This is a genomic window from Providencia sp. 6390 (assembly GCF_058148425.1).
Genome location: NZ_JBYVYL010000009.1, coordinates 173,015 through 222,712, shown reverse-complemented (window position 1 = coordinate 222,712; position 49,698 = coordinate 173,015). Strand labels below are relative to the sequence as shown.

40 protein-coding genes (1 of these 40 running past the window's edge) are annotated in these 49,698 nt (G+C 40.3%); 22 read left to right on the top strand and 18 right to left on the bottom strand.

Going from position 1 to position 49,698, the window contains the following annotated elements; genetic code table 11:
• The first annotated feature begins 427 nt into the window (after positions 1–427).
• The 4 genes from metA to aceK all read left to right on the top strand — a co-directional run bounded on the left by metA (position 428) and on the right by aceK (position 6,485).
• Positions 428–1,357 carry a homoserine O-succinyltransferase MetA gene (gene metA, locus AC3Z9T_RS18030; protein WP_490127479.1) on the top strand — a complete coding sequence of 310 codons (930 nt, stop codon included), beginning with the start codon at positions 428–430 and terminating at the stop codon, positions 1,355–1,357.
• A gap of 366 nt (positions 1,358–1,723) precedes the next feature.
• A complete protein-coding gene (gene aceB, locus AC3Z9T_RS18025) occupies positions 1,724–3,322 on the top strand; it encodes a malate synthase A (RefSeq protein WP_490127475.1) in 1,599 nt (532 codons plus the stop codon).
• Positions 3,323–3,369: 47 nt separating this feature from the next.
• A complete protein-coding gene (gene aceA, locus AC3Z9T_RS18020; RefSeq protein WP_490127474.1) occupies positions 3,370–4,677 on the top strand; it encodes an isocitrate lyase in 1,308 nt (435 codons plus the stop codon).
• A gap of 86 nt (positions 4,678–4,763) precedes the next feature.
• Entirely contained in the window at positions 4,764–6,485 is a 1,722-nt protein-coding gene (gene aceK / locus AC3Z9T_RS18015; protein ID WP_490127473.1) for a bifunctional isocitrate dehydrogenase kinase/phosphatase, read from the top strand.
• Between the two features lie 127 nt (positions 6,486–6,612).
• Here aceK and AC3Z9T_RS18010 read toward each other — a convergent pair whose 3' ends face one another.
• Positions 6,613–7,254 carry a bifunctional 4-hydroxy-2-oxoglutarate aldolase/2-dehydro-3-deoxy-phosphogluconate aldolase gene (locus tag AC3Z9T_RS18010; protein ID WP_490127472.1) on the bottom strand — a complete coding sequence of 214 codons (642 nt, stop codon included), beginning with the start codon at positions 7,252–7,254 and terminating at the stop codon, positions 6,613–6,615.
• Between the two features lie 27 nt (positions 7,255–7,281).
• Positions 7,282–9,132, bottom strand: coding sequence for a phosphogluconate dehydratase (edd, locus tag AC3Z9T_RS18005; protein WP_490127471.1), 1,851 nt, complete (start codon positions 9,130–9,132; stop codon positions 7,282–7,284).
• A gap of 330 nt (positions 9,133–9,462) precedes the next feature.
• On the opposite strand from edd, the gene AC3Z9T_RS18000 reads away from it, so the two are divergent.
• The 3 genes from AC3Z9T_RS18000 to AC3Z9T_RS17990 all read left to right on the top strand — a co-directional run bounded on the left by AC3Z9T_RS18000 (position 9,463) and on the right by AC3Z9T_RS17990 (position 12,157).
• Complete coding sequence (locus tag AC3Z9T_RS18000; protein ID WP_490127470.1) at positions 9,463–10,248, top strand: N-acetylmuramoyl-L-alanine amidase-like domain-containing protein; 786 nt, start codon at positions 9,463–9,465, stop codon at positions 10,246–10,248.
• A gap of 637 nt (positions 10,249–10,885) precedes the next feature.
• Positions 10,886–11,152: a helix-turn-helix domain-containing protein gene (locus AC3Z9T_RS17995; protein ID WP_490127469.1), complete on the top strand. Its 267-nt coding sequence runs from the start codon at positions 10,886–10,888 to the stop codon at positions 11,150–11,152.
• A gap of 126 nt (positions 11,153–11,278) precedes the next feature.
• Positions 11,279–12,157, top strand: coding sequence for an N-acetylmuramoyl-L-alanine amidase (locus AC3Z9T_RS17990; protein WP_490127468.1), 879 nt, complete (start codon positions 11,279–11,281; stop codon positions 12,155–12,157).
• Positions 12,158–12,226: 69 nt separating this feature from the next.
• Here AC3Z9T_RS17990 and iclR read toward each other — a convergent pair whose 3' ends face one another.
• Complete coding sequence (gene iclR, locus AC3Z9T_RS17985) at positions 12,227–13,057, bottom strand: glyoxylate bypass operon transcriptional repressor IclR (protein WP_490127467.1); 831 nt, start codon at positions 13,055–13,057, stop codon at positions 12,227–12,229.
• 349 nt (positions 13,058–13,406) lie between these two features.
• Here iclR and metH point away from each other — a divergent pair, with 349 nt between their 5' ends.
• From metH to AC3Z9T_RS17970, 3 genes are all read left to right on the top strand, one after another.
• The gene (gene metH, locus AC3Z9T_RS17980) at positions 13,407–17,090 is read left to right on the top strand and encodes a methionine synthase (protein WP_490127466.1); all 3,684 of its coding nucleotides are present in this window, start codon (positions 13,407–13,409) and stop codon (positions 17,088–17,090) included.
• A gap of 58 nt (positions 17,091–17,148) precedes the next feature.
• Entirely contained in the window at positions 17,149–17,736 is a 588-nt protein-coding gene (locus AC3Z9T_RS17975) for a hypothetical protein (protein WP_490127465.1), read from the top strand.
• Between the two features lie 132 nt (positions 17,737–17,868).
• Entirely contained in the window at positions 17,869–19,329 is a 1,461-nt protein-coding gene (locus tag AC3Z9T_RS17970) for a tetratricopeptide repeat protein (RefSeq protein ID WP_490127464.1), read from the top strand.
• A 201-nt stretch (positions 19,330–19,530) separates the two neighbouring features.
• Here AC3Z9T_RS17970 and lysC read toward each other — a convergent pair whose 3' ends face one another.
• Positions 19,531–20,907: a lysine-sensitive aspartokinase 3 gene (gene lysC / locus AC3Z9T_RS17965; protein ID WP_490127463.1), complete on the bottom strand. Its 1,377-nt coding sequence runs from the start codon at positions 20,905–20,907 to the stop codon at positions 19,531–19,533.
• A 365-nt stretch (positions 20,908–21,272) separates the two neighbouring features.
• On the opposite strand from lysC, the gene pgi reads away from it, so the two are divergent.
• From pgi to ubiA, 3 genes are all read left to right on the top strand, one after another.
• Entirely contained in the window at positions 21,273–22,919 is a 1,647-nt protein-coding gene (gene pgi / locus AC3Z9T_RS17960) for a glucose-6-phosphate isomerase (protein WP_490127462.1), read from the top strand.
• 258 nt (positions 22,920–23,177) lie between these two features.
• A complete protein-coding gene (gene ubiC, locus AC3Z9T_RS17955; RefSeq protein ID WP_490127461.1) occupies positions 23,178–23,684 on the top strand; it encodes a chorismate lyase in 507 nt (168 codons plus the stop codon).
• 26 nt (positions 23,685–23,710) lie between these two features.
• The gene (ubiA, locus tag AC3Z9T_RS17950) at positions 23,711–24,565 is read left to right on the top strand and encodes a 4-hydroxybenzoate octaprenyltransferase (RefSeq protein WP_490127460.1); all 855 of its coding nucleotides are present in this window, start codon (positions 23,711–23,713) and stop codon (positions 24,563–24,565) included.
• Between the two features lie 78 nt (positions 24,566–24,643).
• On the opposite strand, the gene AC3Z9T_RS17945 is transcribed toward ubiA, so the two are convergent.
• From AC3Z9T_RS17945 to plsB, 5 genes are all read right to left on the bottom strand, one after another.
• Positions 24,644–24,922 carry a hypothetical protein gene (locus AC3Z9T_RS17945; protein WP_490127459.1) on the bottom strand — a complete coding sequence of 93 codons (279 nt, stop codon included), beginning with the start codon at positions 24,920–24,922 and terminating at the stop codon, positions 24,644–24,646.
• A 72-nt stretch (positions 24,923–24,994) separates the two neighbouring features.
• On the bottom strand, positions 24,995–25,714 hold the full coding sequence (locus tag AC3Z9T_RS17940) for a hypothetical protein (RefSeq protein WP_490127458.1): 720 nt from the start codon (positions 25,712–25,714) through the stop codon (positions 24,995–24,997).
• A gap of 77 nt (positions 25,715–25,791) precedes the next feature.
• The gene (locus AC3Z9T_RS17935) at positions 25,792–26,544 is read right to left on the bottom strand and encodes a ZirU family protein (RefSeq protein WP_490127457.1); all 753 of its coding nucleotides are present in this window, start codon (positions 26,542–26,544) and stop codon (positions 25,792–25,794) included.
• Between the two features lie 38 nt (positions 26,545–26,582).
• The gene (locus AC3Z9T_RS17930; RefSeq protein ID WP_490127456.1) at positions 26,583–28,679 is read right to left on the bottom strand and encodes an inverse autotransporter beta domain-containing protein; all 2,097 of its coding nucleotides are present in this window, start codon (positions 28,677–28,679) and stop codon (positions 26,583–26,585) included.
• Positions 28,680–29,217: 538 nt separating this feature from the next.
• A complete protein-coding gene (gene plsB / locus AC3Z9T_RS17925) occupies positions 29,218–31,692 on the bottom strand; it encodes a glycerol-3-phosphate 1-O-acyltransferase PlsB (protein WP_490127455.1) in 2,475 nt (824 codons plus the stop codon).
• 125 nt (positions 31,693–31,817) lie between these two features.
• On the opposite strand from plsB, the gene AC3Z9T_RS17920 reads away from it, so the two are divergent.
• Both AC3Z9T_RS17920 and lexA read left to right on the top strand, forming a co-directional pair.
• The gene (locus tag AC3Z9T_RS17920) at positions 31,818–32,192 is read left to right on the top strand and encodes a diacylglycerol kinase (RefSeq protein WP_490127454.1); all 375 of its coding nucleotides are present in this window, start codon (positions 31,818–31,820) and stop codon (positions 32,190–32,192) included.
• Positions 32,193–32,308: 116 nt separating this feature from the next.
• The gene (gene lexA / locus AC3Z9T_RS17915; protein ID WP_369514561.1) at positions 32,309–32,926 is read left to right on the top strand and encodes a transcriptional repressor LexA; all 618 of its coding nucleotides are present in this window, start codon (positions 32,309–32,311) and stop codon (positions 32,924–32,926) included.
• A gap of 156 nt (positions 32,927–33,082) precedes the next feature.
• On the opposite strand, the gene zur is transcribed toward lexA, so the two are convergent.
• Positions 33,083–33,604: a zinc uptake transcriptional repressor Zur gene (zur, locus tag AC3Z9T_RS17910; RefSeq protein ID WP_490127453.1), complete on the bottom strand. Its 522-nt coding sequence runs from the start codon at positions 33,602–33,604 to the stop codon at positions 33,083–33,085.
• 1,105 nt (positions 33,605–34,709) lie between these two features.
• On the opposite strand from zur, the gene AC3Z9T_RS17905 reads away from it, so the two are divergent.
• The 7 genes from AC3Z9T_RS17905 to AC3Z9T_RS17875 all read left to right on the top strand — a co-directional run bounded on the left by AC3Z9T_RS17905 (position 34,710) and on the right by AC3Z9T_RS17875 (position 41,117).
• Positions 34,710–35,306: a fimbrial protein gene (locus tag AC3Z9T_RS17905; RefSeq protein WP_490127452.1), complete on the top strand. Its 597-nt coding sequence runs from the start codon at positions 34,710–34,712 to the stop codon at positions 35,304–35,306.
• A 90-nt stretch (positions 35,307–35,396) separates the two neighbouring features.
• Positions 35,397–37,889, top strand: a complete 2,493-nt coding sequence (locus AC3Z9T_RS17900) for a fimbria/pilus outer membrane usher protein (RefSeq protein WP_490127451.1) — start codon at positions 35,397–35,399, stop codon at positions 37,887–37,889.
• 48 nt (positions 37,890–37,937) lie between these two features.
• Positions 37,938–38,675 (top strand): fimbria/pilus periplasmic chaperone, encoded by a 738-nt coding sequence (locus AC3Z9T_RS17895; RefSeq protein ID WP_490127450.1) that lies wholly within the window; start codon positions 37,938–37,940, stop codon positions 38,673–38,675.
• Between the two features lie 11 nt (positions 38,676–38,686).
• Positions 38,687–39,178, top strand: a complete 492-nt coding sequence (locus AC3Z9T_RS17890; protein ID WP_490127449.1) for a fimbrial protein — start codon at positions 38,687–38,689, stop codon at positions 39,176–39,178.
• Between the two features lie 11 nt (positions 39,179–39,189).
• Entirely contained in the window at positions 39,190–39,684 is a 495-nt protein-coding gene (locus AC3Z9T_RS17885) for a fimbrial protein (RefSeq protein WP_490127448.1), read from the top strand.
• On the top strand, positions 39,684–40,214 hold the full coding sequence (locus tag AC3Z9T_RS17880) for a fimbrial protein (protein WP_490127447.1): 531 nt from the start codon (positions 39,684–39,686) through the stop codon (positions 40,212–40,214). The genes AC3Z9T_RS17885 and AC3Z9T_RS17880 overlap by 1 nt, the downstream gene beginning before the upstream one ends.
• 42 nt (positions 40,215–40,256) lie before the next feature.
• Positions 40,257–41,117 (top strand): MrpH family fimbial adhesin, encoded by an 861-nt coding sequence (locus AC3Z9T_RS17875; protein ID WP_490127446.1) that lies wholly within the window; start codon positions 40,257–40,259, stop codon positions 41,115–41,117.
• 73 nt (positions 41,118–41,190) lie between these two features.
• Here AC3Z9T_RS17875 and AC3Z9T_RS17870 read toward each other — a convergent pair whose 3' ends face one another.
• From AC3Z9T_RS17870 to AC3Z9T_RS17835, 8 genes are all read right to left on the bottom strand, one after another.
• Positions 41,191–41,670, bottom strand: coding sequence for a FidL-like protein (locus AC3Z9T_RS17870; protein WP_490127445.1), 480 nt, complete (start codon positions 41,668–41,670; stop codon positions 41,191–41,193).
• Positions 41,671–42,621 (bottom strand): winged helix-turn-helix domain-containing protein, encoded by a 951-nt coding sequence (locus tag AC3Z9T_RS17865; protein ID WP_490127444.1) that lies wholly within the window; start codon positions 42,619–42,621, stop codon positions 41,671–41,673. It lies immediately after the preceding gene.
• A 475-nt stretch (positions 42,622–43,096) separates the two neighbouring features.
• Positions 43,097–45,106, bottom strand: a complete 2,010-nt coding sequence (locus AC3Z9T_RS17860; RefSeq protein ID WP_490127443.1) for a TonB-dependent receptor plug domain-containing protein — start codon at positions 45,104–45,106, stop codon at positions 43,097–43,099.
• Between the two features lie 130 nt (positions 45,107–45,236).
• Positions 45,237–46,079 (bottom strand): ModD protein, encoded by an 843-nt coding sequence (modD, locus tag AC3Z9T_RS17855; protein WP_490127442.1) that lies wholly within the window; start codon positions 46,077–46,079, stop codon positions 45,237–45,239.
• A complete protein-coding gene (locus tag AC3Z9T_RS17850; RefSeq protein ID WP_490127441.1) occupies positions 46,076–46,894 on the bottom strand; it encodes a class I SAM-dependent methyltransferase in 819 nt (272 codons plus the stop codon). The genes modD and AC3Z9T_RS17850 overlap by 4 nt, the downstream gene beginning before the upstream one ends.
• A gap of 10 nt (positions 46,895–46,904) precedes the next feature.
• Complete coding sequence (locus AC3Z9T_RS17845) at positions 46,905–47,672, bottom strand: ABC transporter ATP-binding protein (protein WP_490127440.1); 768 nt, start codon at positions 47,670–47,672, stop codon at positions 46,905–46,907.
• Complete coding sequence (locus AC3Z9T_RS17840; RefSeq protein ID WP_490127439.1) at positions 47,669–48,673, bottom strand: FecCD family ABC transporter permease; 1,005 nt, start codon at positions 48,671–48,673, stop codon at positions 47,669–47,671. Before AC3Z9T_RS17840 ends, AC3Z9T_RS17845 begins: the two co-directional genes overlap by 4 nt.
• Positions 48,670–49,698, bottom strand: partial view of an ABC transporter substrate-binding protein gene (locus AC3Z9T_RS17835; protein ID WP_490127478.1) — the 3' portion only. 9 nt of this gene lie beyond the right edge of the window; the window shows 1,029 of its 1,038 coding nt (coding positions 10–1,038); its start codon lies off the right edge, out of view; the stop codon is at positions 48,670–48,672. Before AC3Z9T_RS17835 ends, AC3Z9T_RS17840 begins: the two co-directional genes overlap by 4 nt.

The following is a 49,698-nucleotide window of genomic DNA, read 5'->3' as shown; positions in this document are numbered from 1 at the left end:
GATAGCTTTAACAATGAATATTTTATAAATTAATTTATTTAAATGGTTAAATAAACCGTTTTTGAGCGAGATTGTTTTTTACTTCACTATTAATATCAATATATAAGTCATAAAAATGGCTTCATACTTATCGTGTTTGATAAATTGTTATGCATAATTTTTTCCCGCATCCCTCCAGATCATACGTATAAAATATAATAAAAAGCTCTAACAAATTTTGAATTATATAAAATGGCAGCTATTCGTATTATATGTTTATAATCAATGGGTTGCTGTTATGCTATATTTGTAGTTATAGAAAATTGTCTACTAATTACTTGAAATTATTTCAATTTGAGTTGAAAGGCTCGACAACTGTGACAACATTCGTTAGATTATTTGGCATTCTAGAAGTCTAAACGTATAAGTGTATAAAAGGGGATGAATGATGCCAATTCGTTTACCAGATGAGTTGCCCGCGGTAAATTTCTTACGAGAAGAAAATGTTTTTGTCATGACAACGACAAGAGCAAGTCTTCAGGAGATCCGCCCCTTGAAAGTATTAATACTTAATTTAATGCCTAAAAAAATTGAGACTGAAAATCAATTTTTACGTTTGTTATCTAATACTCCACTGCAGGTTGATATTCAGTTACTGAGAATTGATCAACGTGAATCCAAAAATACGCCAACAGAGCATTTAAATACATTTTACTGCGACTTTGAAGACATTAGAGAACACAACTTTGATGGATTAATTGTTACAGGTGCGCCTTTAGGGTTGGTTGAATTTAATGATGTAGCGTATTGGCAGCAAATAGAGGAAGTCATTCATTGGGCAAAGGAGCATGTGACTTCAACATTGTTTGTTTGTTGGGCAGTGCAGGCAGCTCTTAAAGTTCTCTATGATCTACCCAAATGGACGCGTGAAGAAAAGCTATCAGGAATATATCAGCATGATACATTAGAGCCTTTTTCTTTATTAACCAGAGGGTTTGATGGGACATTTTATGCACCACACTCTCGTTATGCTGACTTTCCTGAAAATCTTATTCGTCAGCACACTGATTTAGATATACTCGCTAGCTCTCAAGAGGCAGGGGCATACCTGTTTGCTTCCAAAGATAAGAGGCTTGCATTTGTCACAGGTCATCCTGAATATGATGGTGATACTTTAGCACAAGAATATTATCGTGATGTTAGCGCTGGGATTTCGCCAAATATTCCATGTAATTATTTCAAAGATAATAATCCGGAAAACTCTCCCATTATCAGTTGGCGAAGTCACGGGCACCTACTTTTTTCAAATTGGTTAAACTATTTTGTGTATCAGATCACACCGTTTGATCTTACTCATATGAAACCGACACTGGATTGAAATTAAAAATTAATAACCAATAATTTATTATAATTTAAATTAATATTTATAATTTCTAATTTTTCTTAGATATAAATGTTGTTATATTGCCGTTGATATAGATAAAGCAGCCATTAAGAATGGCTGCTTTTTTTGTTTTTCGATATAAGCTGATAAAAATTGTTTCTTATGCAACACATTGATTTAACGTATCTTTAACATAGGTTGTTGCGGAAAAGGAATTATTAATCATAATTAAATTGCAATTAAACTTCATTAAAAACAATGTGATGTGTATATTTTAAATTAAAATGGAAACTGTTTTTGATTTATTTTTATTTTGAGTTAGTCTTAATTCTATCGGCAGATAAGAATGAGGATTGATCTATGGAGCAGCAATTATCAACATCAAATTTAACATTCATCAACAGCTTTAATCAGCAAGATCGCAGCGTACTAACAGCTGAAACTATTACATTTCTTTCTGAACTAGTAGAGAAGTTCTCAGCTAGTAGAGATTTGCTATTAAAAGAAAGATTGGTTAAGCAGCAACGAATTGATTCAGGTATGCTTCCTGAATTTATTTCAGAAACCGATTCCATTAAAAGTAGTGGCTGGAAAATTCAAAACATACCTGAAGATCTGCAAGATCGTCGTGTTGAGATAACAGGGCCTGTTGAGCGAAAAATGGTGATAAATGCACTGAATGCAAATGTTAAAGTTTTTATGGCCGATTTTGAAGATTCGCTTTCTCCATCTTGGGATAAATTGATCGATGGCCAAATAAATTTGAGCGATGCGATAAGAGGCGATATTTCCTATACCAATGAAAACGGCAAAGTTTACCAACTAAAATCAGATCCTGCTGTTTTAATTGCTCGTGTACGTGGCCTACATTTAGATGAAAAGCATGTTTTATTTGAAGGCAAGCCAATCCCTGGTGGCTTATTCGACTTTGCACTCTATTTTTTCCATAACCACGCTGCGCTATTAGCGAAAGGCAGTGGTCCTTATTTCTATATACCTAAACTTGAGTCTTGGCAGGAAGCTAAATGGTGGAGCGATGTATTTAGTGCCGCGGAAGACATTGTAGGTTTACCACGAGGAACGATTAAGGCGACTGTTTTGATTGAAACATTGCCAGCTGTTTTCCAAATGGATGAAATTTTGTATTACATGCGTCACCACATTGTTGGGCTAAATTGTGGGCGCTGGGATTATATTTTTAGTTATATCAAAACACTAAAAGAGCATTCAGATAAAGTGCTACCTGACCGGCAGGTAGTGACAATGACTCAATCATTCTTAAGTGCTTACTCACGCTTGTTGATCAAAACATGCCATCGCAGAGGTGCCTTTGCGATGGGCGGCATGTCTGCTTTTATTCCAAGTAAAGATGAAGAAGAAAATAAAGCGATATTAGCTAAGGTTAAAGCGGATAAAGAACTTGAAGCAAGTAATGGCCATGATGGCTCATGGGTAGCCCATCCAGGGCTTGCTGACACGGTAATGAATGTGTTTAACCAAGCGTTTGGTGAACATACAAATCAGCTGCACATTTCACGTGAATCGGATCAAACAATTAGTGCTCAAGAGTTATTACAGCCTTGTGATGGTGAAAGAACTGAGGCAGGTATGCGGGCAAATATTCGTGTTGCAGTTCAGTACATTGAGGCATGGATTTCAGGCAATGGGTGCGTGCCTATTTATGGGCTGATGGAAGATGCGGCAACGGCAGAAATTTCTCGTACTTCTATTTGGCAATGGATACGCCATGGTAAATCGCTTTCAAATGGTGAGAAAGTCACTAAAGCACTTTTTGAAGAGATGTTAGATGAAGAGTTACAGGTGATTCAAAAAGAGCTTGGTGATCAACGCTTCCAACATGGTCGTTTCCGTGAAGCGGCAGACTTAATGCGAAGGATCACAACGCAGGATGAATTAATTGAATTCTTAACCATTCCTGGTTACCAACTTATTGATTAATAGATATAAAAATATCCGAACTACCCTACATTATAAGGAATATCAACATGACGACATCACGCGCAGAGCAGATAACCCAGTTAGAAAACGAGTGGAAAAAAGCACGTTGGAAAGGGGTCACTCGCCCTTATAGTGCTGAAGAAGTGGTGAAGCTGCGTGGGTCAGTGAATCCTGAACATACTTTAGCGACTAAAGGCGCGCAACGGTTATGGGATCAACTGCATGGTAATTCTAAGAAAGGCTATGTGAATGCTCTAGGTGCATTAACTGGTGGCCAAGCTCTACAGCAGGCGAAAGCTGGTATTGAAGCTATCTATCTTTCTGGTTGGCAAGTCGCTGCTGATGCTAATACCGCATCAAGTATGTATCCAGATCAATCATTATACCCTGTTGATTCTGTGCCATCGGTGGTGAAGAAGATTAATAATACTTTTCGCCGAGCAGATCAGATCCAGTGGGCAAATGGAATTGGTCCTGAAAATAAAGAATATATCGATTTCTTTCTGCCAATCGTTGCTGATGCAGAGGCGGGGTTTGGTGGGGTACTGAATGCTTTCGAATTGATGAAAGGGATGATTGAGGCTGGCGCTGCAGCTGTGCACTTTGAAGATCAATTGGCTGCAGTTAAAAAATGTGGCCATATGGGGGGGAAGGTGCTGGTGCCTACACAAGAAGCCGTACAAAAATTGGTTGCTGCACGTTTAGCTGCTGATGTTTCTGGAGTGCCTACGATCCTCATAGCTAGAACTGATGCTGATGCTGCGGATTTATTAACATCCGATTGTGATCCTTATGATGCTGATTTTATTACAGGCGAAAGAACTAACGAAGGTTTTTTCAGAACAAATGCAGGAATTGAGCAAGCAATCAGCCGTGGGCTGGCGTATGCACCTTATGCAGATTTAGTCTGGTGTGAAACATCAAAGCCTGATTTAGAGGCTGCTCGACAATTTGCTGAGGCTATCCATGAGCAATATCCAGATAAATTATTAGCCTATAACTGTTCACCTTCTTTCAACTGGAAGAAGAATTTGGATGACGCAACGATAGCTCGTTTCCAAGATGAACTTTCAGCAATGGGTTATCGCTTCCAATTTATCACATTAGCGGGTATTCACAGTATGTGGTTCAACATGTTTGATTTGGCACATGCTTACGCACAAGGCGAAGGGATGAAACATTATGTTGAGAAAGTGCAAGAGCGCGAATTTGCTGCAATTAAGCAAGGCTATACTTTCTCTTCACATCAGCAGGAGGTGGGAACGGGTTACTTCGATAAAGTGACTACGGTGATCCAAGGTGGAACCTCATCAGTTACAGCGCTAACAGGCTCAACGGAAGAAGAGCAGTTTTAACTAAGCTAAGCATGTTTTTCTTTTGTTCATAGATATCTGTTTGTTTTATTGGCACTTTAGAGTGCCATTTTTTATCGGGAGCCGCTATGACATTATCGACTGAACAAATCATCTCACAAACTATCTTGCAAGGCTTTGATGCTCAATATGGTCGTTTCTTAGAAATTACCTCTGGGGCTCAAGAGCGGTTCGAGCGGGCAGATTGGCATGCTGTTCAAGATGCGATGAAACAAAGGATAAAGCTTTATGATCATCATGTAGGGTTGGTTGTTGCTCAGCTGCAGTTTATGGGGCTATCTCAATCATTAACGCCCGAAATGATATCAAAAATTAAGCATGTTTTTACTTCATTACTGCCAGGCTACCCACGTTTTGAAATTGCTGAAAGCTTTTTTAATTCCGTTTATTGCCGTTTATTTAAGCATCGTGAATTAACCCAAGACAATCTATTTATTTTTACGTCACAGCCTGCTCGTCGTTTCAGTGATTTACCTCGTCCATTAACCAAAGAATATCATGTTAATAGTAATTTATATGAGGTACTAACAGGGATCTTAGGCGCATTGCCTTTGAGGTTAAAGTGGCAATCTTTATCTGGTGATGTGCAATGTGTTGTTGATGCGTTAATGCAGCGATTCACTAATATTACTAATGAAACAGTGTCATTTCACATTGTTAATGAGCTATTTTATCGTAACAAAGCGGCTTGGTTAGTTGGAAAATTAGTGGTCAACAATGAGGTTCACCCATTTTTACTACCTATTCATCGTAATACAAATAGTGAAATCTACATTGATACCTGTTTAACGGGGTTTGATGAGGCGAGTATTGTTTTTGGTTTTGCTCGTTCCTACTTCATGGTTTATGCCCCATACCCAGCAGCCTTAGTGTTTTGGCTACGAGAGATTTTACCAAGTAAATCAATAGCAGAACTGTATATGGCAATTGGTTGTCAAAAACATGGTAAGACGGAATACTATCGTGAATATTTGGCTTTCATTAATTTTTCTCGTGAACAATTCACCATTGCCCCAGGGGTTAAGGGGATGGTGATGTTAGTATTCACTTCTCCTTCGTTTGACCGTGTTTTTAAGTTGATTAAAGATAAGTTTGCTCCACAAAAAGAAGTCACTCGGGAGCGTGTACAGGAGTGCTACCGTTTAGTTAAAGAACATGATCGCGTCGGGCGTATGGCTGATACGCAAGAGTTTGAAAACTTTATTATTGATAAACGTTTTATGAGTGATGAATTGATGGCGGAATTATTAAAAGAAGCACCTTCATTGATTGAAGATTTAGGGGAGAAAATATTAATTCGCCATTTGTATATGGAACGAAAAATGACACCATTGAATATTTATATGGATGATGCAAATGAAGGGCAGTTACTTCATGCCATTGATGAGTATGGCCAAGCGATTAAACAGCTTGCTGCTGCGAACATTTTTCCCGGTGATATGTTGTTTAAAAATTTTGGAGTGACTCGCCATGGTCGTGTGATCTTTTATGATTACGATGAAATTTGTTATATGAGTGAAGTTAATTTCCGGAAAATACCAGAGCCTATGTACCCTGAGCAAGAGCTTGCCAGTGAGCCTTGGTATAGCGTGGCTGAAAATGATGTTTTCCCTGAGGAATTTCCTCAATTTTTATGTCAAGACCCCAAAGTATGTGCCTATTTGCAGCAGAAACATGCGGAGCTGTTCACGGCTCAATATTGGCAAGGCTTACAAGAGAGAATTCGTAACGGCTATATTGAGGATGTCTATGCGTACCGTGAAGAGCTGCGCTTTACCCACGCCCAATAAGTTGTAATGGTTAAGGTTATTAACGAAGCGAGATGAAAACATGATTTTTCTCGCTCCGTATTATTCACTAAAAATCAATAAATTGATTGTTTGTGTTTATTTCAATACCTTAACTGAATGGTGGTTATTATAACTTGGCACCACTCACCGCTTGCTCTGCAAGTTGGGTGATACGTTGGTAATCACCCGCTTCTAAAGCATCTTCAGGAACTAGCCATGAGCCACCAATACATAGCACACTATTTAATGCTAAATAATCACGGTAGTTTGCTGGCGAGATCCCACCTGTAGGGCAGAATTTTACTTGTGAAAAAGGTCCTGCTATCGCTTTAAGGGCTTTAACTCCACCATTAGCCTCAGCTGGGAAGAATTTAAATTCTTTTAATCCGTAATTCATACCTAACATTAATTCAGAGACGGTTGAAATTCCAGGGATCAACGGAATAGTTCCTTGCGTTGCTGCACTGAGTAACTCTTCAGTGAGACCTGGGCTGATGGCAAATTGAGCACCTGCTTTGGTGACAGCCGCGAGTTGTTGAGCATTGATAACCGTTCCTGCCCCAATAATAGCCTCAGGTACTTCCTTGGCAATTAAACGAATTGCTTCAACGGCACACTCTGTTCTTAGTGTTACTTCAAGGACTTTCACGCCACCTTTTACTAGTGCTTTTGCAAGCGGAACGGCTTGCTCAAGTTTATTAATTACAATGACAGGAACGACAGGGCCTGCATTGAGCACATCTACAGCAGCGAGTTTCCAATTATGCATAATATTTCCCTAATTCGTTGAAATAATTTAAAAATTAATACTACAAGCACCTTCTTCGGCACCTGAAAAATGGCTTCTAAGTGCCCCAAATAATTCACGGCCACAGCCTGAATGTTCCGAACTTAAATCAGGTTGATAGGCTGGGCGGTTAGCAAGTTCTTGCTCATCAACTAACAGTGTTAATTCACCGGTCAAACCATTGACGCGGATCAGATCACCATCATGTACTTTAGCTAGCAGTCCATCATTATGAGCTTCAGGAGTTACATGGATCGCTGCGGGTACTTTGCCTGATGCACCTGACAAGCGACCATCAGTGACAAGAGCAACCTTATAGCCTCTATCCATTAACACGCCCAGCGGCGGCATTAACTTGTGTAGCTCTGGCATACCATTTGCAGAAGGTCCTTGAAAGCGCACAACAATAACACAGTCTCGATTTAGCGCTCCAGATTCAAAAACGGGTAAAATATCGTGCTGATTGTTAAATACGACAGCAGGTGCTTCGATCAGTTGGTTTTCTTCCGGTATCGCTGATGTTTTCATCACTGCGCGACCTAAATTACCAGCCAAAACCTTTGTTCCCCCGTGTTGAGAGAAAGGTTGATTAATATCTGAGATCACTTGTTGATCAAATGAGGTTTTAGCACCTTCACGCCATGCTAAAACGGCATCATCCAGCCATGGTTCCATGGTGTAACGAGAGAGGCCATAGCCTGCGACAGTATGGACATCTTCATGCAATAAGCCTTTAGATAATAGCTGTCGGATCAGTAGAGCAACACCGCCTGCGGCTTGGAATTGATTGATATCAGCTTGTCCATTCGGATAGATACGACAAATCAATGGAATAATGGCTGATAGCTCTGAAAAATCATCCCAATTAATAATGATGCCTGCTGCTCGTGCAATAGCAACGAGATGCATAGTTAGATTCGTTGATCCCCCTGTGGCGAGTAAGGCAATAATCCCATTTACGATCACCTTTTCATCAACAAGTTTGCCAATAGGTAAATAATTGCCTGATTGTTCTGTTAATCGAGTGATCTGACGTGCTGCTGCATCAGTTAACGCATCACGTAAAGGAGAATCAGGCTGCACAAAGGAAGAGCCGGGTAAGTGAAGCCCCATGACTTCCATAACCATTTGATTTGAATTCGCTGTCCCATAAAAGGTACAAGTACCAATACCGTGATAAGAGGCAGCTTCAGCTTCTAGTAGTGCATTGCGATCAACCTTTCCTTCCACATAGAGCTGGCGGATCCGTACTTTTTCTTTATTAGGCAAACCCGTTGCCATTGGGCCAGCAGGAACAAAAATAGCAGGAAGATGACCAAAAGAAAGAGCGCCCATCATGAGGCCGGGAACAATTTTATCGCAAATTCCGAGATATAAAGCACCATCAAACATATTATGTGACAGCCCAATCGCGGTAGACATTGCAATGACATCGCGGCTTAGCAAGGAGAGTTCCATACCATCTTGCCCTTGAGTAACGCCGTCGCACATTGCAGGAACACCCGCTGCGACTTGACCAATTGCACCTGCTTCAAGGAGTGCTTTTTTTAAGCGTTCTGGGTAACTATCATAAGGGCGGTGAGCTGACAGCATATCATTATAAGAATTGATGATTGCAATGTCAGAGCGTGTCATGCTTTTGAGGATATTTTTATCTTCAGGTTGGCAAGCTGCGAATCCATGAGCAAGATTGCCGCAAGCTAGCTCAGCTCGATGCACAGTACTGCTTCGAGCTTGTTCGATTTTTTTAAGGTAGCGTACACGTGTATTTTTTGAACGTTCAATAATCCGCTCTGTGATGCGCATGATTTCAGGATGAACGGTAGGAGGATGTTTTTCTATTGTACTGGAATTGCTCATGATTACTGACCTTATAATAGAGATTTTTTTCGATTAACTCGGCATTTATCGGGTATATACGCTAAAAATCTTTTTGTCATTCACTGTATGTTACCGGTAACATTGTTTCTTGAAATGGCAATAGTTGCAATGGTTGATAGACAAATTTCGAGTCATCTGTGATCTGAATCAAGATTATTTAAGAGAGGTACCAAACCTAGGCGTTTTCTTTACTGTAAGTAGTTATTTGCTTGGCTAAACTATGTTATTGAGCTGTTGCGAATGGAATTAAATAACAAAATTGTGGTCTAGTAATGAGTAGATATCTCAATTGATGTTAATGGAAATTTCATGCTAAAACGGTTAGTTGTAGCAATGCTACTTTTTACTTCTTCAGTGGCTTATGCAGGATCTGTGCTCTTGGAGTCAGGGTCACTTTCGATCCTGAATAATATTCAGCAACAGGCGTTAGGCTTAGAACCTGAGTTACGGGTGAAGGTGATAACTGAAAGCTTACTTGGTACACCTTATAATAACCGAACATTGAATTCACAAATGACCGCTGAAGAAAAGTTAATTGTAAATTTAAAATCAATGGATTGTATGACGTTTATTGAGTATACAGAAGCTTTCAAACGTTCTAATGATTACGATGGTTTTATTCGTAACCTAGCAAAAATTCGCTATTCAGAGAATGGAATTTCGTATGTTGAGCGTCGGCATTTTTTTACCGACTGGTTACAGCAAGCGGATGGTTCTGTCATTGATGTCACCACGCTTATTAGTCCAAATTCAATTGCGGTAAATAAAATACTTAATCAAAAAAGTAATGGGCAGTTGCTAATGAAAGGGCTACCTATGACTAATCGGTTAGTTAGATACATTCCAACAAAATATATTAATAATTCTGTTTTAGGTGCGATACAAACAGGTGACTATATTGGTATTTATTCGAATAAACCTGAATTAGATGTTAGCCATGTTGGGATAGCTATTCGTCAGGATGACAAAATTTATTTTAGAAATGCCTCTTCGTTGAAACGAGTTTTGAAAGTGAGCGATATAGAGTTAGAGCAATACCTGCAAGGGAAAGCAGGAATAGTCGTCCTGAGGTCACAACTCAGTCGGTTAGATTGATTTTTAACCTTTCACATTAAATATCATTTAATTTTTCGTTTTGTATTTCTATTTTTGTTAGTGATATTGCAGTTATTAAGTTTATAATATTATGTCGTCAATGTGGTTACTATTTTTACAGAAACACTATTTCTAGTTATTATTTTTTTTTCGTTAAAGTATGATCTATATCATATTATCTTTATCATTACTCTTCGGATGAGAAATAAAGTTATTTTTTTAAGTTTCTAACTATTTCTATGATTATTTAAAGTGTAAATAGTTATGAATATGTCGAATGTAAATAATTAATTATAAAAATATTTATATTGTTTTGAAAAATAAAAAGTGATTTAAAAGCAATGAATTACTATTAAATAATTAAAAGATAATAACTGTATTATTTGGTTAATAACTTTAACCTATTAATTTTTATTAATTTAATTGTTTTGAACTATTTCTAATAGACATTCGACATCCTATAATAGAGTGAATACAAAAATAATACCTATACTCGTCATACTTCAAGTTGCAGTGTTGTTGACTACGTTCACTCGCACTAGTCACCTACTTATGTAGGCTCCCAGCGACTCATTCACTTGTCGCCTAACTGCACCTCGAATTATTTAGAGTATATTTCCTATTTTAGGAGAGGGATATGGTTATAACAAAAAGAAAAAATGTATATGTCTTATTAGGGCATCACTTACGCAAAGCAAGAATGCAAAAAGGTTTATCGGGAAATGAATTAGCGGATATTATTAATTTAAGTCAACAACAGATATCCCGTTATGAGCGTGGTATTAATAAATTAAGTTTAGATAAGCTTATCGAAATTGTTGTATTTCTGGACATTGATGTGGGGGACATTGTTAAAGTAATTACAACAGAAATCGAACATGAAAAAGGGATAGTTGCCCAATAATGATATTATTTCGGATGAACTATTACCTAAAACAGGGTTTTGTTGGCGTTTTGTGTATTTTTGTGAGCAAATAAAAAGGTACAATAAAATAAATGTAAATTAAAGGTACTATAAAAGGATTTTTGAATGTTACGTAATTTATTGTTTTTTTTAATATTTTTGTTCTCAGGTTGCTCAACATTTTCGCCACAAACAGGTTACTATGTTGATACAAATCACCCATCACAGAATAGTAATCAAAGGATACAATATGTGATCCTGCATTATACCGTTTCTGATGATGAGCGCTCTCTCTACCTGCTAACTAAAGGAAAAGTTAGCTCGCATTATTTGATCCTGAACCAGCCTCAATATAACAATAATAAACCAGTTATTTTACAGCTGGTGCCAGAAAACTTAAGAGCATGGCATGCGGGGGCTAGCTCTTGGCTTCATCGTACAGGCTTGAATGACACGTCAATTGGTATTGAAATTGTCAATGCAGGATATAAAGATGATCAAAATGGTAATAGAACATGGGCACCGTTTAATCCATCGCAGATTTCAGCATTAATTCCGCTGGTTAAAGATATTATGCAGCGTTATCAAATACCACCTGAAAACATTATTGGTCACAGTGATATTGCACCGTTACGTAAGGAAGATCCTGGTAGAGCGTTCCCTTGGGAGGCATTGTCAAAACAAGGTATTGGCGCTTGGCCAGATGCAAAAACAGTCACAAACTATTTATCAAATAGACCTGTAGATGAGCCTAGCAACATTTTATTATTGCAAAAAGCGCTCAAGTTTTATGGTTATGCTGACATTCCTCTTTCAGGTCAATTAGATACAGCGACACAAAAAACGATCAGTGCATTCCAAATGCATTTTCGCCCACGTAATATTGATGGTCAAGCGGATGCAGAAACAGAAGCGATTGCTTTTGCATTAATTGAAAAGTATCGCAATATAGCTCAGTTTTTGTCCTCACATCAACTTGAGAATTGGCCTCAAGAAAGGGATTAATGAAATTTAGTAGTTAGGCATGTAACATATCACATGCCTTTGACTTTCAATAGTTTATTAAGATCCAAATTAGCGGATCGCACCGTACTCGCGGCTGATCTCTTTCGCTGCTTTGATCACCATCGCCCCTAACTCTGTCACACGATCATCGGTGATGCGCGATAGCGGACCTGAGATGGAAATGGCGGCAAAGGCTTCTTTATGTTCATCATAAATACATGCACCGATGCATCTTAGACCTAATGCATGCTCTTCATCATCATAAGAAAAACCTTGTTTTTTGGCTTGCTGTAGGTTCTCTTTTAGCGCTGATGGCGTGGTTAGGGTGTAGGGGGTGTAGGCATGTAGCCCCTTCTTGCTGAGTAGTGGGATAAGCTGATCTTCTGGTAAGTTTGCGATAAACGCTTTACCTGCACCCGACGCATGTAAGGGTAATTTCCCGCCAATGGGTGCTGACATACGCATTAAGGCGTTACATTGTACTTGGTCAACAATTACTGCATCGAATTCAGTGTGATCAAGGATAGCTAAGTTGACAGTTTCACCCGACTCATCCATTAAACGGCGCAAGATAGGGTGGACCAATGCAAGTAAATTGCGGCTTTCGAGGAAGCTGCTGCCAATGATAAATGCGTTTGATGCGATCACCCATAGCCCCAAATCACCCGTTTGGCGCACAAAACCATGTTGTTCTAAGGTCATCAGTAAGCGGTGGGTGGTTGAATTGGGTAAGCCAGCTTGCAGCGCAAGATCAGTGAGGGCAATGCCACCTGTTGATTCAGAAATATATTCCAAAAGTGTTAGTCCACGGCTTAATGACTGGACTTGACCTGCTGCTGGCGCGCCACTAGCGGGTCCCTTTGCCTTTTTTATTTTTTTACTAATTGATGCAGTCGCCATTAAGTCTCTCCTGACTGGAATGAATTTTTGTTTCTATTATGGATGATCTCACTCCAAAATACTCATCGGATCAGTGAAAAATTGGATCTGAGACAACCTGAAAAACTCTCATCATGGGCTCGAATTCTCGATGTGAAAACTGTGATAGGATGGTAATAGCGATAATTTAACTTATGACTATACTCGTCATACTTCAAGTTGCAGGGCTTTTCGTTAAGACTTAAGGGACTACGCTACGCTCGCCGAGTCACAGTGTTTATCTATGCTCCCCGACTATCTTCACTTGTCGCCTACCTGCATCTTGAATTATCTTGAGTATATGGTGGTTGTTTTTTAGGAGGCGGTGCAAGTGTCGTATAAAATCAGTCAATTAGAAAAAGAATTAAAAAAGAGGATATTAGTACTGGATGGCGCTATGGGCACCATGATCCAACGCCATAAACTTAGCGAAGAGCAATTTCGCGGTGAACGATTTGCTGACTGGCCAAGTGATCTCAAAGGAAATAATGATTTACTTGTTTTAACGCAACCTGAAATTATTAGAGACATCCATAGCCAATATTTTTCAGCAGGCGCTGACATCGTTGAGACTAATACCTTTAACTCAACCACTATCGCGATGGCTGATTATAAAATGGAATCGTTATCCGCAGAGATTAATGAAGTTGCAGCGCGCATTGCACGTGAGTGTGCCGATGAGTGGACACTAAAAACCCCTGAAAAGCCGCGTTATGTCGCTGGTGTTTTAGGCCCAACCAACCGAACTGCTTCGATATCCCCTGATGTTAATGATCCCGCTTACCGTAATGTCAGTTTTGATCAACTTGTTGAAGCCTATCGCGAATCAACACGTGCTTTAGTGAAAGGTGGTGTTGATCTGATCATGATCGAAACCATTTTTGATACCTTGAATGCAAAAGCGGCTATTTTTGCCGTTGAAACTGAATTTGAATCATTGGGCATTAAATTACCTGTGATGATTTCTGGCACTATCACCGATGCTTCAGGGCGAACACTATCAGGACAAACGACTGAAGCATTTTATAACTCGCTTCGTCATGCTAAACCGATTTCATTTGGTTTGAACTGTGCATTGGGCCCTGACGAATTACGTCAATATGTCTCTGAATTATCGCGCATTGCTGAATGCTATGTGAGTGCACACCCTAACGCAGGTTTACCAAATGCTTTTGGTGAATATGATCTTGACGCACAAAATATGGCTGAGCAAATCAATGAATGGGCGAAAGCTGGTTTTCTCAATATTGTAGGTGGCTGCTGTGGAACAACGCCATTACATATTCAAAAAATGGCTGAGGCTGTACAAGGAATTGCCCCACGAGTTTTACCAAGCCTTCCGGTTGAATGCCGTTTATCAGGTTTAGAGCCACTGAATATTGGTGAAAAATCTCTATTTGTTAATGTGGGTGAGCGAACTAACGTTACAGGCTCTGCAAAATTTAAGCGTTTAATTAAAGAAGGAAACTACCAAGAAGCGTTAGATGTTGCGCGCCAACAAGTTGAAAATGGTGCACAAATTATTGATATCAACATGGATGAAGGGATGTTGGACTCAGAGGCAGCCATGGTGCGGTTTTTGAATCTAATCGCAGGGGAGCCCGATATTGCCCGTGTGCCTATCATGATTGACTCATCCAAGTGGGATGTAATTGAAAAAGGGCTCAAATGTATTCAAGGCAAAGGGATCGTTAACTCTATTTCAATGAAAGAAGGTGAAGCGGCTTTTATTGAACATGCAAAACGGGTTCGTAAGTATGGTGCGGCAGTGGTTGTCATGGCGTTTGATGAAGTTGGCCAAGCAGATACCCGTGAGCGCAAAATTGAAATATGTCGTCGTGCATATCAAGTACTAACAGAAACGGTTGGTTTCCCCCCAGAAGATATCATTTTTGACCCTAATATTTTTGCGGTAGCGACAGGGATCGAAGAACACAACAACTATGCCGTCGATTTCATTGAAGTTTGTCAGGACATCAAACAGCAGCTTCCTCATGCAATGATTTCAGGTGGTGTTTCTAACGTTTCGTTCTCATTTAGGGGCAACGATCCTGTTCGCGAAGCGATTCATGCCGTGTTTCTTTATTATGCGATCCGTAACGGGATGGATATGGGGATCGTCAATGCAGGGCAGTTAGCGATCTACGATGATCTGCCTACAGAGCTGAAAGATGCGGTAGAGGATGTGATCCTAAACCGTCGTGATGACAGCACCGAGCGTTTATTAGATCTAGCCGAAAAATATCGTGCGACCAGTAGTGGTGAGCAACAAATTCAGCAAGCGGAATGGCGCTCATGGGAAGTTGAAAAGCGTTTAGAATACGCTTTGGTAAAAGGGATCACTGAATTTATCACTCAAGATACAGAAGAAGCTCGCCAGCGTGCAGCTAGCCCAATCGAAGTGATAGAAGGACCATTGATGAACGGCATGAATGTTGTCGGTGACTTATTTGGTGAGGGCAAAATGTTCTTACCTCAAGTGGTTAAATCTGCTCGCGTGATGAAACAAGCTGTCGCCTACTTAGAGCCTTATATTCAAGAACTCAAGCAGTCAGGCAGCAGCGCGGGTAAAATATTATTAGCCACGGTTAAAGGCGACGTTCACGACATAGGTAAAAATATCGTTGGGGTTGTTTTACAGTGCAATAATTATGAAATTATTGATTTAGGCGTCATGGTGCCTTGTGAAACTATCTTGAAAACAGCACGAGAAAAGAATGTTGATATTATTGGCTTATCAGGTTTGATCACGCCATCACTGGATGAAATGGTACATGTTGCGAAAGAGATGGAACGGCAAGGTTTTACACTTCCTTTGATGATCGGCGGGGCGACAACATCAAAAGCTCATACCGCAGTAAAAATAGAGCCTAACTATAGTCATTCAGTCACTTATGTTCAAAACGCATCTCGTACAGTAGGCGTGGTTTCAGCGCTACTTTCTGCGACACAAAAAGAAGAGTTTGTGGCACGAACACGCCGTGAATATGAAGTGGTTCGTGAACAACATGGACGTAAAAGACCGAAAACACCGCCTGTTTCATTGGAGGTTGCTCGCGCAAACGCAGTAAAAATTGATTGGCAAAACTACCAGCCGCCTGTGCCGCGTTTTTTAGGTGTGAAAGAAGTTCAAGCATCGATTGAAACATTGCGTCATTACATCGATTGGACACCATTCTTTATGACATGGTCTCTGGCTGGCAAGTACCCACGTATTTTGGAAGATGAAATAGTAGGCGAAGAAGCGCGTAAATTACTGCGTGATGCTAATGCCATGTTAGATCAACTAGCAGAGAAACAATCTTTAGTGCCAAGAGGGATCTTTGGACTGTTTCCTGCTAACCGAGTGGGGGATGATGTTGAAATATACACATCATCCACTCGTGATAACGTAAATTGTGTTGCATTGAATTTACGTCAACAGACAGAGAAAAAAGAGTTTCCTAATTATTGCTTATCGGACTTTGTGGCACCTAAAGACAGTGGTCAAGCGGATTATATTGGTGCATTTGCCGTCACTGGTGGTTTAGAAGAAGATGCATTGGCCGACCAATATGAACAACAACATGATGACTATAATAAAATCATGTTGAAAGCATTAGCAGATCGGTTAGCAGAAGCATTTGCTGAATACCTACATCAGCAGGTAAGAAAAGAGTATTGGGGCTATGCACCTGATGAAGACTTACCGAACGAAGAGCTGATCCGTGAAAAATATCAAGGGATCCGCCCTGCACCGGGTTATCCAGCGTGCCCTGAACACACAGAGAAAGCCAAAATTTGGCAGTTACTTGATGTTGAAAAGCAAATTGGTATGCAGCTGACTAGCTCTTATGCCATGTGGCCGGGTGCTTCGGTTTCAGGTTGGTATTTTAGCCACCCTGAAAGTAAGTATTTTGCCGTTGCTCAGGTACAACGTGATCAAATCGAAGATTATGCACAGCGTAAAGGCATGTCGAACACAGAATTGGAGCGTTGGTTGGCACCAAACTTAGGTTACGACCCAGAGGATTGATTTTTCATATATTAGGCACCATCTTATAGGAATAGGAAACCTAAAGAGACTGTGAGCTATGAGCTACGAATTTATTATAGAAGATACCCTGCCGGCGACGGCAGTTTATCCCTACAAGATCCAAAACAACGCTGCGCCTGAAACATTTTTCATGAGTGAAGATTTCGTCAGTGCCATGATGAGCATTTTGCAAATTATGGATAAATTGGATACGGATGACATGCTTGATGATCATTGTTTTAATAAAATTTGGTTGCGCAGCGAATTAACGCCAGCACGGGCAGAAGAGATCTACCTTTACTTAGAGGATCCGCAATCTATCGATCCTATCCCTTCCCAAGAAGAGATCGATGCTTTTCATCAGGCACAACGGGATGAAGACAAGCTGCTAGCGAAGGAAAGTCCAAAAGAAGGCATGATACCAGTACATAAATTCGCAACTAATGATGGTTGGTTAGTAACAGTGAAAGAATGTGGTTGGATAGCTGAAATTTTTTCACCTGAATTGGTTGGAGAAAACCAATTTGTGGTGTCACAGATTGCGAGTCTATGCAAAGTGAGCCATGAAACCCTAGAGGCGCTGCTAGTTGAGTGGGGTAAATTTAACCTGTTTGCCAGCAAACATGGTGGTTATCGGGTCAATTAACGAAACGCTTATTGGGGGGAATTCCCCCCAAATAATATTGCGATTCTGCCTATATTTTACGTCTTAATCACTTATCCTTTTTCATGAGGAGTGTTATGTTATATACATAATGCTGGTGAATGGACTGAACTGATGAATTTACGACCTTTAATGCTGTTGCTTTGTCTAGGCAATACAGCTTTTGTGCAAGCAGATACAACAGAAATGCTCTCTGTAAAAGAAAAGCAGCAATCACCAGCCTCCCTGACTGTTCCGCAGAATAACCTTCCTGAAGAATTTACCAATCGATTAAAAGAAGCCGAATCGGGCGATATTGATGCCATGCTTGATGTTGGGCTGGTGTATATGGATGGCACTGATTATTTATCTGCTGATTTAAAAAACGCGTTTATTTGGTTTAAAAAGGCATCTGATCTTGGTAACACTGATGGTGACTATTATTTAGGCCTTTTGGCACAAAACCAGCAAAAATATGAAGAAGCAGCGCGTTGGTATCGTAAAGGTGCAGAACAAGGCGATGCATATTGCCAATATGGCTTAGGTTTTTTATATGAGCGCGGTCTCGGTGTTAAGCAAGACTACAAACAAGCAAAAGCATGGTATTCAGAGTCGGCTGAACAAGGGCAATCCTACGGGCAATTTGCATTGGGTATGTTTTACCATGATGGGCTAGGTGGTGATGTTGATTATCAAAAAGCCAGAGAGTGGTATGAAGAAAGTGCTCAGCAAGGTGTTGCTTCAGCAGTCAATAACTTAGCTGTATTGTATGAAAATGGCGAAGGCGTTGAACAAGACGAAGAAAGAGCGATTAATTTATATCGCCAAGCAGCCAATATGGGATCCGCTACTGCGCAAAATAATATGGGGGACTTTTACTATGAAGGTCACCGCTTAATTGAAAAAAATGACTATCAAGCTATTTACTGGTACAAACGTGCGGCACTGCAAGGTAATTCAGATGCGCAATTTGCGATGGGTAGGGGCTATGAAAAGGGTGATGGAATAGGCAAAGATTTGGTCAGTGCCTTTGATTGGTATCAACAAGGTGCTGATAATGGCTCCGCGCCTGCAGCCATGAGGGTCGCTGAATTTTATGAACAAGGACTCGGTGGTGTTAAGGCCGATCATAACAAAGCCATAGAGTGGTATATGAGTATGGCTGATGATGATATTACTGAGGCACAAATAAAATTAGCGCAGCTCTATCTTGCGGGCCAATTACCTGACATTGATAGCCAAAAAGTGGTGGGTTGGTTACTCGCCTCTGAAAAAGATGACGTTCAATCTAAAAACCAGTTGGCCTTGTTTTATTTAACAGGAACAGGGGTACAGCAGAATACGCAAAAGGCGCGTGAATTGCTGCAACAATCAGCGTTTAAAGATGTGAGTGATGCACAAAATAACCTTGCGGTGATGTATGCAAAAGGACTTGGCGGTGAAAAAAACATTTTCCGTGCCATGATGTGGTTTGAACGAGCGGCAAAATCGGGTAATAGTGTCGCCATAGCTAATTTAAAACTATTACAAGAAAATAAAGATGTGACGGCTTCAATGTTGAAGTATACCGATAATGTACAGAAGCTAATAAAATAATGGGGAAAGGCGGCCTTTAATATCAGCCGCCCGAGGTTGTTGACGAAGCGGGATAAAAGCGTGGTTTTTCCCGCTCCGTGTTATCAGCCGAAAATCAATGAATTGATTTTCCTTGTTTATTTCAAAAACCTTAACGACCGCAGACAAACAAAATACGTTTGTCTGCGGTCTGAGGCGGCTTTAATACCAGTCGCCTTACTTTTATTCAAACAAGTTAGAATGCAGCGTACGTACAATCTCTTCTGCATCACTGCCGGGTACTAATAAGCAGATATTATGGCTGCTTGCACCGTAGCTGATCATCCGAATATTAAATGACTCTAAGGCACCGAAAATTTGTTTGCCTAAGCCATTCACTTGAGACAGTTCATTACCAATAATCGCCACCAGCGCGAGATCCTCTTCAACCTCAACACGGCATAGCGCGGAAAGCTCCGTCATCAATGCGTTGGTTAGCAAGCTACCATTGGTGCCTGTCGAACCTGTTGTATCCAATGTCAGTGCCACACTCACTTCTGAAGTGGTGATCAGGTCAACGGAAATGTTATGGCGTAATAATATAGTAAATATTTCTGCTAAAAAGCCGCGTGCATGGAGCATTTTTAGGCTATGTAACGTTAGTAATGTTTGTTTGCGACGCAGAGCCAGCGCTCTAAACTGTGGTGCTTTGACCGTTTTATCGCAAACCAATGTACCGCCTGCCTGTGGTTCTTTACTTGAACCAACAAAAACGGGGATCCCCGCGCGAACAGCAGGTAACAAAGTTGCTGGATGAAGGATTTTAGCACCAAACGTTGCCATTTCTGCTGCTTCATCAAAAGCGATTTCATCGATACGTTGTGCAGAAGGAACAACACGTGGATCGGTAGTGTAGATACCGGGTACATCCGTCCAAATATCAACGCGAGATAGATTCAGAACTTCTGCCAGCAATGCCGCTGTATAGTCACTGCCTCCTCGACCTAAGGTCGTGGTACGTCCTTTGCCGTCTTGACCAATAAAGCCTTGAGTAATGACTAAATTGTCTTGCAGACGTGGTAATAATTGCTGCTGTGCCGCCTCTTTTAATTGCAGTAAATCAGGCTCAGCTTTTCCAAAACTCCCATTTGTTTTCATGACTTTACGGACATCAAACCATTGTGAGTTTGCGCCTCGCTGGCGGAGCACTTCAACAAACAGTAATGTTGACATTAATTCGCCATGGCTGACCATTTCGTCGGTGAGAGCATCGGAAGTGGCGAGTGATGCTGAATCAGCTAAATGTGCGATATTTTCTAATAAACGATCAATTTCTTCGCGTATTACATCCGCATGCTGTAGTTTATCAATAATAGCGTATTGAATATCTTGTACTTTTTGCAGTAGTTCATTGCGTTTGTCTATGTCACAGCCTTCGGCAAGCTCAATCAACAAATTGGTGATACCTGCTGAAGCCGAGAGCACGACCACACGGACATTGCTATTAGACAGAACAACGTCAGCGCTTTTATTCATCGCTTCAAAATTGGCAACACTGGTACCACCAAATTTGGCGATAACGAACGGACTATTTTCTGACAAAGACGCTACTGCATTCATGATATCAATCCCTTTTGGCAAACTATTTTGCATATAGAAATATCGGGTTAGGCTAATGTCGTCAATGAAGAATCGATGCAAATCAGTAATTTTAATGATGGCCTACTTATTATCGTTTTTCCCGATATACTCGGCATACTTCGAGTTGTAGCGTTTTTCGTTGAGGTATGGTGACGACATTCTCTCACGCCAGTCACATCGTTTTTATATTATCGCTTTTCCCGATAGTTGTAATAAGCTCTGGAAAAATTGCAAAAAATTGACCAATATCATCAGTATTGAGAGAACGCAGGAAACCGATAGGTTGAGAAAGCTCAACGGGTTACAATTTATTCCTATTTCATATATTTTGGAGAGTGTTATCCATGAAAAGTATTAATCCAAGCCAAACGGCAGCATGGCGGGCGCTAGAGCAACACTTCGCGCAAATGAAAGATACCCACATGCGTGATCTGTTTAAACAAGACAATAATCGCTTTACCAAATTTTCCGCGACATTTGACGGGCAAATTTTGGTGGATTACTCCAAAAACCGAATTACTGAAGAAACACTGAACAAATTATTCGCATTAGCTGAGGAAACGGAGCTAAAGAGTGCTATCGACAGCATGTTTAGTGGTGAAAAAATTAACCGCACAGAAGACCGCGCTGTTTTACATATCGCACTGCGTAATCGTGATAATACGCCGATTTATGTAGACGGTAAGGACGTGATGCCTGATGTTAATGCCGTATTGGAAAAAATGCATAAATTCAGTGAACGCATTATTAGTGGTGAATGGAAAGGTTACACAGGGAAAGCCATCACTGATGTGGTAAACATTGGGATTGGTGGTTCTGATTTAGGACCATTTATGGTCACTGAAGCGCTGCGCCCTTATAAAAACCATCTGAATATGCATTTTGTTTCTAACGTTGATGGCACACAAATCGCTGAAACGCTGAAGCCTCTTAACCCTGAAACCACGCTATTTTTAATTGCATCAAAAACCTTTACCACTCAAGAAACTATGACCAATGCGCATTCTGCTCGTGACTGGTTATTGGCAACAGCGAAAGACGAACAGCATATTGCCAAACACTTTGTTGCACTGTCGACCAATAGCGAGCAAGTGGCGAAGTTTGGTATTGATACTGCAAATATGTTTGAGTTTTGGGATTGGGTTGGTGGTCGTTATTCATTATGGTCAGCGATTGGCTTGTCAATCATCCTATCAGTGGGTTATGACAACTTTGTGCAACTGCTGGAAGGTGCTCATGCGATGGACAAGCACTTCACACAAACGGCATTTGAAAACAACATCCCTGTCTTGCTTGGCCTGATTGGCATTTGGTACAACAACTTTTTTGAGTCAGAAACTGAAGCGATTCTGCCATATGATCAATATATGCATCGTTTTGCGGCTTATTTCCAACAAGGGAATATGGAATCAAACGGTAAATATATCGATCGTAATGGTCACAAAGTGCCTTATCAAACAGGGCCGATTATTTGGGGTGAGCCTGGAACTAATGGCCAGCACGCGTTTTATCAATTAATTCATCAGGGAACAAAAATGATCCCTTGTGATTTTATTGCACCTGCCGTGACTCATAACCCGTTGGGTGACCACCACGATAAACTATTATCGAATTTCTTTGCGCAAACTGAGGCGCTGGCGTTCGGTAAGACGCGTGAAGTGGTTGACGCAGAATTTGCGGCACAGGGTAAGAACCCAGCGGATATGGAATATGTAGCACCTTACAAAGTGTTTGAAGGTAATCGCCCAACTAACTCAATCTTACTCAAAGAGATCACACCTTATTCATTGGGTGCATTGATTGCGATGTATGAACATAAAATTTTCACGCAAGGTGCGATCCTGAACATCTTCACGTTTGACCAGTGGGGTGTTGAGTTAGGCAAACAGCTTGCTAGCCGTATTTTGCCTGAGCTAGAAAGCCGCGATGAAATCAGTAGCCATGATAGTTCAACAAATGGACTAATTAATCGCTATAAAACATGGCGTTAATAGTCTAATTTACCAACAGCAGCAACCTATCTTTTAGATAGGTTGTTGTTTGTTAATCATTTCAATATTAATGATTTAACTTTTCTCTCTAACCCATTAGTAATTAAAATTTTTTTTACTGAAAATTTACAAATTGTGTTGAATTCGTGACTTTTTAACTAAATTGTTAGTTATCTTTAACCTTGCAATAAAACAACGTGATATCCTTTATAGATAAATGATGCAATACCACACGATCCTGTGGTGGAATTATAAGTAATGGATGAAACGCTTTTTACCCCTCGCCCAATAACTTGGTTATCTGATACTGATGATCTTGTCCCTGATAATGTTTTAAGTTGGCTGTATGAGCAGGGGTCAATGACAAAACGCTTAGAGCAGTACTGCCAACGCGTAACTGTCGTGCCTTATACGCAACGCTATGTCACACGAGACGCATTAAGTGAAGATGAGGCGCAGAGCTTGCCTGTCAGTGAACACTATTGGTTACGTGAAGTGATTATGTTTGGTGATAATATACCTTGGTTACTTGGGAGAACGTTAATTCCACAAGAAACGTTAACAGGTGAAGATCAGCAACTAATTGATATCGGTGCCGTGCCATTAGGGCGTTATCTGTTTAGTCATGATAATCTTAGCCGTGATTATATTCAGATAGGGCAGCAAAATTCGCGATGGATCCGTCGCTCTCTATTACGATTGTCTGAAAAACCGTTATTATTAACAGAATTGTTTTTACCTGAATCACCTGCCTATAAAATATAGAAGGAGCATGAACAGTGGAGGTAAGTATGGCGCTAACTAAATGGCATGCCTACAGCCGTTTGATGCGTATAGATAGGCCCATTGGCTCATTACTGTTGTTATGGCCAACCTATTGGGCACTGTGGATTGCCGCTCAAAGTATACCCAGTTTACATATTCTGATCGTGTTTACGGTTGGCGTGTTTTTGATGCGAGCAGCTGGCTGTGTGATTAATGATTTTGCCGACCGCCATTTTGATGGACATGTTGAGAGAACAAAACATCGTCCGCTGCCGAGCGGTGATGTAACCGAAAAAGAAGCCAAACTATTGTTTGCTGGTTTAGTGGGGCTGTCGTTCTTACTGGTTTTGACACTGAATGCCATGACTATCTGGCTGTCTATTGCAGGGCTGGCGTTGGCATGGGTTTATCCGTTTGTTAAGCGAGTCAGCCACTTACCACAAGTCGTCTTAGGTGCGGCGTTTGGCTGGTCGATCCCAATGGGCTTTTCTGCGGTCAGTGAGTCGTTACCACTGGTTTGTTGGTTGCTGTTTTTAGTTAATATTTTATGGTCAGTGATTTACGATACGCAATATGCGATGGTTGATCGCAATGATGATTTGAAAATTGGTGTGAAATCAACAGCAATTTTATTCGGTCAATATGACAAGTTGATCATCGGTATCTTACAAGTGGTGATGGTGGGTGTGCTGGTGGCAATTGGCCTGCTTGCCAATTTAGGCATCGCTTATTATGTTGCTTTGTTACTGTCTGCATTACTGTTTGTTTATCAGCAAAAATTGATGGTTAATAGAGAACGCGCCCCCTGTTTTAAAGCCTTTATGAATAATAATTATGTGGGTTTTATTTTATTTGTTGGGATTTTATTGAGTTATTGGTAAAACAGTTTTTGAAGAGTAAAAGGGGTAAGGTGATGCGCCTTACCCCACTGATTTGATGACAAAATTAGCGATGTCACATCACGGCGCTAATACTATGTCAGGCGATGTGCCTATTACCATTTTGTTGTTTGGAAAATTCATTTCGACAGTAAGGTAAATTGAATCTCCTGCACTATAGCTTGAATTATTACCAAACTTTATAGAACCTCCAGTATTAGTCACTGTTGAACCACTTACAGTGCGATCGCCAATGAAATATTTATGCGTCTTAGCGGGATCACTGCCCCCTTTGTAGTATTCACTGACGTTTATTGACGTAGGAGTGCCATAACCTAAACTCGCATAATCTATCTCCATGTTATATCCATATCCGGAGCGATCCCCCAATTTGGTTGCCGTTATATAGTCGTATTGCTGATGGTGGTATTATTATTTTATTACGTACCAAGACGACATAAATGCCATACCTGTATTCGGTGTTCCGCTTTGCGAACGAGGAGTTACTTGAAAAGCAAAGCTACACCCTATATCTGCGTTTTTCACTGTATAACTCTTGGTCGTTGCTAGAGTTGTTATTTTATGGCTACGCTTACAGATCCATTCGATGCGGGTACCAGAGGTATCTTCGGGATCGCCATCCGCATCGTGGTAGCGATAACTTCCGGTTAGTCGCTGCCCCACGTTTGGATTAAAATCAAAATCTACACCAAGGGCTTCAGGGGCAAGTCCTAGGGTGATGATGGGGGATGAAGTGAACACTGCTCCGCTTGCTGGTTCAGTGATTGCTGAGTCTGTTCGTGGCGTGACCTTTACCGTCAATTTCTTTCCGTTGCCATCTCCGGCAACCAGTTTATAGCTATTTTGCGTGGCCTTTAGAATATCTTTACCATCCAGTTGCCACTGATAAAGGGATTCTACTGGCGTATCCTGATCCGCATCTTCAATGTCTGGAATGGCAGTAACGGTGTCATTGACAGCGGGCGTCGATTTGTCAAATTTAACCCCCTTCACGACTGGTGCATGCCCTATAACGGGAGATGTCTTGGCATTAACTTCGATCACAGAAGCGGACACTCCTCCTCCGATGACCAGTCCTGTTGTCAGCGTTATCAGACGAATAAGAAGGTTGATTTTTGTCCTATTAGTCATTGCATGAATGTCCTCTTCTGTTGTCGCAGTGGGTAAAAAATACCGCAACGGAGTGGCTCCGCTGCGGCTGATACTGATTATTTGCTAGAAGCAATAACTTTGATTTTCTTTTTCTGATCTTTACCCAGAACGGTGTATTCCTTCGTAGTTGCACTCGGGATATCAGTGTATGAACCTGAACCCACGGCATCCTGAATCTGCCATTGGTAAGTCACATTGCTACCACAAGTATCGTGACAGGTAGCAGCTGCTGTTAGTTTCTTACCAACCTCAGCGGTACCCGAAATGGTCACAGCTTTCACAACACTACCACTCACGACTGGGAGCCCTTTATCGCCCACTGAGGTGTTTGTAATATCTAGGTAGTCTTTAGCGTCCTCAGATTTGCTCTCTGCCGGATCGGTAGTTTTTGAATCAGTTTTTGCGACTGCTTTGACCGTGATCTTTTTACCCAGCCAATCCTTTTTTAGTTTCAGGGTGTCTTTGTTCTCACCGGAAATGACGGTTCCGTCTTGATACCACTCATAGCTAATGTTTATTGTATCGCCATCCTCATCGGTGAAGTCAAAGCCTGACACCGTCAAAGTGTCATTTTCCCCTAACACATTATCCTTGTTAACGTCAGTGGCTGTGACCTTACCCGCTGTTTTCAGAACGGGCGCATGACCGATAACCGCTGCTGTTTCAGAGGAGGTAACCGAGACAGTGGTTGCTTTGGCTGGGGCGGCTAGCGTTGGCGTACTGACCGCCATACTCAAAACTGCACCTGCAATCAGGAGAGATAGCTTGCCTTTGCCAGTCATTGGGTTTTGTTGCTTATTGTTGCTCATCTAATTTTACCTATATGTTTAAATGCCCTAGGGCGTAGTTATTGTGCGGTTACGCGCAGTTTGCGCTTTTGCATATCGGTTGTGACGATATAGGTCATCGCGGTCGCGCCACGGATGGCTTGATACTGCCCAGACCCTTGAGTTGTTTCCGCTTCCCATTGCCAAGACGTTGGCAGAATACAGTTGACTTGGCAGTCCGGGGTGGCAGTCAAAATATCGCCAACCACTGGACGCTCAGTCATGGCAATACCGTTACGAAATATATGTATCCCCACGGGTGCTGCCATCACTTCGACCGTTATCGGAGCCATACTGATGCCATCAACCTGAGGATTAAAGGTGAGGGTGCCAGCAAGCTGGCCAGTTGTTATGGTGGTGGTGTACACACCGGGCGTGGTTTCTTTCAGTGCCGCCAACTTAATGCCACTTTGCGAAGGTGATAGGGATGGTCCACCTTTCTTTATCGTGAAGGTGAACGGCAACTGAATAGATGAAGCCAGCCCAATCATTGGGGCGTTTTGCTCATCTCGTACTGTCAGAGTCAATATCTCGGACTGCGCGATATTGAGTTTGCCTGAACCTACCGTCAGGTGAGAGTTGCGGTTAGACAGTCCTGCATCGACAATCACCTGTACATAGGCCGGTTTTGAGGCATTTCCCTTGCCATCCCATGCGATGGCACTCAGGGTATAAGTATTGGTGCTACCCGCCTGCCAAGCAGGTAGGCGCATCTGCCAAGTCGTCAGACTTCTGCCAACAGAGCGCACTTTCCCGCCTTTGGCTGAAAATTCGCTTAGCATGTTCCACTCAATACGCTCAGCGCCGTATTTTGCTTTCAGCATGGCACTCAATAATTGCAAGCTGGCTGCACGACCACGGACGACTTGCGGCAGTACTAGACTGATCAGCTCCTGTTTACGGTATTCGAGTACGATGTTGTTATTGCGCTCAACCAGTGCCATTCGACTGCCTGAAAGCGTGCGCTGATTCGCCACTGCATCTGATGACACTTGCTGATCCCAAGGCGTACCAAATGAATAGTTAAGCTGTGCTTGAAGCTGAAGATCATCAGTTCCGCCCCCGTTACGCCAATCAGCCCCAAGGGTAACTAATGGGATAGGCGTGTAGTTCACACCTACCGTCATGGTTTTTGGCGATTTACGGCGAGTATCTTTATCTTTCAGCGCCACTTCATTCCCAAAATACTGTTCGTATTTCAGCTTACCTCCAAGCTGTGGATAAGACGGTAACCAACCACTGGCGGCGATATCAAATCCGTTAGCGGGACGTTCATCGTAGTCGTCAAAATCGCGTGACTGATGCCAATTGTTGAGTCGCAGATAGCCATTGGCAGAGAAGTGCAGATAATCGGACCACAGCTCTCCCCCGATACCGACTCGACGGTTGTTACCGGTAATATCAGCATCGTAAAAGGTATTTGCACCATACATCCATTGATCATTGAACCGGCGAACCCCAGCCCCTAAGTTCAGCGTGGTGCGCTCATCAAGGTTCCGTCCACCAAACTGGGTAAATACCAGCCAGTCTGGGTTTTGATATATTGGTAACAGCATGTCAGCAGATAGCGTACTCTGTGACAGTGTTTTGCCCGGCTGTATTCCAATCTGTGCCGTACCATACTGGTTCAGCCAACTTTCTACTGTTGATGAGGCTTTGGCAACAGCCATGCTTTTGGCTTGCACAGAAAGATACTCTTCAGGGCTTTGGGTGTTCATGGCCTCGAAAAAGCTAGGCGCTGTCTGAGACAACCAGCTTTCCACTTCATGGCTTGATCCGTCAGCCTGCTTTTTTTCAGTGCTATTTTTGTCTATTGTCTTTACCGCGTGGGTACTCGGAACATCAATTTCATCTCCTGCCGATAGATTTTCAAAAGCGCGGGTGAACCTGCGCATTTGATTTAGCGTTTTCAGTTCTTCTACTGTCAGACCATATTGAGGGGCTATGCTGTGAATGGTTTCCCCTGCCTGTAAGCGGTAAGGTTTTACTTCCATCCCATCCACAAATTCTGTCGCAAATACTGAACCGATCGGCATGATGGAGACGGAGAGTAAAGCGGGAAGTAATAAGCGTATTTGAGATGATTTGATACTGTCATGCTTAATACCAAAAATCATTTATCTATTCCTTTTATTCCATCCTTTAAAGTGGTGTTTCCATAATGAAAATATTTCCATTACTGATCGCTAAGCATTCAAGAAGCTAAACACCATTAGTATTGTGTGATAGGTAGATATTAAGTTTTTAAAAATAACTTATTGATATATAAGTTGATGAGTAATTTCATTGGTGGATATTAATACCCAGCTCAATATTGCCGTTTTATTTTGCGGTGTAATTTATATATTTCGATGAATAATGAAAACGTACTTATTTGGATTAAATAAGAAGTAATAGATAGTGGAATTAATCAAGGAAGGAGAATTTATTATCAATTGAGATAACTTTCTAATATTGGTCATACTTCAAATGAGGTGTGGTTGACTGCGTTCGTTCGTACTTGTCGCCTACTTATGTTACATCTTATTGGTCTTATTTTATTGGAATAATATGGAATGTGTATTAGGAATTGTCATTCTAAAGTGAGATTTTTTCATTTTAATCAAAGGGGTAATGTGATCTACATTACCCCTTGTTTCTTTTAAACTCTTACTGCTAGTTTTCTGATGTTTTTTCTTTCTCAGCAGAACGCTCTTCTGGCTGGCTGACGCTTTCGATAGTTAAACGTATTTCTGGCGACATTAAGCGAGCAATCACGGCGTATAGCTTTTTCGCATTTGCGGTGAAAATATCATTGTCATCGTTATCGATATAACCTTCTTCGCGCAATGTTTCGACTAGCGTTGAGAATACGGCTTTATCAAAAAACTCAGGCGCATTGATGCCATGTAATACAGAAAGACGTTGAGCTAACATACGGCTCTCTTTTTCTAATGTATTACGGCTAATTTCAGGGCTAGCATTGAGTAAAGACAGTGTGATTGCATAACGCTGCAAGGTTTCTCGAACCCCTGCGGCTAATAGCTGTAATGGACGAATGCGGCGTGGATTTAATACCACCATATCGTCCTCTTTTAAACACACTAATTTTTGGCTGGCTAACTCATCAATCAAGGTATCAACCACTTCGGTCAGCGACTCACTGTTATAACGCATAAACAGTTCTGCCTTGAGGAATGGGTAAATTTGCCCAACCTGATAATGGATCTCTTGACGACTAATACGTTCATTGTGCAGCAGAATACTGGCGATCAGTGATGGCAGTACCAGCAAGTGATGGATATTGTTACGGTAGTAAGTCATTAGAACCGCATTTTCACGAGGAAGAATAATGATATCCCCCATGCTGTCTTTTTCGACTTCAAATTTATCCATTTGCAGTGCGTGCTCTAACAGTTGCTCAGCCGTTTTATTTGGCGTTGTGGCATCTGCGGTATAGGGCACATTGCGTAATAATTGCAGGTAACATTCAACTTGTTCAATCAGCTGCTCACGTGTTAACGAGCGTTGACGTGAAGCAAGTAATGCGGTTGAGCAAAGGTTGATCGCATTCGCCGCTGCTGCATTATTGATATTGACCATGATGTTATCAGCCAAACCGCCGACAACGGGGTTTAACCAACTTGGGCGCTGCGGTTCGATAGGATCAATCGAATCACGCCAATGAGGAACGTGTTTAGTTAAATATTGAGTGAGTGAAATAGGTTGCCCAAAGTTGACATAGCCTTGTCCTAGGTTACGTAATTTACGCAAACCGCGGATCATCGAGAAAAAGCCTTCTTTTTCTTTCTCCGCACCACGCAACTCTTTGGCGTAGGTTCCCACTTCCATAACATGCTCATAGCCAATATAAATAGGCACGATAGTGATAGGACGTGAGTCACCACGTAACATGGCTTGCAGGGTCATCGACAATGTTCCTGTTTTTGGTTCTAGCAAGCGACCAGTACGTGAACGACCACCTTCGACAAAATACTCAATCGAGTAACCGCGCGCAAATAACTCACTCAGATATTCACGGAATACCGTTGAATAAAGTTTGTTTCCTTTAAACGTTCGGCGAATAAAGAATGCACCTAAGCGGCGGAAAATTGGCCCCGCGGGCCAGAAGTTCAAGTTAATACCAGCGGCAATGTGCGGTGGAACTAGCCCTTGATGGTAGAGAACGTAAGAAAGCAGTAAGTAATCCATGTGGCTACGATGTGATGGAACATAAACAATTTCATGGCCATCTTGCGCTAATTGGCGCACACGTTCCGCGTGCTGAACGTTGATCCCTTGATACAAACGGTTCCAAGTCCAACCAAGCACACGGTCGGTAAGACGTACTGCTTCATAAGAAAAGTTAGCCGCAATCTCTTCCATCATATTGATGGCATTTTGCTGGGCTTTTTTCACAGGTATTTTTTTGCTGCGAGCCTCATCTTCAACCGCTTTCTCAATCGCTTTTGAGGTCAATAGCTTGTTAAATAGCTCTTGGCGTACAGGAAGTTTCGGGCCGACAGCTGCAAGGCGTTGGCGTGAGTAATGAATACGTGCTACGCGAGCCAGTTTATTGGCGATAATGGTATCTGTACCATGCTCTTGTGCCATTAACCCCATTGAAACAATAGGTGAAAAACGCACAAAGCTATCTCGCCCAAGCCAGATGACGGCGAAGAATTTTTGAATACCATTGAGTAAACGTAATGGTGGCGCAGGGGTATGCCCTTCACGCTCACGCCCCGGAGCACGACCAAACATGACAGACGCAGGCAGTAGCTGGATATCAAGATTCGGGTTGCTACGATGTAAGTCTAGATAGGCATGAAATATTTTTACCGACTCTTTACGCGGATCTGGAGAGTAGTAACGAAAGACCCGCGGGCCGTCATCAATAAAGACGTAAGCAGGTAGTTTGGTCCCGTTGATGTCATTATCGACTAAAGGATCAGGCAAGCCGATAGATAAGCATTGGTGACGTAGTGTTAAAAGGTCAGACTTGGAATGGTAAGGCAGCACATATAATGTGGGCCGACTGGTATCCAGCTCAAGCTCTGAAATTGGGTCCGTTGGAATTAATTTACTCTTTACCAGTAATTTCAGTGGTAAATTCAACGTGTTGTAATATATTTTACGCCATAGTGACATAAATGATTATAGCCTCTTGTTAACAATGCCTTGCAAGCATACCAGAAATCAACTGGCAAATCTGTTACTGACAGTTAACTTTGACCGCAAAAAATAATGAACGTTTGTAATTTTGAGGAATAAATATGGCAAACCAAACTAAGGGATTCACGCGTGTAATTAAGGCTGCGGGGTATTCCCTTAAAGGATTAAAAGCGGCATGGGTAAATGAAGCTGCATTTCGCCAAGAAGCCGTTGCAGCGATCCTTGCGGTGATTATTGCTTTATGTTTGGACGTCAGTTATATCGACCGACTATTGCTGATTAGTTCTGTCGTCATGGTGGCTATTGTTGAGTTAATTAACAGTGCGATTGAAGCCGTTGTTGACCGTGTAGGCAGTGAATATCATGAATTATCGGGGCGAGCAAAAGATATTGGTTCAGCGGCAGTATTTATCACTATTGGACTGGCACTTGTCATTTGGGCCACCGTGTTGTGGCAGCGTTATCTCGCTGGCTAGTCTTAAAGTGTCGGTTGGTCTCGACAAATGTGGCACTTGCGTGATTTAAGTGTTTCAAATCTTCATTTACCTGTATATACTCACAGTCTGACTGTATAAACAAACAGGGGAACGAGATGAAAGCACTGACGGCTAGACAACAGCAGGTTTATGATCTGGTGCGCGATCACATTTCTCAGACGGGTATGCCACCTACACGCGCTGAAATAGCAGCAAGCCTTGGCTTTCGTTCGCCTAATGCGGCAGAAGAGCATCTTAAGGCGTTAGCGCGTAAAGGGGTAATTGAGATTGTTTCTGGGGCTTCTCGCGGTATTCGCTTACTGCTTGAAGAAGAAAATGATACTCAAGGGCTTCCTCTGATTGGTCGTGTAGCGGCGGGTGAGCCATTATTAGCCCAAGAGCATATAGAGAGCCATTATCAAGTTGATCCAGCACTTTTCAAACCACATGCGGATTTTTTACTGCGTGTAAATGGCATGTCGATGAAAGATATTGGAATTATGGATGGTGACCTTTTAGCTGTTCATAAAACACAAGATGTTCATAATGGGCAAGTTGTGGTTGCACGTATTGAAGATGAAGTAACAGTAAAGCGTTTCAAGCAGCAAGGAAACCGCGTTGAATTAATCGCTGAAAATGCTGAGTTCGCGCCTATTATTGTTGATTTACGCCAGCAAAACTTCACTATTGAAGGGTTAGCGGTGGGTGTGATCCGTAATGGTGAGTGGTGCTAATATCGCACTGCAAAGATGATTAAAATGTTGCTGGCAGATTGTACCCATTATTGCTTTTGGGGATCTGCCTGCGATATAGAAGGGTATTTTTCAATTCAAACCCCTATGGGTCAGTGATCTGTGTCTGTTTAATGTCGCCTATCAAATCGTTTTTTTTTAATGTTTTTTCTTTGTTTTTACGGATTGTTGTTCATGATCGTGATCACAATGTTCATGATCTGGGCAACTGACGATTTCACTGCAAGCTTGGCATAACCCGTGATTTTCTACCACAGTATGGCGTAGTTGGAATTGATTTTGTTTAGCGAGGTCTAAAATGGCGGCTTCAATTGCCCCACAATCACTTTCCGCAACACTGCCACAATGATCACAAATCAACATAACCGAGATATGGCTTGGGTTATCGAAATGGTGGCAGATCACATAGCTGTTGGTTGATTCAATTTTGTGGATAAAGCTTTGTTCCATTAAAAACTCTAAAGCTCGATAGACCGTAGGGGGCTTCGCTTGCGGTTCGACTTCACGAAGCAGATCAAGTAAGTCATAGGCGCTGATTGCTCCATGCTGTTTGGCGATTAAGCGTAAAACAGTTTCCCGTTGTGATGTGAGTCTAACACCCCGTGCTTCACATAACCGCTCCGCCATTGCGAGCAATTTTTCTTCATTCATTTTTTTCATGGTCAAGAGCCTTACTCAAAACTGTCATTGCTGTTTGAGGGTAGTTTACCATATCTATACTCTTCATACTTCAATCTACAGTACCTTTCGTTAAGGTATGGTGATGGTGTTCACTCACGCCATTCCGTTAGCTGAAACGTGAATTATTAAAAGTATATGGACGGAGTAAAGCACATTTTAGCTGTACGATAAAAATAATGTTCAAAATGATAATAATCATCCACGGTTAATAAAAAACCTTTCTGCAAAAATATAAAAAGATAAATTTCATATCGGAATATTAACATTACTGTATCAAATGTAATTCTAGTAAATAATACTCACGCCATAAAATAAACATTCCCACACATTAAATTAACTAAAAATCTACATTCTGGTGAAACAGAATGTTACTTTTGGTTGATAATTTAATTGGGAATTATCTTACTGTGAATATATTACTTAAATAAAAAAACGAATTTAATCTATGAAAAAGAATTTTAGTATCAAAATACAATCATTAACTTAAGTTTTAATTTCATTATAAGTGAAATTATAGTTTTTTATCCCCATGGAATTTTCATTGAATTTTGAAATATTTTTTAATTTTTATAAATAGAAATTTACGGTTTTATATAAATTTTTCTAAGTCTCACTACTGATATATATAATTTTACCCATTATTAGCGTTAATCTTCGCAATATCTAATTTACTAGAATATTAATCTGTCATTACGCTACTTGTGTATGTATTTTGACAATAAATACTGATTATGTAGAATTGACCATAGAAAATATCCGCGTAGCTAGATGAAATAGACTTTTTTGTTCTATATCAAAATTAATAAGTTTTGAATCTAACTAAAAATTGAATCTATGGCACTAGAGGAAAGTTAGGTTGTAAATAATGGAATGCGGAAATCTGTGAAGTTTTAATTTTTTATAAAAATATAGGTTAAATGGATTTAATTTATTAATTCAAAAGCCTCTACTCAAAAAAGGTATTAGTACAGCAAGGAACACTGAATTAATTCCAAATTCATGGATGGTCAGTTTAATGACTTATTTGTTTGCAGGATAAATCGAGTTAGGGGAAGTGTCTTCCTATATAAAAAAGGAAATATTTATGAAATTCAATAAATTAGCGGTAAGTCTAGCATTAGGTTTGAGCATGGGTGTTTCAATGGTAGCTGTGGCAGCAGATGAACCCGCAGCACCAGCACCAGCAGAAAGTTCGCAAGGTACTATCAAGTTTAACGGTTTTATCAATGATGTTCCTTGCTCAATTGATGATAACAATCTGAATCAAACGGTCCGTTTCGGTGAAATCGCATTGCACGAACTCACTTCTGGTAAGTTCCGTTCAGATAGCCGTCCTTTCGATATCGTATTGAAAAACTGCTCAACTGAAACGTACAAAAACGCAAAAATCACTTTCACAGGTTCTACTGTGTCAGGTTTCACTGGTTTCGCTGGTGACTTACTTGGTTTAGGTGGCAAAGTTGAAAACGCCGGTATCATCATCACTGATGGTGCAAGCAAAGTTGTTGAGTTTGGTAAAGCATTCCCAGGCACTGGTGATGGTTATGCACTGAGCAATGGTGATGGCTCAGAAACGACTATGCACTTTGAAGCCTACGTGAAAGGTAATGAAGACCCAGCTAAGAAAGCGACGACTGGTCGTTTTGACACTGTAGCTAACTTCAAAATTATCTACCAATAAGCTTTGACTAGAAAACATATGGCGCAAATACGCCATATGTTTATGACCTATCATTTTTATTTTTTCAATTTTGATTGATGGTTTAGTGATATGAAAAGCATAAAATTAAAATTAATTACCAAATTGATGCTTTTAATATTGATGCCAATAATTGCATGGTCAGAGGAAGCCGTCGATTTTAATACTGACTTTTTGGATAATGACAGTACTGAAAATATCGACTTCAGTAAATTTTCTCATGCTGATTATGTACCGCCGGGTAACTATTCTTTAGACTTTGAAGTTAATAAAGTCAAAATACTGGCAGAAGAGCCAGTCACATTCTTCATCCCTACTTATAACAATAAAGAGTCTTTAGCCTGTATTACACCTGAAATATACCCATTATTGGGTTTGAAAAAAGATTGGTATAGCAAAATCACATGGCTAAATGATGGGCAATGCCTAGATATTCGTAGCGTACCTGAGATGAGCTTCCAAGGTAACTTAGCGAAAAATACCTTACAAATTAGGATCCCTCAGGCTTATATGGAATATGATGACCCTAGTTGGGATCCGCCAACGCGTTGGGACGACGGTATTCCCGGTGCATTTATTGACTATAATGCAACCGGACGCTTGGTAAAAGAGCAACAAGGTAATAATAAAGGAACGAAAACAGGCCTAACGGCTACGGGTACGATGGGAGCCAACTATGGTTCATGGCGCTTAAGAGCTGATTGGCAATCACAAAATGGTGAGCTGAATAAGCGCAGCCGCACTTGGGCATGGAATCAGATCTATGCTTACCGCGCAATACGTTCATTAAGCTCTCGCTTAACATTAGGTGAGCAATATTTATCTTCGACATTATTTGATAGTTTCCGCTACCTCGGCGCAAGCTTAGAGACGGATGAATCGATGTTTCCTCCTCGCTTGCAGGGCTATGCACCTGAAATCGCGGGTGTTGCAAAAACAAATGCGACCGTTATTGTGAAACAAGATGGTCGTATTATCTATCAAACAGAAGTGAGCCCAGGCCCATTCAGGATCCAAGATGTTAACTCATTTGGTGGCGGTACAATGGATGTCTCTATTCAAGAACAGGATGGAAGCACCAGTAATTTCAAAGTCGAAACCTCTAAACTCGGTACATTGACACGTCCAGGGCAACTTATTTACCAATTTGTAGTGGGTAAGCCAACGAAAGATGAGCACAATACACATGGTCCCGAATTCAGTTTAGGGTCGTTGTCATGGGGGGCGACAAATAATACTACTATTTATGGTGGCTTATTAGGCTCTTCTGAATACCAAAATGTGGCGATAGGTTTTGGTCGAGACTTTGCTCCATTTGGTGTGTTATCTGGAAATATTAACGTTTCCAGAGCGAAAATGGGTAGTCTAGATAATGATCGTACACTTACCGGTAATTCTTATAATTTAACCTACTCTAAGCAATTTGATGAAATTAATAGTCAGCTCACTTTTGCAGGCTATCGTTTTTCTGAAAAGAATTATATGAATATGTCTCAGTTCCTCGACCGTCGTTATAACAGCGGTACAGTGGACAGCGGTAAAGAGCTATACACTATTATTTTTGGTACGGCATTCTCAGATATTAATACCAACGTTTATTTAAATTATTCGCATCAAACGTATTGGAATCGTTCATCATCAAATCAATACAATATTACGATTTCGAATTATTTTGATATTGGGAAAATAAAAAATGTTAGCTTAAGTTTGACGGCTTATAAAAATAAAACTCATAGTAGTGATGATGACGGTGTGTATGTCAATTTAAACGTACCGCTAGATGATAATAAGTCCAGTATTAGTTATTCAGGTGCGTATGCAGGCGGCTCACACAGCAATAATGTGAACTATTATAACCGTATTGATAATCGAAGTAGCTACAGTATTTCTGCGGGAACTTGGGATAAAGATAAATTAACAACCGCAGGAATGTATACCTATGATGGCGATACCGCAGAATTAAATGCCAGTGGTACTTATATTCAAGACCAACAAACTGCAGTTTCTATGCAGTTAAAAGGTGGAATGACCATGACTCCAGAAGGTGGGGCATTTCATCGAAATAATTCTGTTAGCGGTGGTTCTCGGCTCCTTGTTGATACTAATGGTATTGAAGGAGTTCCGGTGCAAAACTCTATTACACCAATAAAAACGAATCGATATGGAAAAGCGGTACTCACGAGTGTGATGGATTATAACCGTAACAACTTAAAAATTGATTTAGATAGCTTGCCAGATAATGCGGAAGCATTGCAATCAACACAGTATGCGACTTTAACCGAAGGAGCGATAGGTTATCGTAAATTCAATATTATTGAAGGTAGCAAAATACTCGGAACGATTACATTGGCTGACCATAGTGCTCCTCCATTTGGTGCATCTGTAATGAATAAATCCAATAGGGAAGTTGGGATTGTATCAGATAAAGGATTTGTATATTTAGCAGGTATTAACCCACTTGAATCACTTCGTGTTACTTGGGGTAATGATGTGAGTTGTCAGATTCAATTACCTGAAAAATTAGATGAAACAATGGCAGATATAGTATTACTGCCATGTCGATAATTATAAATTATTTTTTACATCAATAAATTTTACGTCAATGGTGAAAACATGAATTTCCTAAAAACAACGTCGATATTGGCAATGATAAGTACCTCATTGATTGCTCAGTCTGCATATTCCGCGATTGCATTAGATAGGACTCGAGTTATTTATAATGAAGGTGAAAAGTCAGTCAGTATCACTTTATCAAATGAAAATAAAAATAGCCCTTATTTAGCTCAAGCGTGGATAGAAAATGAAAAAGATGAAAAAGTGAATTCACCTTTTATTGTGACTCCACCGGTTCATCGTATTGAAGCCGATGCGAAGAGCCAAATAAAAGTACAATCGATCCCCGCTATTTCACAACTCCCAAAAGATCGTGAAAGTGTTTATTACTTAAATGTACGTGAAATTCCACCTCGCAGTGACAAACCTAATGTTTTACAGATTGCACTACAAACTAAAATTAAGCTGTTTTATCGCCCTAGCGGCATAATACAGAAGGACAGAATGGATCTTATTCCTCAAGAAAATGAGATTAAAATCAGTAAACAAGGCAATAATTTTGTCGTAAAAAATCCATCGCCTTTCTTTATGTCGATTACTAAATTGAAAAAAGGGAATAGTGACGTCGATAAATTTGAACCTGTTATGGTTCCCCCATTGGGCGAGATGTCATTAGGCAGTACCGCAGGCGATATTGGAGCATCCCCAACTCTCGTTTATTTAAACGATTTTGGCGGCACAGTGGATTTAAAATTTACTTGCAACGCAAGTCAATGTTCTGTGGTGCCTAGAAAATAAGGCCATAACTTATGATGTCTATTAAATATTTTACACGGTTATTACTGCTAGGGCTTATTTTTAACGTCCATTATGCCATGGGCTTTTCAGGCTATTTGTATGTGGAAGTTAGGGGGGAAGTACTGGCTCGACCTTGTTCAATTAATAATGGGCAACCTATTGAAGTTGACTTTGGTGAGGTTATGACAACTAGGATCGAAGGCGAGCTCTATAAACAACCACTGGAGTATCAAGTGACATGTGCAGGTGGAACGAAACCTAATCTAAATATGTTTATAGAAGGCGTTTCTTCCGCATTTGATCAACGTTATCTAAAAACAGATGTAGATGGATTAGCTGTACTCTTTAAGGCTAATTCAGAGGATTTTCCTGTTAAGAGAAAGCATGCATTTAGTTTTGATACTCCGCCTAAGTTATATGCTGTTTTGGTTAAACAAAGTGGTGCAGATTTACCTGCTCGTAAATTTACAGCAAATGCAACACTGAAAGTTGAATACCAATAAGGGCGTGATATATGCAAAAGGTAAAACAGTTAGTTTACGCCATAGTATGTATTTTAATCTGCTCATGTTCTGTGATTGCAAAAGACAACGAAACTGACATACAGATTAAAGGCAATTTGGTTACACCTCCACCTTGTAAAATCGATGATGGTAAAGCAATCGAAGTTGATTTTGGTAATGTGTCAGTTAAATCGGTTCAAGGGAAAGATCAAAAAAGACAGGTTAATTATCAAATCCAGTGTGGTGAAAATAAAAACAACTGGGCGATGTATTTAATGCTTAATGGTTCAAAAAGTCATTTTGACATTAATGGGTTAAATACGGGCATTAATAATTTAGCTATTAAATTTCAGTTAGGTGATCAAGAGCTCGATCTAGGCAAAAAGTATCTTATTAATCCGAGTTCACCGGGTGTGCTTTGGGCGGTCTTAACACGTAATGGAAATAATGAACTCGCTACAGGGGACTTTATTGCTAATGGATCACTCATTGTGGAGTACCAATAATGCGAATGAAATGGTTGTTCTGCGTTGGTGTCGCTTTAAGTAGCTTTTGTTCAGTGGCAAGTGCTAATGATTTGAAAGTTAAAGGTACTTTAGTTAATGCGCCTTGTGTCATAGCACCTGCAGATAAAGATATTGAAGTGAATTTTGGTGATATCAGATTATTAGATATTTATGAACGAGGCTTTGAATTTTCCAAGAAAGATCTCACTTTAGTCATTTCAGAGTGTGATCTGAGTTTAGCGAAAAAACTTAAAGTTAAGTTTATTGGTACAGGTCATGGCCAATTACCTGGCTTTCTTGCCTTAGAGGGTAATGATACTAACCCTGGTTTGGGTATTGGTTTTGAGACTGAGTCTGGCTCGCCGTTATTACTAAATGAAAATTCTCCGATGATGGTTATTGAAAGTGCTGGCCGCAATGAATTGAAGTTTAAAACCTTCCTTAAAGCGACGCAGGCAGCCATTAATAATAGAACGATTAAACCGGGGCGTTTTGTATCTACAGCCACATTCTTAATACAGTATGAATAAATTTATGACCAGCAAGAGTCTAAATATAATAGGAATAAAGTAATGTATAAGATAATCGCTAAGTTTTGGCTAGTATTATTCTTAATGCTTTCTTCAATGACCGTGGGGCAGGCTTCAACATATTTTTCTTATGTTTATGAGGTTGAAAGTGTAAGTGCAACAAACAATACTTACCATTATACGATGGAGTATTGGAAAACAAATTATTTTAATGAACCTAACCCGTGTAAAGATGTATTAGGTGCTGGAGCGAGAGGGTGTTATTTGACGATTAACCACTTGCATTCAGGTAAAACAACGGGGGGAATTGCTGACCGAATTGACTGGTCTTGTGCAATTAATTTTATTGATTATCCGAACATGGATTCTATTATTCGTGATGCGCAATCTCAGTGTGGATTATCGTTTCCTCGATCAGGTAAGAGCCGCCACAGTGGTAGAATAACCACAGATGAATGTGTGGGGATCTTCCTTGGCAGAACCAACAAACAAGGAAGTGCAACAATATTGCCAGGTGGTATTTGTGGGATAGCTCCTCCACCAGCAGGTAAATGTTATTTTTCATATGTCAATAATAATCAGCTAGTGCTAGATCACGGGTCATTAAACCCAGAACAATTGAATAATAATAAGCAAAGTGGGATGTTCACGGTTATTTGCAATAAAGATATGGCGATTCAAGTGATGTCTAATATGAGTGATAGCTTGATTGACTTACGTTCAGATGGCTCACTGCGATCTTATATTACTTTAAATGGTAGCCCTGCATCGGCAGGCTTGACGTATAACATGAAGGCTAACGTTGCTGCTCCTATCATGGCTGAATCTACGTTAATAACTCGAGGTGATGTCACGCCAGGTAAATTCAGTGGTCGAATTACTCTCGTTATGGTTGTGCCATAAATCAAAATTCATCATTTTCCCATGTTGACGGTCTTGCCTACTTAAACGTAATTGTTGGTAGGCTTTTTTATGACTACTGATCTGCGTAACAGGTGAAGGATGAATAAGCTTCATCTTTCAAAATATAAATATTGTCATCCATTTTAGTAATGCTGACATAGTAGTTTATTTTTTCTTCTTCTAACTGAATAAAATTAGCAAATAGTTCTTTTGGTACAGTATCTGAGCTTGTGATGGACAATTGGTTAAAATGGATAGAATAATGATCATTTTTATCAATGGGTTGAAAGTTAAAGTAGATAGCTCGATCTAAACGATAAAACACATTGTTTTGTTTAATATAGCCATACATATTCATTCTACCTGTATGATCATTATCAACTAGGATACTGGTTTTTGATTTCAACATAATGCCTTCATCTGTTCCATTATCTTTTATCCATAAAATTTCCGAATGACAAAGGCTAACATTATGGCTTTTTTGATGAAGAATAATTGCTGTCACCAAAGCTGAAAGTACAGCAAATAAACTTAATAAAATATATTTTTTCATTTAAATTCTCTGATCATTGATTGATACACAGTCATATTTGGTGTTTTTTTCCTTACAAATACTGATAGAAACATTTTTATCGACTGGTTGTGTATTATTGGGTTCCGAAAGTAAAATAATACGTTTAGGTTCATTACAATCAATATGGTATTTATCAAGTTTTTTATTAATAAAATCGAGGTTATCGACAGTTGAGTTTTCAGCAAAATGAATTGGTGTCTGTATAATGCATTTTTCTCTTTGGCTTACTGTAATATAACCATTGATTTGCATACTTGCGTCAGAGTCTTTGATAAAATGAAAAATTAGGGTAAAGGAAATAGTTACTATGGCAATTAAAGCAAATAAAATATAACTTTTTCTGATATTACCCTGTTTTTTAGTTGGTTTAGTCAATATTTTTTCATTAGTATTTAAAGACTCTCCTTGAGTGGCTGGAAATACCTTATTCTCAGCAGTGTTATCTATTATACTTTGATTTTGTTGTATTTCATTAAATGTATCTTTATTCACATTTTGATGGTCAGTTTTAATTGGTTCTGACTTTTTATCATAATGAGTAAACGCTTCTTCTTGTAAAATAGATGTATTATTTTTGTGAGTGATTATTTCTAATGTTTCACAATCAAAATGAAAGCCTCTTTTTGGCACCGTAACAATCGATTTCGGGTCAATACCAATAAGCTCAAGCTTTTTTCTAATTTCACTTATATAGGTGTTCAAATTATTATTTGAACCCACTAAGCCATATTTTTCCCATACATTAGTAAGTAATTCATCCCTTGTGGCAATTTGGGATTGTTGATTTAGAATAATTATTTCACTTAGCAGACGAGATGCAGGCTTTGAAAGCTCAATAAATTTATCAGTCTCACTCTTTAAAAAAATGAGACAACTTTCTGTCTCAAAAATAAATTTATTATTAATGAGATAATCTTTGATATTTGTCATAAACGCGGCTGACTCTCTCTAATTTTTAACTCTAGAACAGCGGAATCAATATAATAAAAGGTAAAAACTTCTTAATTTCAGAAGTTATTAATTAATATTTTTTTTATAAAAGCTTGTAATGCATCTAGTTTAAATAGGGAACTCAGTAACTGCAAGTATTGAGCTATGAGCTTTTTTGAATCCTGAGCTCAAATATATTGATCTGAGAGGTGTAACGGAGTTATGGCTGGTTTTTTTGTTATTCGTTAGTTTTTGATATGGATCATAACCTATTTTTTTGTGTAAAAAACCATATACCTCTGAAATATAGGTTTAGTCATCATTATAAGATCTTATTGAGTTATTTATTGAGACGAGTCCTAGGTGTTAGTACTTATTTTCTAATTATTATTTAATAATTTAAATTCAAGATGAAAATAATATTTTTTTGATCATCAGGTAAGGAGGTGTTCCTCCTTGCCTGACATAAGAAATATTAATAATTATATTCAATGCCTAACCAATAATTACGGCCTTCTTCTATATAGCCTGTTGTATATTGGTATGATTTATCAAATAAATTATTGACGGAGGTATTTACTGAAACACCATGGCCTAGATCATAATCTACGCGTATATCCGTTTTAGCAAAACCGCGGACTTTGTCATTACTATCGATATAATTGAAGGACCAACTTCTTGCTTCTTCTGTTACCGTGAAGCTAAGTGGCTCGTAAGGGGTAAACTTAATCCACGCGAAGGCTTTATGCGTTGGTAATTCAGCCACATGTTTTACGCTGTAGTGCTTTGGATCTGCATGAATATAGCTGTAGCTTAAACCCGCAGACATCCAATCGGTAATTTGCCCATTAGTACCTAGATCAATACCCGCATAATTGACTTTTCCACTATTTCTATTTTGATAGACATCTGAATCTTCCTTGGCATCATAATACATGTAGTGAGCCATAATGGCGTCGGACACATGGTTATAATAGGCGCTGGCATTGTAGGACCAATCAGGGGTGATATGGCCTTTATAGGTTAGATCGTAGGTGAGGGCTCGCTCTGCATCAAGATGAGGGTTGATAATAAAACTATCGTTATTCTTCATCTTGTTTTTAGTGTAGCGTTCTTTCTGTGTTGGGAAGCGGCTTCTATCTGAGACAGAGAATTGTACTGTATCATTATTTTCCAAATGGTAGCGCGCCATTAATTCCCAGTTAAATGCACGTTGGCGATTGTCATCATAGGTTTCGATACCTGTAACGACATTTTTGCTATTATATAAGTAGCGTTTGCCATCATCGCTGCTGCGCCAATCAAAACCAATTCCGCCAATAATATCGAGCTTGTCTGTGGCAACCCATTGGTACTCGCTAGCAACTGACCATGTTTGATCTTTGTAGCGATCGTAAGGAACCTCTTTATTGCTACGAGCACGGTGAACGTCTTCTTTCCAGTGTGCAGCAAAAGACAGCATATCGAGTTCACGAAGCGTAAAATCTACACGCATATCAGCACCATTACTGTAGTCGTCATAATGGCTGTAGTTATAGACACCATTTTTATAATCTTTGACAGATTTGTATTGATGGAGGGTATTGGTGAATTTGTCGTGATACAGGCGACTTTGTAATGCAATACTATCCGTTAGCTGGGTATTACCATTAAAGTAAATACTTTCTTTATCATATTCAGGCCATTGCCAAATTTGTTGTTTAGGATTATCCGCACTTGGGGCACTGTTTTTATCACCATCTTGTTTTAGGTAAGTCACAACATATTCATCTGTCTCACGTGGCGTCCAGCCCATTTTAAGCATTAAACGTTTGTCATCCGTCGAAGAGTTAGTTCGACGGCCATGTGTACCTGCGAGTGGGTTATTGTCTTCTGATGAAGGTAGTCCCATAAAGCGTTGTTTGTACTGACTTCCACTGACCTGAATAAAACCAAGATCATTACGGCCCCCTAAGCGGGCACTTATGTTATGTGCATTATCAGCACCACGAGCAAAGCCTTGGTTTAGGCTAATATTGGCTTCTAATGGTTTTTGCGGGGTGGCGGTGGTTAAATTGATCGCTCCTCCCATTAGGTTTGGCCCTTGCAATAATGATGTATAACCTGTTGAGAGCTCCACACTTGATAGCTCACTGGTCATAAAGCGGCCTAAATCTAATGTACCATCATAGGGCACATAGGTGGGGATCCCATCAAAGAACACAGGAACTTGACGGCTATCGAAACCACGTACATTGACTTGTGTTTCGTTACGATTGCCTGATTTTTGGATCACAACACCTGGCATGGTATTTAAGGCTTGAGCTACGTTGGTGCGATTTAATTGCTGCATCTGTGCTTGAGTTATGACATGTTCATCAGCGGCAAGTGGAGTACTCCAAACAGTCATAATATCGCGATTGGTTTTCTCCTCTGTCGTTGCCGCAAAGCTATGTGTGGTAAATAAAGCCATCCCAACCAGATAGGTAATTTGTTTTATTTTCATTATGAAATTCCAGTTTATACAATTCGATATATTATTTTTTATATAACGATAGTTATCGTTTATTTAATTAAGCAGAAGCCCCATCAAATTGACTGGAGGCTTTAGCTTAAATTAGGTTGCACGTAAGTGATTAGGTGAAAATTTTTACTTTGATATCTCTTGGTGGTGCGTAATAAGGTGCTGATGTGACAAACAACGAAATGCCTGTTTGTGCATATTCTCTGATCGTTTGCAGATTGATCCCACCTGCGGCTGATAAGCGGCAGTGATGTTTTTGTTTAAGGATGTTTTGCTGTAGCTGACGGATCGCCGATGGAGTGAATTTATCGAGTTGTACAATATCTGCTCTTGCTTCAATAGCAAGGGTAGCTTGCTCGATATTATCAGCCTCAACAATGATTTGTTTTTCTGGGGCGGCTATTTTCAATGTATTAATGTGTGAATACCAGTCATCTGGAGCAGCAAGGCATTGGCGATGGTTTGTGAATAATAAAATACTTTCTGCGCTACCCGCTCGATGAATAATGGCACCCCCCGCAATTATCGCGGTTAATGCTAATGCTTTTGTGCCGGGAACGGTTTTGCGAGTACAAGCTAACTGTGCATCAGGTTGAAACTGCTTAAGGATAGCCACCATTTGATGAGTGTAATGACTGACACCACAACACCATTCTAAGATATTTTGTACCGCCTTCCAGCCTTGGTGGAGAGCTTCTACAGTAGCCGAAGCGGTGATCAAGCAACTTCCGGCCTCAACAATTTCACCGTCTCTATAATCACATTGGCAATCAATGTTTAACTTCTTGAGCATACGTGATGCGATTTCAAGACCACTAATACAGCCACCTTGTTGAGTGGTAAATGTCATGGTGGCAGGCTGATGATGTAACCCTAATGAACGTGTCGTAAGGTCGCCATACTGAATATCATCAAGTAACAATTGGTCAATTAAGCTATCAGGCAGATATATCATAGCGTGAGATCCTCTTGTGCTACGACATCCCATGACACCATTGCCCAATTGCGAGAAGGGTACGCGATGGGTTTACCTGCGCTCACGCGTTGTTGGTAGTATTGGTGCAGTTTTTCAGTCTCTTCAGCCGTTAAGTTTTTCAATGACCAATTAACACTGTCTGTAAAGGCTTCAAAGCTATCAAAGCCTCCTTTATCTGGACTGTTGATAAACTCAACACGTGCATTGATACCCATTTGATGCAAAATATTTACAGCATAAATATAGGTAGGCAGGCGTATCACTTCTCGGCCAATAATGCGAATGATCTCTTCATCAATAAAAGTCGGATTAACAGTGTGAGTCGTATAAACACGTAACTTTGCTTGGTGGTTGAGTTTGAGCAATGCTTCTTTAAGATCATCAACTAATGTTGAGCGCGATGCGACGGCAATATCAACTTTGGGTAAATGTGCCCAACTGTCTTCCCATGCAAGTTGCTCAAATTGCGCATGATGGATATTGAGTGATTGAGCGCGTTGTTGGGCGGCCTCTAACATGCCACGACTATAGTCAATTCCTATCACTGATGTGAATTGGTTTGCTAAATTTAAACAGATAGAACCTGGCCCACAGCCGACATCCAATAATGTTTTGGCATCAGTATAATCAATCAATTCACGAAAGCGGACCAAATAGGGATCTTGGGGATTAGCGCAAGTTTGTGCCATTTGTTGTGCTTTTTTATCCCAATGTTCTGGCTCTTTGCGTGAGCGTTGTGCTTGCTGCATATGTTGCTGATACATTTGTGCAAAATCTAATTGATCAATAAGCATAACCTTGGCCTTAACAAGTAAAATGAGCGGGAAGTTGAAAATGGGTTGCAATGCTCTGTTCATCGATTGAATAGAGATTAGCTAAGTTAGTAAGTGTTAACATATTTTTAGCTGGGCCTTGGCAAGCTCCGCGTTGTTTATCAAGTAAGATCACATTATTGGCAATTGCAGCAGCATGTTGTGGATGATGGGTTGACATTAAAATAGTGATGCCATGCTGTTTGAGTTGTTCTACTTGTTGTAATAAGCGGATTTGGTTCCCAAAATCAAGGCTAGCTGCGGGTTCATCCATGATCAACAGCTGTGGATTTTGCACTAAGGCACGTGCAATCAAAACTAATTGCTTCTCACCACCACTTAGCGTGCTATATAAACGTAGTTCAAGGTGCTCAATCCCCAATTTTTTGAGCTGATGAACAGCTAGCGCTCTTTCTTTATGGCTGGGAATGGAAAATATTGAGAGTTGTGAGGTGAAACCCATCATGACCATGTCAATGACGCTGAAATTGAATGGGGTATCGTGTGCTTGAGGTACGTAAGCAATCACTTTCGCTATATCAGGCTGCTTATAAGACTTTAATGGTTTTTTATCTAAAATAATATCACCATGAATAATGGGGATCAGCCCTAATAAGCTTTTAATCAGCGTAGTTTTACCGCAACCATTAGCACCTAATAAACAGGTAATTTCACCAGTAGCAAGTGACAAGTGAATATTGGTGATAATGGCATGATGATGATAACCAATTGCAACATTTTGCAGCGTCATTAGGCTCATTTGACTCTCCTTGTCTGTAACAGGATAGCCAAAAAGAAGGGCGCACCAACCGCGGAAGTGAGTATCCCAAGTGGCAGTTCAATTGCGGCGATGCTACGAGCCAAAGTATCGGTAATCAGTAACATAATTGCACCAATTACCATTGAAGCTGGGAGCTGGTAGCGAAAGTTAGCGCCCACTATCATTCGAGTAATATGTGGAACGATTAGCCCTATCCAACCAATAATGCCAGCAATAGAAACCGCACTGGCGGTAATTAAGGTGGCTGAAATAATAAAAATACCTCGAATTAAACTGACATTGATGCCAAGGCTTTTAGCCTCTTCATCAGACAAGCTCAGTAAATTCATACGCCAGCGCAGTAATAGCAATGGAATAATTCCCATCAGCATAATAGGCAATGCGGACAATAGGTCGCCTTGAGTAATGGATGAAAGTCCACCGAGTAACCAAAAGGTGATAGAAGGTAGCTGAGTATAAGGATCGGCTAAAATTTTCATCAGCGAGATAGCTGAGCCACATAAGGCACTGATAGCCACTCCGACTAAAACCAGTGATAATAGAGGGTCGTGCTGGCGTGCCATGCGTGCGATCAGACAAACTAGTGTGACGGCAAGTAATCCGCCAATAAAAGCGGCCAATTGGATATAAATCAGTGATTGTCCAAAAAATATTCCAATCACAGCACCGACCCCAGCACCTGCTGAAACGCCTAAGATATCTGGAGAAACTAATGGATTACGAAACATGCCTTGATAGGCGGCTCCAGCGATAGCCAGCCCGCCACCAATCATAATTGCAGCCAATGTTCGGGGGAAGCGAATTTGCCAAAATACGGTAGAATGGCGAGGATCTTCGATAGCTGTTTGAAAGCCCAGTTCTGAAGAGAGTAAACTCAATAGCTGACTTATTGTTAGTGAGTACTTACCACTTATTAATGCTAGGATAAAACAGACTATAAAAATCGTTGCTAAGAAAAATTGTTTAGCAGTGCGATTCATGATGAACTCATTAATTTATCAATTTGTTCATCCGTTAGCGATGAGTGATAAAACAATGCAAAAAATTGTTTGATATCATCGCGTATACTCAGTTCAATCTGTTGATCAAAATGACTTTGTAGTCGGCGCATGCCCAATAAGCGATTGACACTTGGAGGGCCATCTAACCAACCAAATGGCATGCCACTAAAGGTAAATAAGCGGTTAGATAAAATGGCACTTAGCCCCTTCCATAATGCTGAACTATGGATAAACTGAACAGCTTCCTCATATTGAGTAATGATAATATCAGGGTTCCAGTCATACAGCTGTTCCATGGAAACTTCGGTTAATCCTTTAAAGTTAGGTATATCAGCGACATTACGTAAACCTAATATTTCTATTGCTTCGGTGTGAATAGAGCCTTTAGTTCCTGTTTGTAGCCCTTTAGCGCCACGAGCCAGATAGAAACTTAATGTCTTATGCTGATTTTTTTTGGCAAACTGTTTGGCGCTTTGTAGATATTGTTCGGCTACATAACTGAGTCGCTCAGCTTGCTGTTTGACATTAAGTATCTCGCCCAATTGGCGTAATTGTTGTGGTGAGTCTTCTAGCCCCCCAGCCATTAATAGATAGGGAATACCGGTTTGTTGTGCCACTTTTTCGGCTTGAGAGCGATAAGTATCATCGATATTGCCCGTATCAAGGATCAACTGTGGGTTATAATCGAGTAACTTTTCTAAGGAAAGCGTACTGCCACGCCCTGCTAGTCGCCCATATATTGGTAGCGTTTGCCATTGTTTAGCAAATAAATCGCTATGGCCTTTTTGTAAATTGATAGAGGAAAACCCAACCATTTTTTCAGGCGCTAAAGCGAATAAAAGTAGATCAGACGGTGAACCTGAGCTAATGACCCGTTGAATTTGATCCGGTTTTGGCAGTTGGCCAAATAACGCTTGTTCGACTGTATTATTGCTTCGCCCATAAGCAGGCAAATAATAAAGTGCAGCCAGTGCGGCACAGGACTTGATAAAGTGTCGACGGTT

Bases quoted from the DNA above. Each gene is read 5' to 3' on its own strand.
- metA (WP_490127479.1), top strand. From the start codon at position 428: ATGCCAATTCGTTTACCAGATGAGTTGCCCGCGGTAAATTTCTTACGA.
- aceB (WP_490127475.1), top strand. From the start codon at position 1,724: ATGGAGCAGCAATTATCAACATCAAATTTAACATTCATCAACAGCTTT.
- aceA (WP_490127474.1), top strand. From the start codon at position 3,370: ATGACGACATCACGCGCAGAGCAGATAACCCAGTTAGAAAACGAGTGG.
- aceK (WP_490127473.1), top strand. From the start codon at position 4,764: ATGACATTATCGACTGAACAAATCATCTCACAAACTATCTTGCAAGGC.
- AC3Z9T_RS18010 (WP_490127472.1), bottom strand. From the start codon at position 7,254: ATGCATAATTGGAAACTCGCTGCTGTAGATGTGCTCAATGCAGGCCCT.
- edd (WP_490127471.1), bottom strand. From the start codon at position 9,132: ATGAGCAATTCCAGTACAATAGAAAAACATCCTCCTACCGTTCATCCT.
- AC3Z9T_RS18000 (WP_490127470.1), top strand. From the start codon at position 9,463: ATGCTAAAACGGTTAGTTGTAGCAATGCTACTTTTTACTTCTTCAGTG.
- AC3Z9T_RS17995 (WP_490127469.1), top strand. From the start codon at position 10,886: ATGGTTATAACAAAAAGAAAAAATGTATATGTCTTATTAGGGCATCAC.
- AC3Z9T_RS17990 (WP_490127468.1), top strand. From the start codon at position 11,279: ATGTTACGTAATTTATTGTTTTTTTTAATATTTTTGTTCTCAGGTTGC.
- iclR (WP_490127467.1), bottom strand. From the start codon at position 13,057: ATGGCGACTGCATCAATTAGTAAAAAAATAAAAAAGGCAAAGGGACCC.
- AC3Z9T_RS17975 (WP_490127465.1), top strand. From the start codon at position 17,149: ATGAGCTACGAATTTATTATAGAAGATACCCTGCCGGCGACGGCAGTT.
- AC3Z9T_RS17970 (WP_490127464.1), top strand. From the start codon at position 17,869: ATGAATTTACGACCTTTAATGCTGTTGCTTTGTCTAGGCAATACAGCT.
- lysC (WP_490127463.1), bottom strand. From the start codon at position 20,907: ATGAATGCAGTAGCGTCTTTGTCAGAAAATAGTCCGTTCGTTATCGCC.
- pgi (WP_490127462.1), top strand. From the start codon at position 21,273: ATGAAAAGTATTAATCCAAGCCAAACGGCAGCATGGCGGGCGCTAGAG.
- ubiC (WP_490127461.1), top strand. From the start codon at position 23,178: ATGGATGAAACGCTTTTTACCCCTCGCCCAATAACTTGGTTATCTGAT.
- ubiA (WP_490127460.1), top strand. From the start codon at position 23,711: ATGGCGCTAACTAAATGGCATGCCTACAGCCGTTTGATGCGTATAGAT.
- AC3Z9T_RS17945 (WP_490127459.1), bottom strand. From the start codon at position 24,922: ATGGAGATAGATTATGCGAGTTTAGGTTATGGCACTCCTACGTCAATA.
- AC3Z9T_RS17940 (WP_490127458.1), bottom strand. From the start codon at position 25,714: ATGACTAATAGGACAAAAATCAACCTTCTTATTCGTCTGATAACGCTG.
- AC3Z9T_RS17935 (WP_490127457.1), bottom strand. From the start codon at position 26,544: ATGAGCAACAATAAGCAACAAAACCCAATGACTGGCAAAGGCAAGCTA.
- AC3Z9T_RS17930 (WP_490127456.1), bottom strand. From the start codon at position 28,679: ATGATTTTTGGTATTAAGCATGACAGTATCAAATCATCTCAAATACGC.
- plsB (WP_490127455.1), bottom strand. From the start codon at position 31,692: ATGTCACTATGGCGTAAAATATATTACAACACGTTGAATTTACCACTG.
- AC3Z9T_RS17920 (WP_490127454.1), top strand. From the start codon at position 31,818: ATGGCAAACCAAACTAAGGGATTCACGCGTGTAATTAAGGCTGCGGGG.
- lexA (WP_369514561.1), top strand. From the start codon at position 32,309: ATGAAAGCACTGACGGCTAGACAACAGCAGGTTTATGATCTGGTGCGC.
- zur (WP_490127453.1), bottom strand. From the start codon at position 33,604: ATGAAAAAAATGAATGAAGAAAAATTGCTCGCAATGGCGGAGCGGTTA.
- AC3Z9T_RS17905 (WP_490127452.1), top strand. From the start codon at position 34,710: ATGAAATTCAATAAATTAGCGGTAAGTCTAGCATTAGGTTTGAGCATG.
- AC3Z9T_RS17900 (WP_490127451.1), top strand. From the start codon at position 35,397: ATGAAAAGCATAAAATTAAAATTAATTACCAAATTGATGCTTTTAATA.
- AC3Z9T_RS17895 (WP_490127450.1), top strand. From the start codon at position 37,938: ATGAATTTCCTAAAAACAACGTCGATATTGGCAATGATAAGTACCTCA.
- AC3Z9T_RS17890 (WP_490127449.1), top strand. From the start codon at position 38,687: ATGATGTCTATTAAATATTTTACACGGTTATTACTGCTAGGGCTTATT.
- AC3Z9T_RS17885 (WP_490127448.1), top strand. From the start codon at position 39,190: ATGCAAAAGGTAAAACAGTTAGTTTACGCCATAGTATGTATTTTAATC.
- AC3Z9T_RS17880 (WP_490127447.1), top strand. From the start codon at position 39,684: ATGCGAATGAAATGGTTGTTCTGCGTTGGTGTCGCTTTAAGTAGCTTT.
- AC3Z9T_RS17875 (WP_490127446.1), top strand. From the start codon at position 40,257: ATGTATAAGATAATCGCTAAGTTTTGGCTAGTATTATTCTTAATGCTT.
- AC3Z9T_RS17870 (WP_490127445.1), bottom strand. From the start codon at position 41,670: ATGAAAAAATATATTTTATTAAGTTTATTTGCTGTACTTTCAGCTTTG.
- AC3Z9T_RS17865 (WP_490127444.1), bottom strand. From the start codon at position 42,621: ATGACAAATATCAAAGATTATCTCATTAATAATAAATTTATTTTTGAG.
- AC3Z9T_RS17860 (WP_490127443.1), bottom strand. From the start codon at position 45,106: ATGAAAATAAAACAAATTACCTATCTGGTTGGGATGGCTTTATTTACC.
- modD (WP_490127442.1), bottom strand. From the start codon at position 46,079: ATGATATATCTGCCTGATAGCTTAATTGACCAATTGTTACTTGATGAT.
- AC3Z9T_RS17850 (WP_490127441.1), bottom strand. From the start codon at position 46,894: ATGCTTATTGATCAATTAGATTTTGCACAAATGTATCAGCAACATATG.
- AC3Z9T_RS17845 (WP_490127440.1), bottom strand. From the start codon at position 47,672: ATGAGCCTAATGACGCTGCAAAATGTTGCAATTGGTTATCATCATCAT.
- AC3Z9T_RS17840 (WP_490127439.1), bottom strand. From the start codon at position 48,673: ATGAATCGCACTGCTAAACAATTTTTCTTAGCAACGATTTTTATAGTC.